The organism is Pseudomonas sp., from assembly GCF_049590575.1.
Lineage (GTDB): Bacteria > Pseudomonadota > Gammaproteobacteria > Pseudomonadales > Pseudomonadaceae > Aquipseudomonas.
The window spans coordinates 1-50,893 of the sequence record NZ_JBAWDE010000408.1 but is presented as its reverse complement, the minus strand read 5'-3'; the positions used below and the strand labels follow the sequence as shown (position 1 = coordinate 50,893).

The following is a 50,893-nucleotide window of genomic DNA, read 5'->3' as shown; positions in this document are numbered from 1 at the left end:
TAGCTCTACAAAGTAAGGTCCATCCAAACAGGGCGGCTTTGCAGCCCTGTTTGGATGGACCCGCGCTTAGAAGCGGATAAGCGAGGCTGCTTGCCCCGAACCTTGAACGTTCAGTTGTTGCTGCAGTTCTTGCGCCTGTACAGCGCTAGCGAATCGGCACCACGTTCTTGTCTCTGACTTGGCCGTACGCTGAGGCGAGCAGGCTGCCGGTGGCGGCTTTCTGGATGTACTCACTCCACCAGGCCATCATCGGGCGCCGGCGCTCGATGTAGTCGGCTCGGTTGTAGGCGCTACGCACCTCATCCTTATCGACGTGCGCCAGTGCGACCTCAATGAGTTCCGGGTCCCAGCCATGTTCATTCAAGATCGTACTGGCTATCGAGCGCATGCCGTGGCTGACCAAGCGATCCTGGAAGCCCATGCGTTTCAACGCCATGTTGGCCGTTTGGCTATTGGCGTGGGTACGTGGATTTCTGTCTGCCGGGAAGACGTATTCGCGATGGCCGCTGTGAGTTCTCAGTGACTCCAGCAGTGCGACAGCGTGATCACTCAACGGGATGCTGTGTGGACGGCGCTTCTTCATCCGCTCCGGTGGGATAGTCCAGACACGCCGTTCAAAGTCGATGTCCGCCCAGCGGGTAGTCGCCGCCTCGGCGGGGCGAGTCATCGTGTGCAACTGCCATTCGATCAGGCAGCGGGTGGTGCGTTTGATGCTGGCATTCGCGATCTCCAGCATGAGCTCGGGGAGCTCTTCGGGTGGAAGCGCGGCCATGTTCTCTTTCTTGGGCTGCTTGAATACTGCCCTGATACCGCTGAGCGGGTTGGCGAAGATCAAGCCGGAATTTACGCCGTAGGTCATGATCTCGTTTAGCCGCTGGCTAAGACGCTTGACCGTCTCCAGGCTGCCTTTCGCTTCGATAGGGCGCAGTAATCCGATCACCATCGGCGCGGTGATTTTCACCAGTGGTGTCGTTTTCAAGTCGGGGAGCACATGCAGCGTGAGCGACCGCCAGATGTCCTCGGCGTAGGCCGGGGTGACCGAGTCTTTCTTAAGCTCGAACCAGGCGGTGGCCACGTTCTCGAAGGTATGTTCCGTTTCTGCGCGCTTGGCCTCATTCAGCGTATCGCGCTGCACCTTCGGATCAATGCCCTGTGCGAGCAGCTCGCGCGCATCGATTGCCATCTTTCGTGCATTCGCCAGTGACAGTTCGGGGTAGGTCCCGAAGCCGATGTTGATGCGTTTTTTGGTCACCGGTTCGCGGTAGTTGAAATTCCACAGCAACGAGCCGTTGCTGCGTACGCGGAGCTGCAAACCGTCACCGTCGGTGAGGACGTAATCCTTGGACGCGGGTTTGACTCCCTTGAGCTGTCGATCGGAGAGGCGGAGATTTTGAGCCGGCATGAGATTGTCCTCAGGCACTGATTCGGTATTCCAAAGATTAGCACCGGATGAGCTGGAATACTGTCTGGAATACCCGAATGGCTGGAACTCAAAAACTCTCAAAAGACCGAAAAAGCGCTGGAGGCCGCGGTTTTACTGGATCACAGGCACAAAAAAAGACGTCCGTGGACGTCTTTAGATGATGAAGTGGTGGAGCCGGGGGGATTTGAACCCCCGTCCGCCAGTACTCCGCTGTCGGTACTACATGCGTAGCCGTTTCTATTAAGTTAACCCTCAGCGACCCGAAGGGCAGGGTGCTTTGGGCGAGTTGTGTAAGTTTTAGCCGCTTCGTCCACAACGTACTGCACGGCGATTCTGTTCTATATGACAATCACTTTGGGTTTACAGACATCCCCTGGTGATTGCTGGACCCGAAGGTACCAGAAGCTCAGGGCTAAGGCTGCTTACGCAGCGAGAGCGAATTCCTGGCCGTAGTTTTCGTCATTGGCAACTATAAGAAGTTGCAACAGTGGATTTACGAGTTCTGTTACCAACTCGGCATGCACCTAAAGTTTCGCGACCGGCGTCGAATCCTAAACGGCCCCGTGCTTGTAACTCGTTGTTTCTTAGTGAGTGACAAGCCTGTGCAGTGTACGCCAAACGGTCACGGAAGGCCAACCCGAAGGTTGGCTCTCCTATGCGGCGTGTTACTGATTGCCGCCTTTATCAGTGTTTTGCAGGCTTTGCAGGGCCTTGGAGGTGATCTCGATGCACTTCTTGTCATCGCCGGCGTTCTGAGCATTTCTCGCCTGGGAGACTGCAGTGTCGATTTCTCCCTTTTTGCCGCTGGTATCAGTGGCGAGCAGGGCTTGGCCGTTGTTGATTTTGTCCAGGTTGATCTTGCACAGATCGGGCTCGCCCGCTGCGAACACAGGGGAGGCCAGCATCGCAGCGGTAATGAACAAGCCAGCAAGAGCGGAACGCTTCATAGGGTATCTCCTTGCGCAAAAGGGCTCGACGCTGCTGGCGTTGACGGCTGCCAGCGACATCACTGATGAGCCTCGTTCGCCGAGGCCTATTCAAATGACTACGCCGACGCGCAGGCGTTCGGTTTTATTGATGGATTAATGCGCTCGGGCCTGTGTGACCCGGTCCACGAGGTATACCAACCCGTGATAATCGATGCCGCCGTGCTGGCTCAGACCGATCTCGCAGGTACGGCTGGTGGAAATTCCTTCGCTGCAATATTGCACTGCGTCCTTGAGCGTGCGCAGTGCGTGGGCGTTGAGCTGCGGCGTGGTGAAACCTTTGTCGCCGGCGAAGCCGCAGCAGTGGATGCCCTCTGGGATTACTACGTTGTTGGAGCAGCGTCGGGCCAGGTCGATCAGAGCCTGGCTTTCGCCCAGGTGCTGGGTGCTGCAGGTGACGTGCACGGCGATTGGCGCTTCCTGCGGCGTGAAGTCGAGACGGTCCATCAGGTGTGTGCGGATAAAACGTACAGGGTCGTAGAGGTCCAGACGTGTTTCGCCGAGGTCTTGCACCAGGCGCAGGGTGCAGGGGCTGGTGTCGCAATAGATCGGGTCGAGCCCGCCGCGGCTGGCGTGGAGCAGGGCGCCGATCAGTTCCTGACGTTTGTGTTCGGCTTGCTCGGCATAACCCTTGGAGGCGAACGGCTGGCCGCAGCACAGGCTGTCCTGATTGTCGGGGAATACCACCTGGTAACCGGCTTTTTCCAGCAGGCCGCGGGTTTTGTCGTACAGCGACATCTGCTCTTTATCACCCGCCGCCGGGCCCATGGCCCGCGAGACGCAGGCTGCCAGGTAGACCACGCGCGGGCGCTCATCAGTCAAGACCGGGCTGAAGCGAATGGCTTTTTCCGGCTGCGGCATAGCGTTGGTCCACTGTGGGATTTGCCCCTTGGACAGCCTGGTCATCGTGGCTGACAGTTTTGCCAGGCGCGGTGCGCCCAAGAGCATGCGGGCGCCATTGGCCACATGCAGGGTGAAACGCGCACCTTGCAGGGCGGTGGCGAAATGGCTGGCGAGCCATTCGGCGGTTTTCGTACGGTCTGCATTGCGGGCACGCAGTTTTTTCACCAGGTCGCCGGTATTGATTCCCACAGGGCAGCGTTGCGCGCACAGGCCGGTGGCGGCGCACGTCTCGATGCCTTGGTAGTGGTAGGCGGCTTCCAGTTCGGTGATGTCTGCCCCGGCGCGTTTCTTTGCCTGGATATCGCGCCAGATCACAATGCGCTGGCGCGGGCTCAGGGTCAGTCCTTTGGACGGGCACACCGGTTCGCAAAAACCGCACTCGATGCACTTATCCACAATCTCGTCGGCGGCGGGCAAAGGCTTGAGGTGCTTGAGGTGGATTTGCGGGTCTTCGCTGAGCACCACGTCGGGGTTGAGAATGCCATTCGGATCCAGCAGGCGCTTGAGTTGCCACATCAACTGATAGGCGTCGCTGCCCCATTCCAGTTCGACGAAGGGCGCCATGTTACGGCCAGTACCGTGTTCGGCTTTCAGCGAGCCGCCAAACTCCACTGCCACCAGTTGCGCAACGTCGTCCATGAACGCTTGATAGCGTGCGACTTCTTCCGCGCTGTTGAAGCCTTGGGTGAAGACGAAGTGCAGATTGCCTTCCAGGGCGTGTCCGAAAAGGATGGCTTCGTCGTAGTGATGTTTGTCGAACAATTCGATCAGGCGGTTCACGCCGATAGCCAGTTGTTCGACGGGAAAAGTCACGTCTTCGATGATTACCGTGGTGCCGGTTTTGCGGATGGCGCCGACGGCGGGGAAGGTGTCTTTGCGAATCGCCCACAGGCGGGCGTTCTCCACAGGGTCTTCGGTGAAGTCGACTTGTTTCTCTACGGGGAAGCTGGCGAGGGACGCCATGATCAGCGCCAGTTGCTCATGCAGTAACGACGATGAAGCTGCGCGGGATTCAATCAGCAGTGCGCAGGCATTTTCCGACAAGTGCTGTACGAAAGCCGGCATGCCCGGTTTGTCCTGCACCGAACGCATGCTGCGTCGGTCCAGCAGCTCAACGGCGGAAACCGGCTGGGTTTTGAGTACGGTCACGGCGTTGCAGCAGGTTTCCACATCCGGGAACACAATCAGCGCCGACGCTTTGTTCGGGTGATCGATCACGGTGTCGTAGGTGACAGCACTGATGAAGCCCAGGGTGCCTTCGGAGCCCACCAGCAAATGGCTGAGGATATCCAGCGGTTCATCGAAATCCACCAGCGCATTAAGTGACAGGCCGGTGGTATTTTTCAGACGGTATTTGTGGCGTATTTTGGCGGCCAGATCGGCATTGGCCCGCGTCTCGCGACCGAGTGTCGCCAGGCGTTCAAGCAATTCTCCGTGCTGTTCACGAAACGCGGTAACGCTGGCCGCATCTTCGGTGTCCAGGCGGCTGCCATCGGCCAGCACCAGGCGAATGCCCGCCAGGGTGTGATAGGTATTTTGCGCCGTGCCGCAGCACATGCCGCTGGCATTGTTGGCGACGATACCGCCGATTTTGCACGCATTGATCGACGCAGGGTCCGGCCCGATCTTGCGCCCGAACGGCGCCAGCCAGGCGTTCGCCTGCGCGCCGATAACGCCCGGTTGCAGGCGGATCTGCGTGCCCTGCCCGCGAATCTCACGGCCGTTCCAGTTTTCGCCCAACACGACCAACACCGAATCGCTGATGGCTTGCCCGGACAGGCTGGTGCCGGCCGCGCGAAAGGTGACCGGCACGCGGTCACGCTGGGCTGATTGCAGCAGCGCTACCACTTCGTCTTCTGACTCGACGCGGATCACCAGTTGTGGGATCAGTCGGTAAAAGCTGGCGTCGGTGCCGAAAGCGAGTGTGGAAAGAGGGTCGTCAAAACGCCGATCTTTCGGGATCAGTTGTGCGACGTCGCGCAGGAAAGCAGCAGGCAGGCTCATCGGTCCTCCAGAAATAGCTGACGCCGGAATCGTTGTCCGGCGTCGGTTCTTACCCTATTGCGTGCAGGTTTCAGTGCACCAGCATACCGGTGAACCAGTAGGCCTGGGCCAAGGTGATCAGCCCGACGATGGTGGCAAAGAACAGGCTGTGCTTGAGGGTAAAGCGGAACAGGTCGGATTCCTTGCCCACCAGGCCGGTGGCGGCGCAGGCCACGGCGATCGATTGTGGGGAGATCATCTTGCCGGTCACGCCACCGCTGGTGTTCGCTGCGACGAGCAGGGTGTCGTTGACGCCGATCTGGTGCGCGGTGGTGGCTTGCAGCGAGCTGAACAGGGCGTTGGATGAGGTATCGGAGCCGGTCAGGAAAACCCCCAGCCAGCCGAGGAAAGGCGAGAAGAACGGGAAGGCCGCGCCGGTGCCGGCCAATACCAACGCCATGGTCGAGGACATGCCGGAGTAGTTAGTGACAAAAGCGAACGCCAACACCATACCGATGGACAGGATCGGCCAGCGCAGTTCGTAGAAGGTTTCTTTTAAAGTGGTAAGACCAGTTTTAATGTCGATCTTCAGCACCATCATCGACACCAGTGCGGAGAAGAAAATCGCAGTGCCGGTGGCTGAAATCGGGTCCAGCTTGAACACGGCAGGAATCGCAGTGGGGTTGGTGACGATGGGGGCCACCTTGATCACCAGTTGATCCAGGTGCGGGATTGCGAAATTGAATACCCAGCTGTACATCGAACCGCCTGCCGCGAACATCGCCTTGAACGGCTTAAGGGTCCAGAGGGTGACGAGGACTGTCAGGATCAGGAACGGCGACCAGGCTTTGAAAATTTGCCCGAGGCTGTAGGGTGATGCGACCGATTGGCGTGGTTGACCGAAGCCCCCGGCGCTGGCGGTGACCGCTGCGCTGGAGGTGGCGCCGGCGATCTGTGCGCCGGCGGTGCGCTTGGGCTGCCAGACTTTCAGGAACAGGGTCAGTGCGACCAGGCTGGCTAGAGCCGAAGTGATGTCCGGCAGTTCCGGGCCGATGAAATTGGAGGTGAAGTACTGAGTCACGGCAAAGCTCAAGCCCGCGACCAATGCGGCCGGCCAGGTTTCGCGCACGCCACGCAGGCCGTCCATCATGAACACCAGCCAGAACGGCACGAACAGCGACAGCAGGGGCAACTGGCGGCCGGTCATGGCGCCGATCTTGAACGCATCGATGCCGGTTACCTGGCCTGCGACGATGATCGGGATGCCCAAGGCGCCGAAGGCCACGGGCGCGGTGTTGGCGATCAAGCACAGGCCGGCGGCGTACAGCGGGTTGAAGCCCAGGCCTACCAACAGCGCAGCAGTGATCGCCACGGGCGCGCCGAAACCGGCAGCCCCTTCCAGGAATGCGCCGAAGCAGAAGCCGATCAGCAATACCTGCAGGCGTTGGTCGTCGGTGATCGACAGAACTGAGCTACGGATGATTTCAAACTGGCCGCTCTTGACCGTCAATTTGTAGAGGAACACGGCCGCCACGATGATCCAGGCGATGGGCCACAAGCCGTAGGCAAAACCATAACCGGCGGCGGCCAACGCCATGTCCACCGGCATCTGGAAGGCAAAGATCGCGACCAGGATCGACAGCCCTAGGGTAATGCTCCCGGCGACATGGCCTTTGAGGCGGAACACGGCCAAGGCCAGGAAGAAGAATACGATCGGAATGACGGCGGCCAGTGCGGACAGGCCGAGGCTGCCGAGTGGGCTGTAGAGCTGTTGCCAGGTTTGCATGTGGGGTGGCCCCTGATTGTTGTTGTTTGGTTAGATTGGATAATTGGTAATACCAATTTACAATCGCTGTCGGCTAGGTTAAAAGGCTTCGAGGCGGTGTGTCAATTTGCCGCTTGCGAAACTTTGGTCGAAGGCCGGTCCGGAATGAAATCTGAACGGATAAACAGAGACTGTTCTGATAGGTGCTGCGAGCGCAGCGATAGGCCAGAATAGAGGGCCCGGCGAGTGGTCGGGATGGTGGAGAATGAGTTATGGGGTTTGATCAGGTGCGTCAGCGCCGTTTGTCTGACGATATTGTCGAGCAGCTTGAGGGCATGATCCTCGAGGGCACGCTGAAGTCGGGTGAGCGCTTGCCGGCCGAGCGCGCTTTGGCTGAGCAGTTTGGCGTGTCGCGCCCATCGCTGCGCGAAGCGATCCAGAAGCTGGCGGCTAAAGGGTTGCTGGTGAGTCGTCAGGGCGGCGGCAACTACGTCGCGGAATCCCTGGGTTCGACCTTCAGCGATCCGCTGCTGCACCTGCTGGAAAACAACCCCGAAGCACAGCGTGATCTGCTGGAGTTTCGCCAGACCCTAGAAGCATCTTGTGCTTACTACGCAGCCTTGCGCGCCACCGAGGTCGACCGTGAGCGGTTGACCGCCGCGTTTGAGGCGCTCCAGGATTGTTATACCCGCGCAGATGATGTGAGTCGGGCGGAGGAGGGGGCGGCGGATGCGCGTTTTCATCTGGCGATTGCCGAGGCCAGTCACAATGCGGTGTTGCTGCACACCATCCGCGGTTTGTTCGACCTGCTCAAGCGTAACGTGGTGACCAACATCGGCGGCATGTATCAGCAGCGCACGGAAACCCGCGACATGCTGATCAGTCAGCACCGGGATTTGTACCTGGCGATTATCGAAGGGCGGGCCGAGCAGGCGCGAGAGGTTTCAACACGTCACCTGCTGTATGTGCAGGAAGTGCTGGAGGAAGTGCGTCAGGAGGTTCAGCGCGTGGCGCGTGCGGAGCGGCGTAAAGGGATGTAGCCGAGGGAAGTTCCCAGGGCTACACGGTTACAAGGATTAGTCTTCCTTGCCCTTGTTGCGTACGGCGCGGTGCAGTTCGCGGTTGGAATCACGCTCGCGCTCGGTATCGCGCTTGTCGTATTCCTTCTTGCCCTTGCCCAGGGCGATCTCGCACTTGACCAGGTGCTTGCTCCAATACCAGGACAGACAGATGCAGGCATAACCCTTCTGCTGTACGGCGGAAGCGAGCTTTTCCAGTTCGCGGGCATTGAGCAACAGCTTGCGCGTGCGTACCGGGTCGGCAATCACGTGGGTGCTCGCAGTGGTCAGCGGGGTGATATGACTGCCGAGCAGCCACGCCTCGCCATCCTTGAGCAGCACATAGCTGTCGACCAGTTGCAGCTTGCTGGCGCGCAGACTTTTTACTTCCCAGCCGGCCAGGACCAGACCAGCCTCGAAACGATGTTCGATGAAGTAATCGTGTCGCGCCTTTTTATTTTGCGCGATGGTCCCTGTGGGGTGTTTCTTTTGTTTAGCCATAGGGGCGGCATTATAGGGAGTTGCGAGCGTGTCGGCTACGGTCAACCTGCGTGCTTGAGCGTGTTGGACGAATCCCGGACAATGCGGGCAGTTCTCTGGTTTTTTTCTTTCGCGGATCGGGCTGTTCTTTCGCGATGTTTGCCGCTTAGCTGTGGAAATTACGCACACATGACGACGCATATACAACGTTCGGCACTGCTGCCCTATCCGGCGCAGGCGCTCTATGACCTGGTCAACGACGTGGCGCGTTACCCGGAATTCTTGCCGTGGTGCTCAACGGCCGAGGTGCTGGAAAGCAGTGGCGAGCATATGGTTGCCAGTGTCGGGGTCGCGAAGGGTGGTCTTAGCCAGCACTTTGTAACACGCAATGTGCTGGTGCCCGGGCAATCCATCGAAATGAATCTGCAGGAAGGTCCGTTTACCCAACTGCATGGCGTGTGGGTATTCAAGGCGCTGACCGACAAGGCGTGCAAAATCAGCCTGGATCTATCATTTGATTACGCGGGGCCTATTGTTCGGGCGACGCTGGGACCTCTGTTCAATCAGGCGGCGAATACCCTGGTGGATGCGTTCTGTCAGCGAGCCAAGCAGTTGCATGGTTGATATTGAAGTGGTTTACGCCGCCGAGGACCGGCAGGTCTTGCTGGCAGTAGCGGTGCCGGTGGGCACCAGCTTGCGGGCGGCGGTGCAGTGTTGCGGGATAGCGGCGCAATTTCCGATGCTGGACCTGTTTGATTGCCCTTTGGGAATATTCGGCAAGGTGGTCGCGGACGCTGAGGCACGTGCAGTGCAGGCGGGGGACCGTATTGAAATTTACCGGCCCTTGCTCGCAGATCCCAAAGAGGTGCGCAGGTTGCGCGCAGCCAAGGCGGCCCTGGCGAAGCAGCAGAAGTCATAGGCGTGCCAAACGGCAGGCGATAAAAAACCCGGCATGCCGGGTTTTTTATTGAGCGGCGCATAATTACTGCGGGCTGGTGTCCAGAGGCTGTGGCGTCGGGACTGGCACGGTCTGCACGCCGTCGACGTCCTTCTGGATCTTGTCGAGCAAGGAGCCTGGCTTGGCCGGTACCTCGGACTTCTGTTGTTCGCCTTCCTGCGCAGGCGCAGTCACGTTAGTGCCAGTGTCCTTGCCGAGCAAGGCTTCATCACGGCTCACGCCGGGCATGAAGTCACCTGACAGGCTGACGAGCTGGTCATTGCCATTGAAGATGACACTGACGCGCTCCTGCTGGCGTTCACCGCCACCCGGCTGGAGGCTGTAGAGATAATCCCAGCGATCGGCATGAAAAGTGTCGGTCAGCAGAGGGTTGCCCATGATAAACCGTACTTGCCGTCGGGTCATTCCCGGGCGTAACTGGTCTATCATGTCCTGCGTGACGACATTGCCCTGCTGGATGTCGATTTTGTAAACCCCGGGGAATGAACAACCGGCGAGTGCGAGCAGTCCCACAAAGGTGAAACTGGTTAGCAAGAGCTTGGTGTTTTGCATCGGTGGGCGACTTCCACTATCTTGGCTGGGACAACGTAAACGCCGATCATACCCGTATTAAGAGAAGCTGCGAAGCAGCATCCGCGAGAAAGCTAACCATGGTTGAAAATAGCGAACTACGCAAAGCCGGTCTTAAAGTGACTCTGCCACGAGTCAAGATTCTACAAATGCTCGATTCTGCTGAGCAGCGCCACATGAGTGCCGAGGATGTTTACAAGGCGCTGATGGAGTCTAACGAGGACGTTGGCCTGGCCACGGTTTACCGTGTGCTGACCCAGTTTGAAGCCGCAGGGCTGGTGGTTCGTCATAATTTCGACGGCGGTCATGCAGTGTTCGAATTGGCCGACGGTGGTCATCACGACCACATGGTTGACCTGGATACCAATGAGGTTATCGAGTTCACCAGCCCTGAGATTGAAGCGCTGCAGCATAAGATTGCTGAGGAGCATGGCTTCGATCTGGTTGACCATAATCTGGTTCTTTACATCCGTAAGAAAAAGTAAAAACGACGCAGATTCACTCTGCGAAACGATCGAAGGCGACCCTAGGGTCGCCTTCGTGCTTTCTATAAGGTGAAAATTGTCGGATCAGGCTTTCGTCGCCACGACCATTTTCTTCGCATGGGCCAAGGACTCCTTGGTTAAATCGATACCGCCGAGCATGCGCGCCACTTCTTCCACGCGTTCCGACTTATTCAGTTTGGACACGGCCGTGTGCGTCGCATCACTGCCTCGCACCTTGTGCACAAACAGGTGCTGATGCCCTTGTGCTGCCACTTGTGGCAAGTGAGTGACGGTCAGCACTTGGCCTCTATCTCCCAAGCGGCGTAATAATTGGCCAACAATTTCTGCAGTCGGCCCACCGATGCCCACGTCCACTTCGTCGAACACCAGCGTCGGTACGCGCGAGGTTTGGGCGGTGATGACCTGAATGGCCAGGCTGATGCGTGACAGTTCGCCGCCGGACGCCACTTTTGCCAGCGCTTTGAGCGGTTGCCCAGGGTTGGCGCTGACCAGCAGTTCAACCTGTTCCAGGCCGTGCGGCTGCAGTTCGTTGCTGGCATTGGCGCGCAACTCGATGGTGAAGCGCCCGCCAGGCATGCCCAGGCGCTGAATCTCCAGCTCTACGGCGTTGGCCAGGCTGGTAGCCGCTTGCTGGCGCAGGTCGCTCAGCTCGCGAGCCTTCTCCTGATAATGACGGGCGAACGAGGCGAGTTCATCGCCCAGCCGCTCGATGGATTCGTCATTGGCATTCAGGGTTTCAATTTCATCCAGCAGCTTTTGTTGCATCGTGGCCACTTCAGTCGGCTGGATCCGGTGCTTGCGCGCCAGGGTATAGATGGTGTCCAGGCGTTCTTCTATTTCCTGCAGGCGCGACGGGTCGGCGTCGAAATGGTCCAGAAAGCGGTTCAACTCACCCACGGCTTCCTCTACCTGTATCTGCGCACTGGTCAGCAGGGTGGTGGCTTCGCTCAGCGAACCTGAGGCGTTATTCACGCTGGATAGCCGATGGAGGCTGGCGGTGAGTGCGTTAAGCACATTGCCGGAATCGCTCTCGCTGCATTGCTCTACCACTTGGCGACAAATAGCCAGCAGGGTTTCGGCATTGGTGAGGTTCTTGTGTTCCTGTTCGAGCTGCTCGAGCTCGGTCTCGCCAAGGGCCAGGCTTTCCAGCTCTTCAAGCTGATAGCTGAGCAGTTGGTGGCGAGCGCGTTGCTCGTCGCCGGAATTGGAGAGCCGTTCCAGTTCCTGGCGGGTCTGGCGCCAGCGTTGCGCGGCAAGCTGAACCTGGCGGGCAAGGTCGGTGGCGCCGGCGTATTCATCGAGCAGGCGGCGATGGGTGTCGGTTTTCAGCAGGGATTGGTGTTCATGCTGGCTATGGATGTCGATCAGCAGTTCGCCCAGGGCCTTCAGGTCGCCAAGGGGGCAGGGCGTGCCATTGATATAGCCGCGGGAGCGCCCTTCGGCGGTGATCACTCGGCGCAGGATGCACGGCCCGTCATTATTAAGGTCGCGCTCGGCCAGCCAGGCTTCGGCCTCTGGGATATCCGCAAGGTCAAAAGTCGCCAGGATATCGGCCTTGTCTGCGCCGGGACGTACCACGCCGCTGTCGGCGCGGTCGCCGAGGGTCAGGCCCAGGGCGTCGAGCATGATCGACTTACCGGCGCCGGTTTCGCCTGTGATTACGCTCATCCCGCGATCCAGTTCGAGGTCCAGATGTTCAACGATGGCGTAGTTATGTACGGACAGGTGCACGAGCATGACGGCCGCTCCCAGGCTTTAGGTCTGGTTATTTATACAGTGTTTTGTTCTGGGCTGACAATCCTGGCGCTTAGCTCGATTTGCTTGATTCAAGCGTTTTTTTAGTGCGATAGGGAATGAGCGTGCAGGAATTGATCCGGCGCAGTGGAAAGACTTTTGGTAACGCCTGCGCCCTTGAACCCTGAAATTGTGGCCCCATATACCGGAACAGAAGCGCGAGTTGAGTTCGCGCATGATTTTGAAAGGAGAAATCTATGGCTGACGAACAGACGCAGGATACGCAAACTCCAGACGCCACCCAGGCTGGCTCGGAAGACCTGGGCGCTCGTGTGCTGGTGCTCGAAGAGCAATTGGCTGCCGCGCAGGATCAGTCTTTGCGTGTTGCCGCCGATCTGCAGAACGTCCGCCGCCGTGCCGAGCAGGACGTAGAGAAGGCTCACAAGTTCGCGCTGGAAAAATTCGCTAATGATCTGCTGCCGATTATCGACAGCCTGGAGCGTGGCCTGGAGTTGTCCAACCCGGATGACGAAAACATCCGCCCGATGCGCGAAGGGATCGAACTGACCCTGAAAATGTTTCAGGACACCCTGAAGCGTTATCAGCTGGAAGCCATCGATCCACAAGGCGGCGAACCGTTCAACGCTGAGCATCACCAAGCCATGGCCATGCAGGAAAGCCATGACCTGGAGCCTAACAGCGTATTGAAAGTGTTCCAGAAGGGTTACCAGCTCAACGGGCGCCTGCTGCGTCCGGCAATGGTGGTGGTGAGCAAGGCTCCTGCACCTGTTGCACCTTCTATTGATGAGCAGGCTTGAAATCAGTCGTAACGACCCCATTTATAAGTCAAGCGTTTAAGTGCTACCGCAGTTAGCCACCACTGCTGCGGCAACCAAATTCAAGTTTCGGGAGAGTAAATCATGGGCAAAATTATCGGTATTGACCTGGGGACCACCAACTCCTGCGTCTCCGTGCTGGAAAACGGCGTTGCAAAAGTTATCGAAAACGCCGAGGGCGCGCGTACCACGCCGTCGATCATTGCTTACGCCAACGACGGCGAAATCCTCGTCGGTCAGTCGGCCAAGCGTCAGGCTGTGACCAACCCGCACAACACTCTGTATGCGGTGAAGCGTCTGATCGGTCGTAAGTTCGACGAAGAAGTCGTACAGAAAGACATCAAGATGGTCCCGTACAAAATCGCCAAGGCTGACAACGGTGACGCCTGGGTTGAAGTCAACGGCCAGAAAATGTCGCCGCCGCAGATCTCGGCTGAAATCTTGAAAAAGATGAAGAAAACCGCCGAAGACTACCTCGGTGAAACAGTCACGGAAGCGGTAATCACCGTGCCTGCCTACTTCAACGACAGCCAGCGCCAGGCGACCAAAGACGCCGGCCGCATTGCGGGCCTGGATGTAAAACGTATCATCAACGAACCTACCGCAGCCGCTCTGGCTTACGGTATGGACAAGGCCAAGGGCGACCACACTGTGATCGTTTATGACCTGGGTGGCGGTACTTTCGACGTCTCCGTGATCGAGATCGCTGAAGTTGACGGCGAGCACCAGTTCGAAGTGTTGGCCACCAACGGCGACACCTTCCTGGGTGGTGAAGACTTTGACATTCGTTTGATCGACTACCTCGTTGACGAATTCAAGAAAGAAAGCGGCATGAACCTCAAAGGTGACCCGCTGGCGATGCAGCGCCTGAAAGAAGCCGCTGAGAAAGCCAAGATCGAGCTGTCTTCCGCTCAGTCGACCGACGTGAACCTGCCGTACATCACTGCAGACGCCTCCGGTCCTAAGCACTTGAACGTGAAAATCTCGCGCTCCAAGCTGGAAGCGCTGGTTGAAGACCTGGTTCAACGCACCATCGAGCCTTGCCGCATTGCGCTGAAAGACTCCGGTATCGACGTGGGCTCGATCAACGACGTGATTCTGGTCGGCGGTCAGACCCGTATGCCACTGGTTCAGAAGCTGGTGACAGAGTTTTTCGGTAAAGAAGCACGTAAAGATGTGAACCCGGACGAAGCGGTTGCCATGGGTGCTGCCATCCAGGGCGCGGTATTGGCCGGCGACGTGAAAGACGTGTTGCTGCTGGACGTCAGCCCGCTGACCCTGGGTATCGAAACCATGGGTGGCGTGATGACCGCGCTGATCGAGAAAAACACCACGATTCCTACCAAGAAATCGCAAGTGTTCTCGACGGCCGACGACAACCAGGGCGCTGTGACTATTCACGTGCTGCAAGGTGAGCGTAAGCAGGCTGCTCAGAACAAGTCCCTGGGCAAGTTCGACCTGGCCGAGATTCCACCAGCACCCCGTGGCGTGCCACAAATTGAAGTGACCTTCGACATCGACGCCAACGGCATCCTGCACGTCGGCGCGAAAGACAAGGCTACCGGCAAAGAGCAGAAGATCACCATCAAGGCCAACTCCGGTCTGTCTGATGAAGAAATTCAACAGATGATTCGTGATGCTGAAGCCAACGCTGACGCGGATGCGAAGTTTGCTGAACTGGCGGGCGCTCGTAACCAGGGTGATGCCCTGGTTCACTCGACACGCAAAATGATCTCCGAAGCGGGCGACAAAGTGACCGCTGAAGAGAAGACCGCAATCGAAGCGGCCGTGGTTGCCCTGGAAGCCGCCATTAAAGGCGACGACAAGGCTGCTATCGAAGCCAAGGTTGAGGAGCTGTCGAAAGTCTCCGCGCCGGTTGCACAGAAAATGTATGCCGAACAAGGCCAGCCGGCTGATGGTGCTGCGCAGCACGCAGAGCCTGAAGCCAAGCACGACGACGTTGTCGACGCCGAGTTCGAAGAAGTAAAAGACCAGAAGTAAGTTGGTCGCCCGGTTGACCGCTTTCAAGCGGTGACTGGTAGGATGTCGCCGCGCGGGAGCTTGCTCCCGCGTTGGCGTGTCTGGGGTATGCGAATTTTTACAGCATGCGACAAGCTTCGGATGCTGGCGGTGCGATCGGGAATGCTCCTGCTTTCCGAGCGATAAGTACCGCATTTTTGGCTGGGTCTCGGCTAAAAGCAGTTATGACCAGGATCGTTGAATTGACGTGAGTTGGGTCCGGGCCTGTATTGGGGCTCAACGAGTTTGGCAAGGCTCAGGAGGGTCTGGCTGAACGTCCTTAAGAGTGCAAAGACTTATGGCAAAGCGTGACTATTACGAAGTGTTGGGTGTGGAGCGCGGCTCCAGCGAGGCGGACCTCAAGAAGGCCTACCGTCGCCTGGCGATGAAGCACCACCCGGACCGTAATCCGGATAGCAAAGAATCCGAAGAGCTGTTCAAAGAGGCCAACGAGGCCTACGAATGCCTGTCTGATCCCAACAAGCGTGCAGCCTACGACCAGTATGGCCATGCCGGTGTCGACCCAAGCATGGGCGGTGGCGGTGCAGGGTTTGGCGGTCAGAACTTCTCCGATATTTTCGGCGACGTGTTCAGTGACTTCTTCGGCGGTGGCCGTGGCGGTCAGCGTGGCGGCGCCCAGCGTGGCAGCGACTTGCGCTACACCCTGGAGCTGAACCTGGAAGAAGCCGTGCGCGGCACCAGTGTCAACATTCGTGTACCGACGCTGGTTAACTGCAAGCCTTGCGACGGTTCGGGTGCCAAGAAAGGCTCTTCGCCAATTACTTGCCCGACGTGCGGCGGTATTGGCCAGGTGCGTATGCAGCAGGGCTTTTTCTCGGTGCAGCAAACCTGCCCGCGTTGCCATGGCCAGGGCAAGATCATTTCCGACCCTTGTGACTCCTGCCACGGCGAAGGCCGCGTGGAAGAGTACAAAACCTTGTCGGTGAAAGTGCCGGCGGGCGTGGATACCGGTGATCGTATTCGCCTGTCGGGCGAAGGCGAGGCGGGCGCCCAGGGTGGTCCTACGGGCGACCTGTACGTGGTGATCAATGTGCGTGAGCACTCGATCTTCCAGCGCGACGGCAAGCACCTGTTCTGCGAAGTGCCGATCAGCTTTGTCGATGCAGCCTTGGGTGGCGAGTTGGAGATCCCGACGCTCGACGGTCGGGTCAAGCTGAAGATCCCTGAGGGGACGCAGACCGGCAAGCAGTTCCGTATCCGTGGCAAAGGCGTTGCGCCGGTGCGCGGTGGCGGTGCTGGCGACCTGATGTGCCGTGTGGCGGTGGAAACGCCGGTTAACCTGGGGCGTCGTCAGCGTGAACTGCTTGAAGAGTTCCGCAGCTCGCTGGAAGGCGACAATTCCCACTCGCCGAAAACCACGGGCTTTTTCGACGGTGTGAAGCGCTTCTTCGGCGACCTGTAAGGAATGAGTATGCGACGTATAGCCGTAATGGGCGCTGCCGGGCGCATGGGTAAAACCCTGGTGGAGGCCGTGCAGCAGCGTTCGCCGGCCTCCGGGTTGACGGCGGCAATCGTGCGCCCTGGCAGCACGTTGATTGGTGCTGATGCGGGCGAGCTGGCTTCGCTGGGGCGTATCGGCGTGTCGTTGTCGAGCAGCCTTGAAAAGGTAGCTGACGAGTTCGACGTGCTGATCGACTTCACGTTGCCGGACGTGATGCTGAAAAACCTGGCGTTCTGCCGCAAAGCCGGCAAGGCCATGGTGATCGGCACTACGGGCTTGAGTGCCGAGCAGAAGCAGTTGCTGGTGGAGGCGGGCAAGGATATTTCAATCGTCTTCGCGGCTAACTTCAGCGTGGGCGTGAACCTGTCGCTCAAGTTGCTGGACCTGGCGGCGCGCGTGCTGGGTGATGAAGCGGATATCGAGATCATCGAGACCCATCACCGCCACAAGATCGACGCGCCGTCGGGCACCGCGCTGCGCATGGGCGAGGCTATTGCCGATGCGCTGGGTCGTGATCTGTCGAAAGTGGCGGTCTATGGTCGGGAAGGCCATACCGGCGCACGTGCGCGTGACACCATTGGCTTCGCCACCGTGCGCGGTGGCGATGTGGTCGGTGATCACACTGTGCTGTTCGCCACCGAAGGCGAGCGGCTGGAAATCACGCACAAGGCTTCCAGTCGCATGACATTTGCCAAAGGTGCGGTACGTGCTGCGCTCTGGCTGGATGGTCGTGAGGCGGGCCTTTACGACATGCGCGACGTGCTGGATCTGCACTAATCAGTAGCTAAAACGGGGCCTCAGGATTATCCTGAGGCCCCGTTTTTACCCGCTAGGCGACGTCCTGTCGCATTCTCCTGCCTTCAAGGCTCATTAGCGGTGGACCAAAAAAGCCTTTTTCTGTAAGCTACAGCTTTAGTGTGTCCACTAAAAGCGCGCAGAATAATTCAGTGAAGAAGCGGGGTGACGTGTCCATACGTCACTCCGCTTTTTTACAACCTGCGATCGCCCTTTCAGGCTTTATTTACGGGAGGTCTTCTTGACTAAGCCAGCCATACTCGCCCTTGCTGATGGCAGCATTTTTCGCGGCGAAGCCATTGGAGCCGACGGTCAAACCGTTGGAGAGGTAGTGTTTAACACTGCCATGACCGGCTATCAGGAAATCCTTACCGATCCTTCCTACGCCCAACAGATCGTAACCCTGACCTATCCGCACATCGGCAACACCGGTACTACACCGGAAGACGTCGAGTCTGATCGTGTGTGGTCGGCCGGCCTGGTCATTCGTGACTTGCCACTGGTTGCGAGCAACTGGCGTAACACGATGTCGCTGTCCGATTACCTGAAAGCCAACAATGTTGTGGCGATCGCCGGTATCGATACGCGCCGCCTCACGCGCATCCTGCGTGAAAAAGGCTCGCAGAACGGCTGCATCATGGTCGGTGACAATATTTCCGAAGAGGCGGCGATTGCCGCAGCACAGGGCTTCCCTGGCCTGAAGGGCATGGACCTGGCGAAAGTCGTCAGCGTCAAAGAGCAGTACGAGTGGCGCTCCACGGTCTGGGATTTGAAGACTGACAGCCACGCGACCATCGACGCGGCTGATCTGCCTTACCACGTGGTCGCCTACGACTACGGTGTGAAGTACAACATCCTGCGCATGCTGGTCGAACGCGGTTGCCGCGTGACGGTTGTGCCGGCGCAAACCCCGGCCAGCGACGTTCTGGCTCTGCAGCCGGACGGCGTGTTCCTGTCCAACGGCCCGGGCGACCCTGAGCCTTGCGACTACGCGATCAAGGCGATCAAGGAAGTGTTGGAAACCGAGATTCCGGTGTTCGGTATCTGCCTCGGCCACCAGCTGCTGGCCCTGGCCTCCGGCGCCAAGACCCTGAAAATGGGCCATGGCCACCACGGTGCCAACCACCCAGTGCAAGACCTGGACACTGGCGTTGTGATGATCACCAGCCAGAACCACGGTTTTGCGGTGGATGAAGCGACCTTGCCGGCTAACGTCCGTGCAATTCACAAGTCGCTGTTCGACGGCTCCCTGCAAGGCATCGAGCGCACCGACAAGAGCGCGTTCAGCTTCCAGGGCCACCCTGAAGCCAGCCCGGGCCCGAACGACGTCGCGCCGCTGTTCGACCGTTTCATCAATGAGATGGCCAAGCGACGCTGACTGAGTGGCTTGCGGGCGGCCCCGAACATCGGTGGCCCCCGCAGGCTCTTCAAAGATTGTTCAAGACGGCTTGCCGACTGACCTGCGGATTTGAGTGACAAACCCATGCCAAAACGTACAGACATAAAAAGCATCCTGATTCTCGGCGCTGGCCCGATCGTGATCGGCCAGGCCTGCGAATTCGACTACTCCGGCGCCCAGGCCTGTAAAGCCCTGCGCGAAGAGGGCTACCGCGTCATCCTGGTGAACTCCAACCCAGCCACCATCATGACCGACCCGGACATGGCCGACGCCACCTACATCGAGCCGATCAAGTGGCAGACCGTTGCCAAGATCATCGAGAAAGAGCGTCCGGACGCGCTGCTGCCGACCATGGGTGGCCAGACCGCCCTGAACTGCGCCCTGGACCTGGAGCGCGAAGGCGTTCTGGAGAAGTTCGGCGTAGAGATGATCGGCGCCAACGCCGACACCATCGACAAAGCTGAAGACCGCTCGCGTTTCGACAAGGCCATGAAGTCCATCGGCCTTGACTGCCCGCGTTCCGGCATCGCCCACAGCATGGAAGAGGCCAATGCGGTTCTCGAAAAGCTCGGCTTCCCGTGCATCATCCGTCCGTCCTTCACCATGGGCGGCACCGGTGGCGGTATCGCTTACAACCGTGAAGAGTTCGAAGAAATCTGCGCCCGTGGTCTGGACCTGTCGCCGACCAAAGAGCTGCTGATCGACGAATCCCTGATCGGCTGGAAAGAGTACGAGATGGAGGTTGTCCGCGACAAAAAGGACAACTGCATCATCGTTTGCTCGATCGAAAACTTCGACCCGATGGGTGTGCACACCGGTGACTCGATCACCGTTGCTCCGGCGCAGACCCTGACGGACAAGGAATACCAGATCATGCGTAACGCCTCGTTGGCGGTGCTGCGTGAGATTGGCGTTGAAACCGGCGGCTCCAACGTTCAGTTCGGTATCTGCCCAGACACCGGCCGCATGGTTGTGATCGAAATGAACCCGCGTGTATCGCGTTCTTCGGCGCTGGCATCTAAAGCGACCGGCTTCCCGATTGCGCGTATCGCCGCCAAGCTGGCGATCGGCTACACCCTGGACGAGCTGCAAAACGAAATCACCGGCGGCGCTACGCCGGCGTCCTTCGAGCCGTCGATCGACTACGTCGTGACCAAGCTGCCACGTTTTGCCTTCGAGAAATTCGCCAAGGCTGACGCGCGCCTGACCACCCAGATGAAATCCGTGGGTGAAGTGATGGCCATCGGCCGGACCTTCCAGGAATCCCTGCAGAAAGCCCTGCGCGGCCTCGAGGTAGGTGTTTGCGGTCTGGACGAGAAGCTCGACCTGAGCAACCCGGAAAGCATGAGCATCCTCAAACGCGAGCTGACCGTGCCGGGAGCCGAGCGTATCTGGTACGTGGCCGATGCATTCCGCGCCGGCATGACCGTCGAAGAAATCTTCGGCATGAACATGATCGATCCGTGGTTCCTGGTGCAGATCGAAGATCTGATCAAGGAAGAAGAGAAGGTCAAGACCCTCGGCCTGTCGTCCATCGACCGCGACCTGATGTTCCGCCTCAAGCGCAAGGGCTTCTCCGACCAGCGTCTGGCCAAGCTGCTGGGTGTGACCGAGAAAAACCTGCGCACCCATCGCCACAAGCTGGATATCTTCCCGGTCTACAAGCGCGTTGACACCTGCGCGGCCGAGTTTGCCACCGACACCGCCTATATGTACTCCACCTACGAGGAAGAGTGCGAAGCCGCGCCGTCGGGCCGCGACAAGATCATCATCCTGGGCGGCGGTCCAAACCGTATAGGCCAGGGCATCGAGTTCGACTACTGCTGCGTACACGCCGCCCTCGCCCTGCGCGAAGACGGGTACGAGACCATCATGGTCAACTGCAACCCGGAAACCGTTTCCACCGACTACGACACTTCCGACCGTCTGTACTTCGAGCCGGTAACCCTGGAAGACGTGCTGGAAATCTGCCGCGTCGAGAAGCCAAAAGGTGTGATCGTCCAGTACGGCGGTCAAACCCCGCTGAAACTGGCACGTGCCCTGGAAGCTGCCGGCGTGCCGATCATCGGCACCAGCCCTGACGCCATCGACCGTGCCGAAGACCGTGAACGCTTCCAGCAAATGGTTGAGCGCTTGAACCTGCGTCAGCCGCCAAACGCCACCGTGCGCAGCGAAGACGAAGCCATCCGCGCAGCCAGCAAGATCGGCTACCCGCTGGTGGTGCGTCCGTCCTACGTACTGGGCGGCCGGGCGATGGAAATCGTCTACGAAGAAGAAGAGCTCAAGCGCTACCTGCGTGATGCGGTGAAAGTGTCCAACGACAGCCCGGTGCTGCTCGACCACTTCCTCAACTGCGCCATCGAGATGGACGTGGATGCGGTCTGCGACGGCACCGACGTTGTGATTGGCGCGATCATGCAGCACATCGAACAGGCGGGCGTTCACTCCGGTGACTCCGCTTGCTCGCTGCCGCCGTACTCGCTGCCGGCACACATCCAGGACGAGATGCGCGAACAGGTCAAGAAAATGGCCCTGGAGCTCGGCGTGGTCGGCCTGATGAACGTACAGTTGGCGCTGCAAGGCGAAGACATCTACGTCATCGAAGTCAACCCGCGTGCTTCGCGTACCGTGCCATTTGTTTCCAAGTGCATCGGTGTGTCCCTGGCCATGATCGCTGCTCGCGTGATGGCCGGTAAGACCTTGAAGGAAATCGGCTTCACCAAGGAAATCATTCCGAACTTCTACAGTGTGAAGGAGGCGGTGTTCCCATTCGCCAAGTTCCCTGGCGTGGACCCGATCCTGGGCCCGGAGATGAAGTCCACCGGTGAAGTGATGGGCGTGGGCGATACCTTCGGTGAAGCGTTCGCCAAAGCCCAGATGGGCGCCAGCGAAGTCCTGCCGACCGGCGGTACTGCGTTTATCAGTGTGCGTGATGACGACAAGCCACTGGTTGCAGGTGTGGCCCGTGATCTGATCAACTTGGGCTTTGAAATCGTGGCCACCGCCGGGACCGCCAAGCTGATCGAAGCTGCGGGGCTGAAAGTGCGTCGCGTGAACAAGGTGACGGAAGGCCGTCCGCACGTGGTCGACATGATCAAGAATGACGAAGTCACCTTGATCATCAACACCACCGAAGGTCGCCAGTCGATCGCGGACTCTTACTCCATCCGTCGTAACGCCTTGCAGCACAAGATCTACTGCACCACCACCATTGCTGCTGGCGAAGCCATCTGTGAAGCGCTCAAGTTCGGTCCTGAAAAGACCGTGCGTCGCTTGCAGGATCTACACGCAGGATTGAAGGCATGACTAAGTACCCAATGACCGTCCAGGGCTTCAAGGCCCTGGAAGAGGAGCACGCCCATCTGACCAAGGTCGTACGTCCGAAGCTGAGCCAGGACATCGGTACGGCCCGCGAGCTGGGTGACTTGAAGGAAAACGCCGAATACCACGCTGCTCGTGAGCAACAGGGCATGGTTGAGGCGCGAATCCGTGACATCGAAGGTCGCCTGCAGAACTCGGTGGTCATCGATGTGACGACCATTCCGAAGACCGGCAAAGTGATTTTCGGCACCACGGTGGAAATCGCCAACGTCGAGACTGACGAAAGCGTGGTCTACCACATCGTGGGCGAAGACGAAGCTGACTTTAAACTTGGCAAAATCTCTGTCGGTTCCCCTCTCGCTCGCGCCTTGATTGCCAAGGAAGAGGGTGATGTGGTGGCTGTGAAGACGCCAGGCGGCTTGATCGAGTACGAGATTGTTGAAGTTCGTCACGTCTGAAAGGCGGCGCCCGCTTCGTGCGGGCGCCATGCTTTGGCAGCTCTCCCAGATGCTCTGGGTGGGCGGCCTGTGGCTGTTGCACATTGGCGTGTTGCCGGCGCTGGGCTTGATTGGCCTGGCACCGTTGCTGATCGATGAGATCGATGGATTATTGAGTGCGCTGCTGGTGGGTTTTGCGGCGGCGTGCGTGTTGCTCCAGGTTTTGGTGCTGGTTGAGGCTGAGGGCTGGGGAAGTTTGTGGCGGGATATTCGCGGCCAACTGCTGTTGATGGCGCTGTATGCGTGCGCAATGTTTTGCGTGGTGCATGTGTGGCTGCCGGAAGCGTTGCGCTGGCAGCTATTCAGCTATCTTGTGCTAGGGTTCTCCGGTCTGGTGCTGGTTGTACAGCCTGCACCGGGATGGAGTGGCGGGGCGCGCGAAGCACGCCCGTGACCCTTGCTGTTATTTGAAAGTCATCATTTGAAGCGATGAACGTTCGACAACTGCTTGTTGACGCTGAAATTCTTGCGATACAGCAGCGCCATCTTGCCGATGACCTGAACCAGGTCTGCCTTGCCAACCTTGCACAGTTCTGCAATGGCGGCCAGGCGCGCTTCGCGGTCAAGGATGTTGACCTTGATCTTGATCAGTTCATGATCGCCCAATGCGCGTTCAAGTTCGGCTAACACACCTTCAGTCAAACCGTTGTCTGCCACAATCAGAACTGGTTTCAGATGGTGGCCAATGGATTTGTACTGTTTCTTCTGCTCTTGAGTGAGCGGCATAATCTGACCCCTGCGTCTGATCTTGTAAAAAGCGGCGGCCAGTTTACCCGAGCGAGTCCGGGACCGCCCAGTTAATCACGACCCGTTTTATTTTTCGAGGTGGCCCGTGGCCCGTTCCAAAACTAGCCTTAAGTGGCTGCAAGAGCATTTCAACGACCCTTACGTCAAAAAGGCGCAAAAGGACGGCTACCGTTCACGGGCCAGTTACAAGCTGCTGGAGATCCAGGACAAGGACAAATTGATCCGTCCTGGCATGAGTGTTATTGACCTTGGCGCCGCGCCGGGTGGGTGGTCGCAGGTGACCAGTCGTCTGATTGGTGGTCAAGGTCGCCTGATCGCTTCCGACATCCTGGAAATGGACAGCATCCCCGATGTGACCTTTGTCCACGGTGACTTCACCCAGGACTCGGTGCTCGCCGAGATCCTCGAGGCGGTGGGAAATTCACAGGTAGACCTTGTGATTTCCGACATGGCCCCCAATATGAGTGGATTACCGGCCGTCGATATGCCGCGAGCCATGTTCCTTTGTGAATTGGCGCTGGATTTGGCGGGTCGGGTGTTGCGTCCTGGCGGTGACTTCCTGGTGAAGGTCTTCCAGGGCGAGGGTTTTGACGAGTACCACAAGAACATTCGCAAGTTGTTCGACAAGGTGCAGACGCGCAAGCCTGACTCATCTCGGGACAGGTCCCGGGAGCAGTATCTGTTGTGCCGCGGCTTCCGCGGTGTTGAAGGCGCTGCAAGCGAAGAGCGTTTTTAAGATTTGGAGGAGGGCGATAGGTTTTTTTATATCGCTTTCGTCATGAAGCTTTACGAATATTGTGTAGTCAAAGTTTCACAAAGGGTTACAGACGGCGCCTGCCAGTGTTGTAGGTAATGTAGTAAGTTAGGCCGGTGAATATCATGCGAAGCGCGCGCCAGTAGCGGAGCTTGCTTCAGAGGGTAGTTAATTGAACGATATGGCAAAGAATCTGATCCTGTGGTTGATCATCGCGGCTGTCCTTGTGACGGTGATGAACAACTTCTCCAGCCCTAACGAGCCACAGACCCTCAACTATTCCGACTTCATTCAGCAAGTTAAGGATGGCAAGGTCGAGCGCGTGACAGTTGATGGCGCAGTGATCACTGGCAAGCGCAACGATGGCGATGGCTTCAAGACCATCCGTCCAAACATCCCGGACAATGGCCTGATCGGCGATCTTGTAGACAACAAAGTCGTTGTCGAAGGCAAGCAGCCTGAGCAGCAAAGCATCTGGACTCAGCTACTGGTAGCCAGCTTTCCAATCCTGGTGATTATCGCCGTGTTCATGTTCTTCATGCGCCAGATGCAGGGTGGTGCGGGAGGCAAGGGCGGGCCGATGAGCTTCGGCAAGAGCAAGGCACGCCTGCTTTCCGAGGATCAGGTGAAGACCACCCTGGCTGACGTCGCGGGTTGCGATGAGGCCAAGGAAGAAGTCGGTGAGTTGGTCGAGTTCCTGCGTGATCCGGGCAAGTTCCAGCGCCTGGGTGGCCGCATTCCTCGCGGCGTGCTGATGGTTGGCCCTCCGGGTACCGGTAAAACCTTGCTCGCCAAGGCGATTGCCGGCGAAGCCAAGGTGCCGTTCTTCACCATTTCCGGTTCTGATTTCGTCGAAATGTTCGTCGGCGTGGGTGCCAGCCGTGTTCGCGATATGTTCGAACAGGCCAAGAAGCACGCGCCATGCATTATCTTCATCGATGAGATCGACGCCGTTGGTCGCCATCGTGGTGCCGGTATGGGCGGCGGTCATGACGAGCGTGAACAGACCCTCAACCAGTTGCTGGTCGAGATGGATGGTTTCGAGATGAATGACGGCATCATCGTCATTGCTGCTACCAACCGTCCGGACGTGCTGGACCCTGCGCTGCTGCGGCCAGGCCGTTTCGACCGCCAGGTAGTGGTCGGCTTGCCGGACATTCGTGGTCGTGAACAGATCCTCAAAGTGCACATGCGCAAAGTGCCAATGGGCGACGACGTGGCTCCGGCCGTGATTGCCCGGGGTACTCCAGGCTTCTCCGGTGCCGATTTGGCCAACCTGGTGAACGAGGCTTCGTTGTTCGCAGCCCGCACCGGTAAGCGCATCGTGGAAATGAAAGAGTTCGAACTGGCGAAAGACAAGATCATGATGGGCGCCGAGCGCAAATCCATGGTCATGTCCGAAAAAGAGAAACAGAACACCGCTTATCACGAAGCGGGTCACGCCATTGTTGGTCGTGTTGTGCCTGAGCATGACCCGGTCTACAAGGTGTCGATCATTCCACGTGGCCGAGCGCTGGGTGTGACCATGTTTCTGCCGGAAGAGGATCGCTACAGCCTCTCCAAGCGCGCGCTGATCAGCCAGATCTGTTCGCTGTACGGCGGCCGGATTGCTGAAGAAATGACCCTGGGCTTTGACGGTGTCACCACCGGTGCCTCCAACGACATCATGCGTGCCAGCCAGATTGCACGAAACATGGTGACCAAGTGGGGCTTGTCGGAAAAGCTCGGGCCTTTGATGTATGCCGAGGAAGAAGGTGAAGTATTCCTGGGTCGCGGTGGTGGTGGTCAGGCTGCCAGTTTCTCGGGTGAGACAGCCAAGCTGATCGACTCCGAAGTGCGCAGCATCATTGACCAGTGCTACGGCACGGCCAAGCAGATCCTGACCGACAACCGCGACAAGTTGGACGCGATGGCCGATGCGCTGATGAAGTACGAGACCATCGATGCCGACCAGATCGACGACATCATGGCTGGCCGCACGCCGCGTGAACCTCGCGACTGGGAAGGCGGTTCGGGCACTTCAGGCACTCCGCCAGTGGTACAGAACGAACGCCCTGAAACCCCGATCGGCGGCCCGGCAGCTGACCACTAAGGTTTGAAATGACTTCTGCGTTGTCCTCAACCCGGTTGCCTTGCGGCAATCGGGTTCTTGATTTGGCCCATACGCACGTTATGGGCATTCTCAATGTAACCCCTGATTCCTTTTCCGACGGTGGTCGCTACAGCCAGCTGGATGCCGCATTGCGTCACGCAGAGGCGATGGTGGCGGCTGGGGCGACCTTGATTGATGTCGGCGGTGAGTCGACCCGGCCTGGCGCTCGCGTGGTTTCTCCCTTGGAGGAACTGGAGCGGGTCGCGCCGATTGTCGAGCGCATCGCGCGTGAGCTGGACGTCATCATCTCGGTGGACACGTCTACCCCTGCGGTAATGCGTGAGACTGCGCGCCTGGGGGCCGGCTTGATCAACGATGTGCGTTCACTGCGGCGCGATGGCGCCCTGGACGCGGCGGCGGCGACGGGCCTGCCCGTTTGCCTGATGCATATGCTCGGTGAGCCCGGCAACATGCAGGACAGCCCGCACTATGACGACCTGGTCGGTGAGGTCAGCGGTTTTCTTGCCGAGCGGATCGCTGAGTGCGCCACGGTAGGGATCGCGCCGGAAAAGATTATCCTTGATCCCGGGTTTGGCTTCGCCAAGACCCTGCAACACAATTTGAGTCTGTTCAAGCACCTGGAATCCCTGCACGCCCTTGGTCGGCCCCTGTTGGTCGGTGTTTCGCGCAAGAGCATGATAGGGCTGGCGCTGAATCGTCCTGTGGGTGAGCGACTGTACGGTGGTCTTGCACTGGCGGCGCTCGCGGTGACCAAGGGCGCGCGAATCCTGCGCGTACATGACGTCGCCGAGACCGTGGACGTGGTGCGCATGATTGCCGCAGTAGAATCAGCCGAATAAGAATGATGGAGCACTTATGACTAAAAAATACTTTGGCACCGACGGTATACGTGGCCGGGTCGGTGAGTTTCCGATTACCCCTGACTTCATGCTCAAGCTGGGTTGGGCGGCAGGCATGGCGTTTCGCAGCATGGGGGCTTGCCGCATCCTGGTAGGCAAGGACACGCGAATTTCAGGCTACATGTTTGAGTCCGCACTGGAGGCCGGTTTGTCGGCCGCCGGCGCTGATGTAATGCTGCTGGGCCCAATGCCGACCCCGGCTATCGCTTACCTGACGCGTACCTTTCACGCTGAAGCCGGTATCGTGATCAGCGCCTCGCACAATCCCCATGATGACAACGGCATCAAGTTTTTCTCGGGTCAGGGCACCAAGCTGCCGGACGAGATCGAGCTGATGATCGAAGAGTTGCTGGATGCACCGATGACGGTGGTTGAGTCCAGCAAGTTGGGCAAAGTGTCGCGCATCAATGACGCGTCTGGCCGTTACATCGAATTCTGCAAAAGCAGCGTGCCCAGCAGCACGAATTTTGCCGGGCTGAAAATTGTTGTCGACTGCGCCCATGGCGCGACCTACAAAGTGGCACCCAGCGTATTCAAGGAATTGGGTGCAGACGTCACGGTGTTGTCGGCCCAGCCTAACGGCTTGAACATCAACGATAACTGCGGCTCCACCCATATGGGGCAATTGCAGGCGGCAGTCCTGGCTGAGCACGCTGACCTGGGTATCGCGTTCGATGGCGACGGTGACCGTGTGTTGATGGTGGATCACACCGGAGCGGTGGTCGATGGTGATGACCTGTTGTTCATCATCGCCCGCGACCTGCATGAGCGTAACAAGCTGCAGGGTGGCGTCGTGGGTACTTTGATGAGCAACCTGGGGCTGGAGTTGGCACTTGCGGAGCTGAATATTCCGTTTGTGCGCGCCAATGTCGGCGACCGCTATGTGATCGCCGAGCTACTGGAGCGTAACTGGCAGGTGGGTGGTGAGAACTCGGGGCATGTCGTTTGCTTCCAGCACACCACCACTGGCGATGCGATCATTGCTGCGCTGCAAGTGCTGTTGGCCTTGCGCCGCCGCGAAGAGAGCCTGGCCCAGGCGCGTCAAGCCCTGCGCAAGTGCCCGCAAGTGCTGCTCAATGTGCGTTTTGCTGGCGGCGATAACCCGATCGAGCACCCTGCTGTCAAAGAGGCTTGCGAGCGCGTGACCCAGGCAATGGCGGGGCGTGGGCGGGTATTGCTGCGCAAGTCCGGCACAGAGCCTCTGGTGCGTGTCATGGTCGAAGGTGAGGATGAAACACAGGTTCGCGGCCATGCCGAAGACCTGGCAAAACTGGTAACTGAAATTTGCGCCTGAATTCGGCTTGCCAGTGATGGTGTGGTTGGGTAACATCTGCGCCCACTTTGACCGACGAGGTACAGCATGCGTCGCACTATGGTAGCTGGTAACTGGAAGATGCACGGTACCCGCGCCAGTGTCGCTGAGCTGATCAATGGCCTTCGTCACTTGGCCTTGCCTAGCGGTGTTGATGTTGCGGTTTTCCCGCCTTGCTTGCATATCAACCAAGTGGTTGATGGCTTGAAAGGCAAGTCGATTCAGGTCGGCGCGCAGAACTCTGCGGTGGAGCCCATGCAAGGTGCGTTGACCGGTGAGATTTCGCCGAGTCAGCTGGTTGATGCGGGTTGTTCCTATGTGCTTGTCGGGCACTCCGAGCGCCGTCAGATGATGGGCGAGCGTGATGGGACACTCAATCGCAAGTTCGCAGCGGCACAGGCTTGTGGCCTGATTCCAGTGTTGTGCATAGGGGAGACCCTAGAGCAGCGTGAATCGGGCAAGACTCTTGAAGTTGTCTCACGTCAGCTGGGCAGCATCATCGAGGAGCTGGGTGTTGGTGCATTTGCAAAGGCAGTCATTGCTTACGAGCCGGTCTGGGCCATTGGCACCGGGCTGACTGCTACACCGCAACAGGCGCAGGATGTGCAGGCAGCCATCCGCGCGCAGTTGGCGGCAGAGAATTCTGAAGTCGCACAAGGTGTGCGTCTTCTATACGGCGGCAGCGTGAAGGCGGCCAATGCGGTCGAACTGTTCGGCATGCCGGATATCGATGGGGGGCTCATTGGTGGAGCTTCCCTGAATGCAGATGAGTTCGGTGCGATCTGTCGCGCCGCGGGAAACTGAAAAAATGCTGGAAACAGTCGTAGTCGTTTTTCATCTGTTGGCTGCCCTGGGCGTAGTTGCCCTGGTTTTGTTGCAACAGGGTAAAGGTGCGGATGCTGGTGCGTCTTTCGGTGCAGGTGCTTCAAATACTGTGTTCGGAAGCCAAGGTTCCTCTACCTTTCTTAGTAAGTTTACTGCTATACTTGCCGCCGGTTTCTTCATAACCAGCTTGGGGTTAGGTTACTTTGCTAAAGAGAAAGCTCATGTGCTGACTCAAGTAGGTCTCCCAAACCCAGCAGTGTTGGAAGTACCCAAAGCAAAACCGGCTTCTGATGATGTCCCGGTGCTTCAAGAGCAAAAGTCGGCTACTCCAGCGACTGACGTACCTCCAGCTCAAGAGCAGAAGTAAGAAGGTTGTAAACGCTGTATTGCCGAGGTGGTGGAATTGGTAGACACGCAACCTTGAGGTGGTTGTGCCCATAGGGTGTAGGGGTTCGAGTCCCCTTCTCGGTACCAATTATCAGGAGAGCCCGCTGTTGCGGGCTTTCTTGTAGGTGGAAGGTTACATTGACCCTGTAAGGGATCGGTCGTATACTTCCGCCCCAGCTTTGTCGCGGGGTGGAGCAGTCTGGTAGCTCGTCGGGCTCATAACCCGAAGGTCGTCGGTTCAAATCCGGCCCCCGCAACCAGTTTTAGCGGAGCCCCTTTTAAGGGGCTTTTTGTTAGCTGGACACTTTCAACGCCGCTGTTCGACGGCGTTTCAAGGATGGGCGTTTCGCCCATTTTTTTATTTTGCACAGCATGCACATACATGCACGAGGGGGTTCAGGTGTCGAGCAAGCTAGAAGAGTTGCAGGCCTTGTTGGCCCCGGTGGTCGTGGCCCTAGGCTATGAATGCTGGGGTATTGAGTTTTCGGCTCAAGGTCGCCACTCAATGTTGCGCGTTTATATCGATAAAGAGGGCGGCGTGCTGGTGGACGATTGTGCCATTGTCAGCCGTCAGATCAGCGGTGTACTGGATGTTGAAGATCCTATCTCCGTTGAATACACCCTCGAAGTTTCCTCGCCAGGCATGGAACGCCCGCTGTTCACTATTGAGCAGTTTGCAAAATTTGCCGGTGAACAAGTGAAGATCAAGCTGCGATCCCCATTCGAAGGGCGACGCAACTTTCAGGGCCTTCTGCGCGGTGTAGAAGAACAGGATGTCGTGGTGCAGGTAGAAGACCATGAATTCCTGTTGCCGATCGATATGATCGACAAGGCCAACATTATTCCCAGTTTTGACTGAGACGCGGATCCCGCGGATCCAATGGCTTGCGAAAGGCGAGGCGTACGATGAGCAAAGAAGTACTGCTGGTTGTTGAGTCGGTATCCAATGAAAAGGGCGTACCGGCAAACGTGATTTTTGAAGCGCTGGAGCTGGCTCTGGCCACTGCTACCAAAAAGCGTTTTGAAGACGAAGTTGATCTGCGTGTGGAAATCAACCGCCACACCGGTGCCTATGAGACTTTCCGTCGTTGGACGGTCGTCGAAGAAGCCGATCTTGATGATCCGGCCATCGAAACCTGGCCGAGCAAGGTTGCCGAGACGCACCCTGGCGCCAATGTCGGTGATGTCGTCGAAGAAAAGATCGAATCGATCGAGTTCGGCCGTATCGCTGCACAGACTGCTAAACAGGTCATCGTGCAGAAGGTTCGCGAAGCCGAGCGCGCTCAAGTCGTTGACGCCTATCGCGAGCGCCTGGGTGAAATCATCTCCGGCACCGTTAAAAAAGTTACCCGCGACAACGTGATCGTCGACCTGGGCAACAACGCCGAAGCGTTGCTGGCCCGTGAAGACATCATTTCTCGCGAAACCTTCCGTGTCGGCGTGCGTCTGCGTGCGCTGCTCAAGGAAATCCGCACCGAGAATCGCGGCCCTCAGCTGATCCTGTCGCGTACCGCGCCGGAAATGCTGATCGAGCTGTTCCGCATTGAAGTGCCGGAAATTGCCGAAGGCCTGATCGAAGTCATGGCTGCATCCCGCGACCCGGGTTCGCGCGCCAAGATCGCGGTCCGCTCCAAGGACAAACGCATCGACCCGCAGGGCGCTTGCATTGGTATGCGCGGTTCGCGCGTCCAGGCAGTGTCGGGTGAGTTGGGCGGTGAGCGTGTCGATATCGTGCTGTGGGACGATAACCCGGCGCAGTTTGTGATCAACGCCATGTCGCCGGCTGAAGTGGCGGCAATTATCGTTGACGAAGATGCCCATGCAATGGACATCGCCGTTGGCGCAGACAATCTGGCTCAGGCCATTGGTCGTGGTGGTCAGAACGTGCGTCTGGCCAGCCAACTGACCGGTTGGACCCTGAACGTGATGACCGAATCGGACATCCAGGCTAAGCAGCAAGCTGAAACCGGTGACATCCTGCGCAACTTCATCGACGAGCTGGAAGTCGACGAAGACCTGGCCCAGGTGCTGGTAGATGAAGGCTTCACCAGCCTGGAAGAGATTGCCTACGTACCGTTGGAAGAAATGCTCAACATCGACGGCTTTGACGAAGACACCGTCAACGAGCTTCGCGCTCGGGCCAAGGATCGTTTGTTGACTAAAGCCATCGCTACTGAGGAAAAGCTGGCAGACGCCCATCCGGCCGAAGACCTGCTCTCGCTTGAGGGTATGGACAAGGATTTGGCGATGGAACTGGCGGTGCGCGGCGTAATTACCCGCGAAGACCTGGCCGAGCAGTCTATTGACGATCTGCTCGACATCGACGGCATTGACGATGATCGTGCCGGCAAGTTGATCATGGCCGCCCGAGCCCATTGGTTCGAGTAATTAGGCGCGGCCTGAGGAGAGAAGTGCATGACGCAAGTCACGGTGAAACAACTGGCCGATGAGGTCAAAACACCGGTAGAGCGCCTGTTGCAGCAGATGCGTGAGGCAGGTCTGCCGCACACCGCCGCCGATGAAGGTGTGAGCGATAGTGAGAAGCAGTCTTTGCTGACTCACTTGAAGAGCAGCCACAAGGCGAAAGTGGAAGAACCGCGCAAGATTACATTGCAGCGCAAAACCACCAGCACCCTGCGTGTTGCTGGTAGCAAGAGCATCAGCGTTGAAGTACGCAAGAAGAAAGTCTTCGTACAGCGCAGCCCGGAAGAAATCGAAGCCGAGCGCAAACGCGATCTGGAAGAACGTCGCGCAGTAGAAAATGCTGCTCGTCAGAAGGCTGAAGAAGAAGCCAAGCGTCGCGCCGAAGAAGAAGCGCGTCGCCAGCCTGCTGCTGCGCAACCTGCTTCCACCGAAGCGGTCGCCGCGCCTAGCGCGCCTGTTGAAGCTGTGCGTGAGGCCGCTCCGGTTGCCGCTGCGCCAGCACCTGCAGCTGACGCTCGCAAGCGCGACGAGCCTCGTCGCCCGGACAAGCCACGTGCCGACGATAACAATCGTCGCGGTGGTGGTGCTGATGGCGAGCGCAAAAACGCTCCGCATCGTGCCTCGGTCAAAGAGAAAGCGCCTGCTCCACGCGTTGCCCCACGTACTACCGACGAAGAAAGCGATGGCTTCCGTCGCGGTGGTCGCGGCAAGGCCAAGCTGAAAAAGCGCAACGCCCACGGTTTCCAGAGCCCAACCGGCCCTGTCGTGCGTGATGTGCAGATCGGCGAGACCATCACTGTTGGCGATCTCGCCAATCAGATGTCGGTCAAGGCTGCTGAAATCATCAAGTTCATGTTCAAACTGGGTACTCCAGCGACCATCAACCAGGTGCTTGATCAGGAAACTGCTCAGCTGGTAGCCGAAGAACTGGGCCACAAAGTGACCCTGGTCAGCGACACTGCCCTGGAAGATTCCCTGGCCGAGTCCCTGAAGTTTGAAGGTGAGTCGTTCTCCCGTGCGCCAGTTGTGACCGTAATGGGCCACGTTGACCACGGTAAGACCTCGCTGCTCGACTACATCCGTCGTGCCAAGGTAGCTGCTGGCGAAGCCGGCGGTATCACCCAGCACATCGGTGCATACCACGTTGAAACCGAACGCGGCATGGTCACCTTCCTCGACACCCCTGGTCACGCCGCGTTTACCGCAATGCGTGCCCGTGGTGCCAAGGCGACTGACATCGTGATCCTGGTCGTTGCAGCGGACGACGGCGTAATGCCGCAGACCATTGAAGCTGTCCAGCACGCCAAGGCCGCTGGTGTTCCACTGGTTGTTGCAGTGAACAAAATCGACAAGCCGGGCGCTGATCTCGATCGCATCCGTAGTGAACTGTCGGTTCATGGCGTGACTTCCGAAGAGTGGGGCGGTGATACGCCGTTCGTTTCGGTCTCGGCGAAAGTCGGTACTGGCGTTGACGAACTGCTCGAAGCGGTCCTGCTGCAAGCCGAAGTCCTCGAACTGAAAGCGACTCCATCGGCCCCAGGTCGTGGTGTTGTGGTTGAATCGCGTCTCGACAAAGGTCGTGGCCCGGTTGCAACCGTTCTGGTTCAAGACGGTACCCTTCGCCAAGGCGACATGGTGCTGGTCGGTTCGAACTACGGCCGTGTACGTGCCATGCTCGACGAGAACGGCAAGCCTATCAAGGAAGCCGGTCCTTCCATCCCTGTCGAGATCCTCGGCCTGGACGGTACCCCGGATGCTGGCGACGAGATGAGTGTTGTTGCCGACGAGAAGAAAGCCCGTGAAGTGGCTCTGTTCCGTCAAGGCAAGTTCCGCGAAGTCAAACTGGCCCGTGCTCACGCCGGCAAGCTGGAAAACATCTTCGAAAACATGGGCCAGGCAGAGAAGAAGACGCTTAACATCGTCCTCAAATCTGACGTCCGTGGTTCGCTCGAAGCGTTGAACGGCGCCTTGAACGGCCTGGGTAACGACGAAGTGCAAGTGCGCGTTGTCGGTGGCGGTGTCGGTGGTATCACCGAATCCGACGCCAACCTGGCACTGGCTTCCAACGCTGTACTGTTCGGCTTCAACGTGCGTGCCGATGCTGGCGCTCGCAAGATTGTCGAGCAGGAAGGCCTGGACATGCGTTACTACAACGTCATCTACGACATCATCGAAGACGTCAAGAAAGCCCTTACCGGTATGCTTGGCAGCGACGTTCGGGAGAACATCCTGGGTGTTGCCGAGGTGCGTGACGTGTTCCGCTCGCCGAAATTCGGCGCGATCGCCGGTTGCATGGTTATTGAAGGTGTTGTGCACCGTAACCGTCCAATCCGTGTACTGCGTGAAGACATCGTTATCTTCGAAGGCGAGCTGGAATCCCTGCGCCGCTTCAAGGATGACGCTTCCGAAGTGCGTGCCGGCATGGAATGCGGTATCGGCGTCAAGAGCTACAACGACGTCAAGGCTGGCGACAAGATCGAAGTCTACGAGAAGGTCCAGGTTGCTCGCAGCCTCTAACTCGCGTACTTCCGGAGCCACGCGGCGTGTGGGCATGCAAATGCCTCGCGCAGCGTACGGACTCTAAACGCAACGCCCGGTCTGGCTTTTGTCAGGCCGGGCGTTTGCCGCTTTCAGACCCCACGGGTTTCACCGTGAGGCAGTAACAGGTAACAAGACATGGCAAAAGAATACAGCCGTACCCAGCGTATCGGCGATCAGATGCAGCGCGAGCTGGCCCAACTGATCCGTCGCGAAGTCAAAGACCCCCGCGTTGGCCTGGTCACCATCACCGCCGTCGAAGTCAGCCGTGACGTGGGTCACGCCAAGATCTTCATCACCGTGATGGGGCAGGACAGCAGCGAAGAAATCGCGCAAAGCATCAAGGTGCTCAATTCGGCAGCAGGTTTCCTGCGCATGCAGTTGGCCCGCGAAATGAAGCTGCGCAGCGTTCCCCAGTTGCACTTCCACTACGACGAAAGCGTCGTGCGTGGTGCGCACCTGTCGGCACTGATCGAGCGCGCCGTGGCTGAAGACAGCCAGCACCCGTCCACACCTGAAGACGCCAAGGAGTAAGCGGTGGCTCAGGTCAAACGTATCCGTCGCAACGTCAGCGGCATCATTCTGCTCGACAAGCCCATTGGCTTTACCTCCAATGCCGCGTTGCAGAAGGTCCGCTGGCTGCTCAACGCCGAGAAGGCCGGCCACACCGGCAGCCTCGATCCCCTGGCCACCGGCGTGCTGCCGTTGTGCTTTGGCGAGGCGACCAAGTTCTCGCAATACCTGCTTGATTCCGACAAGGGTTACGAAACCCTGATGCAACTGGGCAAGACCACCACCACGGCCGATGCCGAAGGTGATGTTCTGCAGGTTCGCGACGTGACCGTTGGTCGTGCTGATATTGAAGCTGCTTTACCCGGTTTTCGTGGGCAAATCAGTCAGATACCGCCGATGTACTCGGCGCTCAAGCGTGATGGCCAGCCCCTTTACAAGCTGGCACGTGCGGGCGAAGTAGTGGAGCGCGAACCGCGTTCTGTTACTATTGCGCGCTTGGAATTGCTCGCCCATGAAGGCGACACTGCCCGCTTGGCCGTGGATTGCAGCAAAGGCACCTATATCCGTACCCTGGTGGAAGATATCGGTGAACAGCTCGGTTGCGGCGCGTACGTTGCAGAACTGCGACGCACCCAGGCAGGCCCTTTCAGCCTGGCCCAGACGGTCACGCTGGAAGAGTTGGAAGCCGTACACGCCGAAGGCGGCAATGAAGCAGTTGATCGCTTCCTGATGCCCTCGGACAGCGGTTTGCTCGATTGGCCATTGCTGCACTTCTCGGAGCACAGCGCGTTCTACTGGCTCAACGGCCAGCCGGTACGTGCCCCGGATGCCCCGAAGTTCGGCATGGTGCGAGTACAGGATCATAACGGTCGCTTTATCGGTATCGGTGAAGTGAGCGAAGACGGGCGCATCGCGCCGCGTCGACTGATTCGGTCAGAATGACCGAACGAGTGTGGCTGTTAACAGGCACGGTCAACACTCATTTTTAGATACAGGGATTTGTCCCTGGCCTGTTGAGATCACCCTTTGGGTGGTTTCCTGAAAAAAGGATTGCCTCATGGCTCTCGACGTTCAAGAAAAAGCACAAATCGTTGCTGACTATCAGCAAGCTGTTGGTGACACTGGTTCGCCAGAAGTGCAAGTTGCACTGCTGACCCACAACATCAACAAGCTGCAAGGTCACTTCAAGGCCAACGGTAAAGATCACCACTCCCGTCGTGGTCTGATCCGCATGGTAAACCAGCGCCGTAAGCTGCTGGACTACCTGAAAGGCAAGGATCTGGGTCGTTATCAGGCTCTGATCGGTCGCCTGGGTCTGCGTCGCTAATAAGCGATTGCGCTAGAGGTTGGTTGTCTGCCATGTGTCAGTGGAATTTCCGCTGGCCCGTGGCAGGCTCCCAGCCTCAAGTTTTATCTGGATACACGTTTTACCCTGGACCAGGCTCGGGCCGATTCCCGACATTGCCCAAGAATTTCGCAAGAAGACAAGTTCCCCAAGAGCCACAAAGAAGGTAGGACACCGTGAACCCGGTTATCAAAAAATTCCAGTTCGGTCAGTCGACCGTTACCCTCGAGACAGGCCGTATCGCCCGTCAAGCCTCCGGCGCAGTGCTGGTCACCGTTGACGATGACGTCACCGTATTGGTGACCGTGGTTGGCGCCAAGACCGCTGACCCAAGCAAAGGCTTCTTCCCTCTTTCCGTTCACTACCAGGAAAAGACTTACGCTGCCGGTAAGATCCCTGGCGGTTTCTTCAAGCGTGAAGGCCGTCCTTCCGAAAAAGAAACCCTGACTTCCCGACTGATCGACCGTCCGATCCGTCCGCTGTTCCCAGAAGGCTTCATGAACGAAGTGCAGGTTGTCTGCACCGTCGTTTCCACCAGCAAGAAAACCGATCCGGACGTCGCTGCGATGATCGGTACTTCGGCTGCCCTGGCCATCTCCGGTATTCCTTTTGATGGCCCGATCGGCGCTGCCCGCGTTGCTTTCCACGAAAGCACCGGCTACCTGCTGAACCCGACTTACGAACAGCAGAAAGCCTCGAGCCTGGACATGGTCGTTGCCGGTACTTCGGAAGCCGTGTTGATGGTTGAATCGGAAGCCAAAGAGCTGACCGAAGACCAGATGCTGGGCGCAGTCCTGTTTGCTCATGACGAGTTCCAGGTTGTGATCAACGCTGTTAAAGAACTCGCTGCTGAAGCCGCCAAGCCGACTTGGGCCTGGGCTCCACAAGCTGAAGCAACTGAACTGCTGGGCGCTATCCGCTCCGAGTTTGGCGCTGCCATCTCCGACGCCTACACCATCACCGTCAAGGCCGATCGTTACGCGCGCCTGGGCGAGCTGAAGGATCAGGTCGTAGCCAAGCTGTCCGGTGAAGAAGGCCAGCCTTCTTCCAGCGAAGTCAAAGCTGCATTCGGCGAAATCGAATACCGCACCGTTCGCGAAAATATCGTTAACGGCAAGCCACGTATCGACGGTCGCGACACCCGCACCGTACGTCCGCTGAACATAGAAGTCGGCGTTCTGCCGAAGACCCACGGTTCGGCCCTGTTCACCCGGGGTGAAACTCAGGCGCTGGTCGTCGCGACCCTGGGTACTGCCCGTGACGCACAGCTGCTGGACACCCTCGAAGGCGAGAAAAAAGACCCGTTCATGCTGCACTACAACTTCCCGCCGTTCTCGGTGGGTGAGTGTGGTCGCATGGGTGGCGCTGGTCGTCGCGAAATCGGTCACGGCCGTCTGGCTCGTCGTTCGATCTCGGCCATGCTGCCGGCTGCCGACGTGTTCCCGTACACCATTCGTGTTGTGTCGGAAATCACCGAGTCCAACGGTTCCAGCTCGATGGCTTCGGTTTGCGGTGCTTCCCTGGCACTGATGGACGCTGGTGTGCCGATGAAGGCGCCGGTTGCCGGTATCGCCATGGGCCTGGTTAAAGAAGGCGAGAAGTTCGCCATCCTGACCGACATCCTGGGTGACGAAGACCACCTGGGCGACATGGACTTCAAAGTAGCCGGTACCGCCAAAGGTGTTACCGCGCTGCAGATGGACATCAAGATCAAGGGCATCACCGAAGAGATCATGGAAATCGCTCTGGGCCAAGCCCTGGAAGCGCGCCTGAACATCCTCGGCCAGATGAACCAGATCATTGGTCAGTCGCGTACCGAGCTGTCGGAAAATGCTCCGACCATGATCGCGATGAAAATCGACACCGACAAAATCCGTGACGTCATCGGTAAAGGCGGCGCGACCATCCGTGCGATCTGCGAAGAGACCAAGGCTTCGATCGATATCGAAGACGACGGTTCGATCAAGATCTTCGGCGAAACCAAGGAAGCTGCTGAGGCTGCACGTCAGCGCGTCCTGGGCATCACCGCTGAAGCCGAGATCGGCAAGATCTACGTCGGTAAGGTTGAGCGCATCGTCGACTTCGGCGCATTCGTCAACATCCTGCCGGGCAAAGACGGTCTGGTTCACATCTCCATGCTGAGCGACGCTCGCGTTGAGAAAGTGACCGACATTCTGAAAGAAGGCCAGGAAGTCGAAGTACTGGTACTGGACGTGGACAACCGCGGCCGTATCAAGCTGTCCATCAAAGACGTAGCAGCAGCCAAGGCTTCGGGCGTTTAATCACCCGCAGGCTTTACGCTGAAAAAAGGACCCTTCGGGGTCCTTTTTTTATGGATATAGGAAACTGCCTAAAAATCAGGCGGTTAATAGAATTCAAAAGCCGCAACTTGCATGCAGGTTCGGCCGGGTTCATGCAAGTTGCACGATTCCGAAAAAATGCAAATTCTATAAGTTATTGTTTTTAAATGGTTTATTTCAGAATCTGGACTTGGCACACTGCCTGCAATATCCCTGTTAACGCTGCAGCATCAAGGTTCACACACTGCAGACTTTTAATAAAACAGGAGTTACTCGTATGAAGAAGTTCGCTCTCGCTACTGCTACCGCTCTGACCCTGGCCATGGGTGCTAACGTGGCCTTTGCCCAGACTTCCCAAGCGCCAATGACCCTGGCAGCTGGTGAAGCCACCAAGGCTAAAGAAAGCGTTTCGGATACTTGGATCACTACCAAAGTTAAATCCGATCTGCTGACCGAAAAAGGCATTCCTGGTTCGGACATCAAGGTAGAAACCAACAAAGGCGTGGTTTCCCTGTCGTCGACCGTAGCTATCTCGGATTCGCAGAAAGCGACTGCTGTAGCGATCACCAAGAAAATCAAAGGTGTGACCGCTGTTTCTGCTGACGGCCTGATGGCTGGCGGCGCCACTAAAGCCGACAACGTCGACAAAACCAAAAGCGCAGCTGCTGGTGCCAAAGAGTCCACCTCCGACACTTGGATCACCACCAAAGTGAAAGCTGACCTGGTGACCGAGAAAGGTATTCCGGGTACCGACATCAAAGTCGAAACCAACAAGGGTGTAGTTTCCCTGTCGTCGACTGCTGCTGTGACTGAATCGCAGAAAGCCACTGCCGTTGCGATCACCAAGAAAATCAAAGGCGTTAAAGCTGTATCGGCCGACGGCCTGAAAGCAGAGTAACGCTCAACCTATCGACTGAACTGTACGTCGGCGGCGGAGAGTGAGTTAGATATCCACTCAAGGCACCTCACGAGTTCATGCGACCGACCACACGGATGTGGTCATTACAGGCCCCGGCACTTGTGTCGGGGCCTGTTCTATTTCGGCTATAAACAACCTCCACCCCAGGCCGATCATAAACAAATGTGGGAGCAGGCAAGCCATCTCCCATATTCAGAGGTCTGTTGCTTGCCGGTTACTCCGCATCCAGGTGCATCGGCGTTACCACTCGGCCATCTTTCTCCGCTTGCCCCAGGTTGGCGTCGATGAAGTACACCCGGTCATCTTCCAACTGTCCTTTGTCTACCAGGTAGTCCTTGATGGTACTCGCGCGGTCCTGGCCCAGTTGACGCAGTAGCACATCACTGGCACTCCAATACTTGATCACACCGTCACGCAACTTCGCGGCACGGTCATCGTCGCTGAGGTTTTTCCATTCGGCTGGTGGCTGTTGTTTAAGGCGCGTGCGGTAGATGCCTTCAAGCAAGGGCGCCTTTTCCTTTTCGGGTACTACTAGCAGCGAAGCCTGGGCCGGAACCTTGTCGCCACGGCGCTGCAGGATCTTGTAGTAGTTGTATTGGTATTCACGTTCCAGGCGCTCTGCGGCCAGGAACGGCCCGTCGCTGCTGGCGGCCGCCGTGCCTTCGATCTCCAGACGCAGGGTAGGGCGCGCTTTCAGCGCCTTGGCCAGGGTGTTCAGCGCGCCTTCTGCATCCTTGTTGAGGTCGCTTGAGCCAGCGGCAAACGACACATTGCCCAAATCTTCCGAACCCCCGCCGGTCACCAGCCCGCCGATGAACTTGAAGGGCGCCGTCGCCGCGCGCACCACCAGATTACGCAGGGTCTGCCACACGATCGGCATCACGCTGAACTGAGGGTTATTCAGGTCACCGGTGACCGGCAGTTCAATCGAAATCTTGCCGTCGGAGTCTTTGAGCAGGGCAATCGCCAGACGAAGCGGCAAGTCCACCGCATCGGCACTGTCGACCTTCTCACCCAGTTGCAGTTGTTCAATCACTACTTTGTTTTCAGCCTTCAACTGGCCTTTGGTGATCACGTAATGCAGGTCGAGGTTGAGCCGGCCCTTGCGAATACGGAAGCCTGCGAACTTGCCGGAGTAGGGCGTCAATGTGGTCAGCTCAACCCGTTTGAAGCTGGTGGCGATATCCAACGATGCCATCGGATCAAACGGATTCACGGCGCCCTTGATGGTCACTGGCGCATAGCGGTCCACCTTACCCTTGATATCGACGCTGGCCGGTTTGGCCTGGCGGCTGTCGATGGTGCCGATCTGCCCGTTGAGTTGTTGAATCGCCGTGGCGAAGTTGGGCGTGAGGCTGAAGTCGGCGAAGTTGGCCGAGCCGTCATTGATCGCGATTTGCCCGATGTGAATGCCCAGGGGCTTGTCTTTACTGGCCGCGGGTTTGGCCGCCGACTTGGCGCCGTTGTCGGCCGGTTGTGGGATCAGCAAGTCATCGATGTTGGTGGTGCGGTCATCGTTGATCATGAAGCGCGCATACGGCTGCAGCAGATTGACCTTGGCAATCGACAGGCTGTCGCCGTGCTGATAGTTCACGCCTTCCAGGACCAGGCGCTGCCATTTGAGGAAGTCGCGAGTCTTGAGGGTGTCGAGGGTGTGCAACTGGTCGACCTGCGCCCGGCCGGTCACTTGCAGCGCGAGCGGATCGATGCTTTTGAGGTTCACGTCGAGGTCGCTGCCGAGCATACCGCTGCGCAATTCCAGGCGGATAAACGGGCTGATATAAGCCTGCGCAACCCGCAGGTCGATGTCCTGGGTGTTCACCTTCAGCCTGGCGCTGACCGGGTTGAGATTGACCTCGCCGGTCGCCTTGATCTTGCCTTGTTTGCCCAGCCCGGAGTCGACCTTCAGGGTGAAGGGGCTCCCATTGAGGCTGTCGAAATTCTGCATGTCGACGTTCAGCGGGCCCAGTTCCAGGGCGACGGCTGGTTTGGCCGCACGGTCGGCCAGGTGCACCTGATAATTGCGCAGTTGCACGTCCTTGAGCAGCACTTGCCAGGGTTTGCTGGGCGCCGCAGGGGGCGGTTTTGGCGAGTCGGCGGTGGCTGGCGCAGTGGCCGGCTCGGGCGCCTTGGCCGGTTTACTCGGTTGGCTGGCGAACAGCTTCTGCCAGTCGAGTTGGCCATCGGCTTCGCGCGCGGCCCAGGTTTCCAGCTTGTTGCTGCGGATCTTGCCGACCACCACTTGCTGCTTGGCCAGGTCGATGGTGGTCTCACTGACGTCCAGGCGCTCCAGGCGTACCAGTGGGCGCCCATCCGGTGCCTTGATGGCGAACGGCGCGATGCTCGCAGCAGTGTTGGTCAGCTTCAGTTCGGTTTCTTTGGCCAGGCTGAAGGTGTACTCGGTACTGAAGTTGAGTACCCCGTTCTCAAGCACCAGCGGCACGGCGTCACGCACGTATGGCCACCATGCTTTCATCTTGCCGTCGGTGACTTTCAGCGTGCCTTGGGAGGTGATCGGCACCAGGCTCACGTTGCCTTTCCAATCGATCCGGCCTCCCTCCGGGCCTGCGGCCACCAAGGTCATGTCGGCATTGTCTTCCGGCAGCGTGCTGAGGTTTTTCAGCTCGAAGTCGAGTTTGTCGTAGAGGAATTCGATAGGTTCGCTGGGGCGCAAATCCCGAAAGTGCACATAGCCGCCGGCCAGCTTGATGCTGTCGATGCGCAGCGGGAAGGGTTTGGCATTCGGGTCGCTCGGAGTTGGCTCGCTTGGCGGCAGCTTGAACAGCTGCGCCAGGTTCAGTTGGCCGGACTTGTCGAACAGCAGTTCGGTCTTGGGCTGCTCCAGTTGCACGTCGGCCAGGTGCAGGGCGCGGGTCCAGAGGCTGTCGATCTGCAAGTTGGCGTAGAGGCGCTCGAATCCCAGCTGTTCCTTGCCCGGTTCGCCGACCTTCAGGCCCCACACGGTCAACTCCAGGCTGAACGGGTTGAGCTCGATGCGCTCGACCCGCGCCGGCAGTGTGGCGTAAGTGGCCAGTTGTTGGTTGGCAATGCGAAGGGCGATGCCCGGCAGAATCAAGAAGCCCAGCAAGCTGTATAGAGCAAGAGCGGTCAACAGGGCGCCAGCGGCGCGAATCAATCCTTTGGGCATGGGTGACGCCATCTATGTAGAACGAGAGTGCCTTGGAGTATGGCACGGGTTTTCGGTTCCGAAGCACGGGCCTTCTTGGGAAAAGCCCTACAGTTGCAGGATCAGGGTTTTCAACGGCGGCTGTTGATCCTGTGAGGGAAAGTCCGCGCCCGGCGCCATGATTTGCCAGTCGCGCACCGGGCGCCCGGCCTTCTCGGCGCAGCGCAACACCTGCTCGCGCCAGTCGTCCATGCTGACTTTCGCCAGGTTGTTGCAGCAGATCAGCACGCCATTGTCGGCGGTGGCGAGCAGCGCCGGCTTGAGCAGGCTCTGGTAGTCGCGCAGCAGGTCGACGGTGCCAAACGCGCTCTTGGCCCAGGCCGGCGGGTCGAGCAGTACCAGGTCATATTGACGTTGCTCCAGGCGCGGATAGCTCGGCAGTTTCTGGCCGCGACGCTGGGTGATCGGCAAGCCGGCCAATTGGCGAATCGCCGGGAAGTAATCGGACTGTACAAATTCCATGGTGGGCAATTGCGGATTGAGCAGGCCATTCTCGCGGCCAACCGCCAGGTTGCCCTCGGCGAAGTCCAGGTTACACACCTCACGCGCACCACCGGCCGCCGCGCTCAAGCCCACGCCGCAGGTGTAGGCGAACAGGTTCAACACGCTTTTGCCGGCGCTGTGCGCCTTGACCCAGCCACGGGTGTTGCGCAGGTCGAGGAACAGCAACGGATCTTGCCCGGCATGCCGCCCACGCACGCGGTAATTGAGCCCCCACTCGTGGCCTACGAGGTCCTCGAGCGCAGCGGGTTCGGCGCGGTACACCGTGTCTTCGCGATCAATGCGCGAGTTGCCACGGGAGCGGTCGTTGTATACCAGCAGCAGTTCCAGCCCCAGGTGCTGATTGACCTGATGATGCAGCGCCAGCAGGTCTGCGGTTTCCAGCGATTGATGGAAGCTCTGCACCAGCAGTTGCGGGCCGTAGCGGTCGACTGTCAGGCCGCCGGCGCCTTCCTGGCTGCCGTGGAACAGCCGATAGCAATCGGTGCCCTGGGCATGCAGCTCGTTGATCAGGTCTTGGCGTTGATCGAGGGCGGCGCGCAGCGCCTGATTCAGAGGGGTCATAGTGCGCGCCTTGCTGGATAAAATGCGGGCGCGGAGTTTAACAGTTATGGGCGGTCGCCTACATCAACCCCATCCGCCGATGGGCGCGTTGCACCGACCCATTGCGCATCGCCCAGCGCAGCAAAGGTGCACTGCGCTTGACCCCGGCGCGGATCATCTGGCGTTGCAGTGGGCTTTGATGGTGTCCGAGCATGCCGCTGGCCCAGTCCGGCAGCAGGTCGATCCCGGCCTGCATCATCAAGGCGCCAAAGGGTTTGGCAAGCTGGCTGGGAGCGGGCGCGTTGAGCAACAGGCGCAGCACTTCACGGCTGCGCTCGTCGCACAGCAATTGCGGGCGAATACGCTCCAGATAATCCGACACTTCCTGCCGTGAGCGTGGCACATTCCGCGCGCCCAGCCGTTCGGCCACCAGGGCGATTTCGCTGTAGTAACGGTCCTGGTCCCGACCCGGCAGCTGCGGGTTGCGATAGCGCAGGTGGGCGGCGAGAAAGTTACTGACCTCCGCCACATGCACCCAGGTCAGCAGTTGCGGATCGCTGGCCGCGTAAGGTCGCCCGTCCGGCGCATGCCCCACCACCTGCAGGTGAATGGTGCGGACTTTCTCGATCAGCCACTCCGCATCCTTGCGCGAGCCGAAGGTGGTGCCGGAAATAAATTGCGAGGTCCGCCGCAGGCGCCCGAGCATGTCCTGGCGAAAGTTCGAGTGGTCCCACACGCCTGCCAGCGCCAGCGGGTGCAAGGCTTGCAGCATCAAGGCGCTGATGCCGCCGATGAGCATGCTGCTGAAGTCGCCGTGCACCTGCCAGTTGACCGAGTCGGGACCGAACAGGCCAGGGTCGCCCTTGGGGTTTTCCAGGTCCAACTGGCCCAGTGACAAGCCGGTCAGGCTCATCAACTGGTTCTCGATACGGCTGCGGATGAATTCCATGGGTTCCTATCGGTTCAGGCGTTTGTCGATCAGGCCATCCACCACGCTCGGGTCGGCCAGGGTCGAGGTATCACCGAGGCTGTCCAGTTCGTTGCAGGCGATCTTGCGCAGGATTCGCCGCATGATCTTGCCGGAGCGGGTCTTCGGTAGGGCAGGCGCCCATTGGATCAGTTCGGGCTTGGCAAAGCTGCCGATTTCCTTGCTGACCAGTTCCAGCAGGTGTTTTTTCAACGCATCACTGGGCTCCACGCCATTCATGGGGGTGACGAAGGCATAGATGCCCTGGCCCTTCACGTCATGCGGGTAGCCGACCACGGCAGCTTCGGCCACCTGGTCGTGCAGCACCAGGGCGCTTTCCACCTCGGCGGTGCCGATGCGGTGGCCGGACACGTTGATCACATCATCGATGCGCCCGGTGATCCAGTAATCGCCGTCTTCATCGCGACGTGCGCCGTCACCGGTGAAGTAGTAGCCGGGGTAGGGTTTGAAGTAGGTATCGATCATGCGCTGCGGGTCGCCATAGACGCTACGGATTTGCCCAGGCCAACTGGCTCTGATCGCCAGCACGCCACTGCCGGCGCCGCTGATTTCCTTGCCTTGCTCATCCAGCAGCACCGGCTGTACGCCGAACATCGGCTGGGTCGCGCAGCCAGGCTTGATGCGCTGGGCGCTGACCAGCGGGCTGAGCATGATGCCGCCGGTTTCGGTCTGCCACCAGGTGTCGACGATGGGGCAACGCTGTTCGCCGACGGCGTTGAAGTACCAGTCCCAGGCTTCCGGGTTGATTGGCTCACCGACGCTGCCCAGCAGGCGCAGGCTGGCGCGCGAGGTGTTCTCCAATGGGCCGTGGCCCTCGCGCATCAGCGCGCGCAGGGCGGTGGGCGCGGTGTAGAAAATATTCACCTGATGTTTGTCGATCACTTGCCAGAAGCGCGAGCTGTCCGGGTAACTCGGTACGCCCTCGAACATCAGCGAGGTGGCGCCATTGGCCAGCGGGCCATACACGATATAGCTGTGGCCGGTGACCCAGCCCACGTCGGCGGTGCACCAGAACACTTCGCCGTCGCGGTAGTCGAGCACGTATTTGAAAGTCATCGCCGCCTGCAGCAGGTAGCCGCCGGTGGTGTGCAGCACGCCCTTGGGTTTGCCGGTGCTGCCTGAGGTGTAGAGGATAAACAGCGGGTCTTCGGCGTCCATCGGCTCGGGCGGGCAATCAGCGCTGGCAGCGTCCAGGGCCTGTTGATACTTGAGGTCGCGGTCTTTTACCCAGATAAGGTCTGCCCCGGTGCGCTCCACTACCAGCACTGTGCTGACGTCCGGGCAACTGGCCAAGGCCTTGTCGACATTCTGTTTCAGCGCCACGGGCTTGCCACCGCGCACGCCTTCATCGGCGGTGATCACGGTGCGGCAGTCGGCATCGAGAATACGGTCGCGCAGGGCGTCCGGCGAGAAACCACCAAACACCACCGAGTGCACCGCACCGATCCGCGTGCAGGCCAGCATGGCGTAGGCCGCTTCAGGGATCATCGGCATGTAGATGCACACCCGGTCGCCTTTTTTCACGCCACGGCTTTTCAGCACGTTGGCCAGGCGGCTGACGTTTTGGTGCAGTTGGCGGTAGGTGATTGTGGAAGATTTCGTTGGATCATCGCCTTCCCAGATGAAGGCCGGCTGATCAGCGCGTTGCGCCAGGTGACGGTCGATGCAGTTGTAGCTGACGTTCAATTGGCCGGCGGCAAACCACTGGGCGGCGCCGGTCTTGATGTCTGACTGTTGCACGGTGTGCCACGGCGTTATCCAGTCGAGAAAGCCGTTGGCTTGTTCAGCCCAGAAGGTATCGGGCTGTTCGATGGATTGACGATAGAGGCGCTGATAGTCGGCTTGGCTGAGCTGCGCGGCACGACGCACGGCATCGGCAGTGGGGAATTGGCTGATATCGAACATGAGCGGTCCTTATTCTTGTTTTCGGGACAAGTCATAAAGATGCACGCTGTGGGGGGAGGGTTCAAGGCCAACGTCCAAACGGACGTTGGCCCCGAGATCGGCTTCAGCCGCGATGACGACCGCGGAAGTAGTTGATCAGGCCTTGGGTGGATGCATCGTCGGCCAGGGTTTCTTCGGCGCCGGTCAGGCGGTTGTAAACGCCCTTGCCAAGCTCCTTGCCCAGTTCCACACCCCATTGGTCGAAGGCGTTGATGCCCCAGATCACGCTCTGCACGAACACTTTGTGTTCATACATGGCCACCAGTGCGCCCAGGCGACGTGGGCTGATGCGCTCGACCACGATGGTGTTGCTCGGGCGGTTGCCTGGGATCACCTTGTGCGCAGCCAGCTTCTGTACTTCGTCTTCCGCCAGGCCTTTGTCACGCAGCTCGGCTTCGGCTTCGCTGCGGGTCTTGCCGAGCATCAACGCCTGGCTCTGCGACAAGCAGTTGGCGTACAGCCACTGGTGGTGGTCGGACACCGGGTTGAAGCTGACAATCGGTACGATAAAGTCGGCCGGAATCAGTTGGGTCCCTTGGTGCAGCAACTGGTGGTAGGCATGCTGACCGTTGCAGCCGACGCCGCCCCAGATCACCGGGCCGGTATCGGTGGACACTGGTGAGCCGTCCTGGCGCACGCTTTTGCCGTTGGATTCCATGTCCAGCTGTTGCAAGTGTTTGGTGATGTTACGCAGGTAGTGGTCGTATGGCAGGATCGCATGGCTCTGCGCGCCCCAGAAGTTGCCGTACCACACGCCCAGCAGGCCCAGCAGCACCGGCATGTTGGCTTCGAACGGCGCGTTCTGGAAATGCTGGTCCATGGTGTAGGCGCCGGACAGCAGCTCCTTGAAATTGGACATGCCGATGGCCAGGGCGATTGGCAAGCCAATGGCGGACCACAGCGAGTAGCGGCCGCCGACCCAGTCCCACATCGGGAAGATGTTTTCTTCGCGGATACCAAAGGCCACGGCCGCGGCGTTGTTGCTCGACACGGCGATAAAGTGGCGATACAGCTCGGCTTCCGAGCCACCCTGGGCCAGGTACCAGGCGCGGGCGGCCTGGGCGTTCTTCAGGGTTTCAAGGGTGTTGAAGGATTTCGACGAGACGATAAACAGCGTGGTCTCGGCGCGCAGCTTCATGGTCAGCTCGTGGAACTCGCTGCCGTCGATGTTCGCCAGGTAATGGCAGCGCACGCCTTTATGGGCGTAGGACAACAGTGCTTCGGATACCAGCTCCGGGCCGAGGAACGAGCCACCGATGCCGATGTTGACCACGTCAGTGATCGGCTTCTCGGTGTAACCGCGCCACAGGCCATCGTGGATGCGGCCCACAAGGTCGGTGATCTGGTTCAGCACTTTGTGCACGTCCGGCATGATGTTCACGCCGTTGACCGACAGCTTGTCGCCCACCGGGCGGCGCAGGGCGGTGTGCAGGGCCGGGCGGCCTTCGGAGGAGTTGACCGGTTCGCCGGCGTACAGCGAGTCAATCGCGCCTTTGAGGTCGACTTCCTTGGCCAGCGCCACCAGCAGGTCGCGGGTTTCGCGGGTGATCAGGTTTTTCGAGTAATCGAGGAAAAGTCCGCAGCTGCTCAAGGTGAACTGGGAAAAACGCTGAGGATCGGCATTGAACGCTTCGCGCATGCTGAAATCCTGCATGGCTTGGCGATGTTGATTGAGCGCTTGCCAGGCGGGCAGAGCGGTAACGTCATGAGGAGTGCGGTAGTACGCCATCGCTGCGGGTTTCCTTTTATTACGGGGACTGCCTTTAGGACACTTCAAAGCCCGGAACGTCCAGTCTTTCATCAAGCAGTGGGTTCCGGACAGCGCTAACCATAGCGCAGGGCGATTACATTAAACCTAGCGTGCCGATATGTCTTGGCTTTGTCTGCGCTGTGGCCGGTACTTTTTTATACCGGCGCATCAGGCAGGGCAACAGGCGGGGTGTAAAGAGGGGGTCAGGCGAGGTTCAAATGCAGGTTGTCGATCAGGCGCGTGGCCCCCAGATAGGCGGCTACCAGAATCACCACGTCGCGGTCCTCGGCGGTGGCGGGCTGCAGGTTCACCCCTTGGCGCACCTCCAGATAGTCCAGGCGCAGGCCGGCGGCTTCGATCTGCTTGACCTGTTCGGCGCACAGCCTGGCGAAGTCGCGGTCACCGCCTTTGATGGCGGCGGCAATCTCGCTCAGGCTGCGGTACAGCACCCGGGCGATGGCGCGTTGCTCGTCGGTGAGGTAACCGTTGCGCGACGACAGCGCCAGGCCGTCGGCGGCGCGCACGGTCGGTTCGCCGATGATCTGGATCGGCATGTTCAGGTCATGGACCATGGCGCGAATCACCGCCAGTTGCTGGTAGTCCTTCTGGCCAAACACCGCCATGTCCGGCTGGACCATGTTGAACAACTTGCTGACCACCGTGGCCACCCCTTCAAAGTGCCCGGGGCGGCTCGCACCGCACAGGCCTTCGGACAGCTGCGGGACGCTGACGCGGGTCAGGCCGGTGGTACCGCCGGGGTACATCTCATCGACGGTGGGCGCAAACAGCAGGTTGCAGCCGGCTTGCAGGAGCTTTTCCTGGTCGGCGGCCAGGGTGCGCGGGTATTTGTCGAGGTCTTCCCCGGCGCCAAATTGCAGCGGATTGACGAAGATGCTGGCCACGACGAAGTCCGACTGTTGCGCAGCCTTGGTCACCAGCGTGGCGTGGCCGCTGTGCAGGTTGCCCATGGTGGGGACAAAGCCAATGCGTTTACCGGCGTTGCGGGCATGGGCGACGGCAGAACGCAGTTCGCGTAGGGTTTTTACGGTGTTCATGCAGAGAATCCGTGTTCGGCGCCTGGGAAGGTCACGCCTTTGACTTCGGTGACATAGGCACTCAGCGCGGCGTGGATGCTGTCCTGGCCGGCCATGAAGTTCTTCACGAACTTGGGCACGCGGCCGGTGATCGACAAGCCGAGCATGTCGTGCAGCACCAGCACCTGGCCATCGGTGGCCGAGCCTGCGCCAATGCCGATCACCGGCACCTTGACCGCCTGGGTGATTTCGGCCGCCAGTTCGCTCGGTACACACTCGAGCAAAATCATCGCAACCCCGGCTTGTTCCAGGGCGATGGCATCGGCGCGCATCTGGCGCGCCTGGGCTTCATTGCGACCCTGAACCTTATAGCCGCCGAGAATGTTCACCGATTGTGGCGTGAGGCCCATGTGCGCACACACCGGCACGCCGCGTTCGGCGAGCAGGCGGATCGACTCGGCAAGCCATACAGCGCCTTCCACCTTGATCATGTGCGCGCCGGCTTGCATCAACTTGCCGGCATTCTGGAAGGTCTGTTCAAGCGTGGCGTAACCCATGAACGGCAGGTCGGCGATGATAAATGCGCCGTCGTTACCGCGTTTGACGCTGGCGGTGTGGTAAGCGAGTTCATCGGTGGTGACGGGCAGGGTGCTGTCATTCCCTTGAAGAACCATGCCCAGGGAGTCGCCTACCAGTAACACTTCCACACCCGCCTGGCAGCAGGCCTGGGCGAAGGTGGCGTCATAGCAGGTCAGCATGGTGATTTTTTCACCTTTGAGCTTCAGGCTCTGCAAGGTGGTCAGGGTAATGTCTGGCATGAAAAGGGTCCTCGTTCAGGCGCTTGGAAACAGCGAGTAACGCGCGTGAGTCTTCGTTTATACAGGCGCACTTTCTTGAGAGCAGTGCTTATAAGGCCTGGATTGCGCCCTTTAGCGCCGGGTTGGCGGCAGCGGGACGCCTATAGTCGTGAGGAGGACACGGGAAGTCAATTGGATGTGTTACCGCATTGTTACGCGTGGGGTGTTACCCCTGTTACTGATGCGATTCAGCAAGATAAACGCTGTTATGAGTAACGCTGAAGTCAAAGGTGGGAGCTGGCTTGCCTGCGATGCAGGCGACTCGTTACATCAGTGAAGCCGAGGTGATGCAATCGCAGGCAAGCCAGCTCCCACAGG

At 58.8% G+C, this 50,893-nt stretch carries 41 protein-coding genes, 2 tRNA genes and 1 other RNA gene; 28 read left to right on the top strand and 16 right to left on the bottom strand.

Going from position 1 to position 50,893, the window contains the following annotated elements:
- Window positions 1–145: 145 nt before the first annotated feature.
- From WBR57_RS28675 to WBR57_RS28655, 5 genes are all read right to left on the bottom strand, one after another.
- Complete coding sequence (locus WBR57_RS28675; RefSeq protein ID WP_424088679.1) at window positions 146–1,402, bottom strand: integrase domain-containing protein; 1,257 nt, start codon at window positions 1,400–1,402, stop codon at window positions 146–148.
- 187 nt (window positions 1,403–1,589) lie between these two features.
- Window positions 1,590–1,986, bottom strand: a transfer-messenger RNA (tmRNA) gene (gene ssrA / locus WBR57_RS28670).
- 102 nt (window positions 1,987–2,088) lie between these two features.
- Window positions 2,089–2,370 (bottom strand): hypothetical protein, encoded by a 282-nt coding sequence (locus WBR57_RS28665; RefSeq protein WP_424088682.1) that lies wholly within the window; start codon window positions 2,368–2,370, stop codon window positions 2,089–2,091.
- Window positions 2,371–2,505: 135 nt separating this feature from the next.
- Window positions 2,506–5,316: an FAD-binding and (Fe-S)-binding domain-containing protein gene (locus WBR57_RS28660; RefSeq protein ID WP_424088677.1), complete on the bottom strand. Its 2,811-nt coding sequence runs from the start codon at window positions 5,314–5,316 to the stop codon at window positions 2,506–2,508.
- A gap of 70 nt (window positions 5,317–5,386) precedes the next feature.
- Entirely contained in the window at window positions 5,387–7,081 is a 1,695-nt protein-coding gene (locus WBR57_RS28655) for a lactate permease LctP family transporter (protein ID WP_424088675.1), read from the bottom strand.
- 251 nt (window positions 7,082–7,332) lie between these two features.
- Here WBR57_RS28655 and WBR57_RS28650 point away from each other — a divergent pair, with 251 nt between their 5' ends.
- Window positions 7,333–8,100 (top strand): GntR family transcriptional regulator, encoded by a 768-nt coding sequence (locus tag WBR57_RS28650; RefSeq protein ID WP_065910250.1) that lies wholly within the window; start codon window positions 7,333–7,335, stop codon window positions 8,098–8,100.
- 36 nt (window positions 8,101–8,136) lie between these two features.
- Here the strand turns inward: WBR57_RS28650 and smpB are convergent, their stop codons facing one another.
- On the bottom strand, window positions 8,137–8,619 hold the full coding sequence (smpB, locus tag WBR57_RS28645) for an SsrA-binding protein SmpB (RefSeq protein WP_049711476.1): 483 nt from the start codon (window positions 8,617–8,619) through the stop codon (window positions 8,137–8,139).
- Window positions 8,620–8,787: 168 nt separating this feature from the next.
- On the opposite strand from smpB, the gene WBR57_RS28640 reads away from it, so the two are divergent.
- The gene (locus tag WBR57_RS28640) at window positions 8,788–9,222 is read left to right on the top strand and encodes a type II toxin-antitoxin system RatA family toxin (RefSeq protein WP_424088672.1); all 435 of its coding nucleotides are present in this window, start codon (window positions 8,788–8,790) and stop codon (window positions 9,220–9,222) included.
- Window positions 9,215–9,517, top strand: coding sequence for an RnfH family protein (locus WBR57_RS28635; protein ID WP_424088670.1), 303 nt, complete (start codon window positions 9,215–9,217; stop codon window positions 9,515–9,517). The genes WBR57_RS28640 and WBR57_RS28635 overlap by 8 nt, the downstream gene beginning before the upstream one ends.
- Window positions 9,518–9,580: 63 nt before the next feature.
- Here WBR57_RS28635 and WBR57_RS28630 read toward each other — a convergent pair whose 3' ends face one another.
- The gene (locus WBR57_RS28630) at window positions 9,581–10,108 is read right to left on the bottom strand and encodes an outer membrane protein assembly factor BamE (RefSeq protein ID WP_424088668.1); all 528 of its coding nucleotides are present in this window, start codon (window positions 10,106–10,108) and stop codon (window positions 9,581–9,583) included.
- Window positions 10,109–10,206: 98 nt separating this feature from the next.
- Here WBR57_RS28630 and fur point away from each other — a divergent pair, with 98 nt between their 5' ends.
- Window positions 10,207–10,611, top strand: a complete 405-nt coding sequence (gene fur / locus WBR57_RS28625) for a ferric iron uptake transcriptional regulator (protein ID WP_003194220.1) — start codon at window positions 10,207–10,209, stop codon at window positions 10,609–10,611.
- A gap of 84 nt (window positions 10,612–10,695) precedes the next feature.
- Here the strand turns inward: fur and recN are convergent, their stop codons facing one another.
- Window positions 10,696–12,369 carry a DNA repair protein RecN gene (recN, locus tag WBR57_RS28620; RefSeq protein ID WP_424088666.1) on the bottom strand — a complete coding sequence of 558 codons (1,674 nt, stop codon included), beginning with the start codon at window positions 12,367–12,369 and terminating at the stop codon, window positions 10,696–10,698.
- Between the two features lie 254 nt (window positions 12,370–12,623).
- Here recN and grpE point away from each other — a divergent pair, with 254 nt between their 5' ends.
- The 8 genes from grpE to WBR57_RS28580 all read left to right on the top strand — a co-directional run bounded on the left by grpE (window position 12,624) and on the right by WBR57_RS28580 (window position 23,089).
- Window positions 12,624–13,184 carry a nucleotide exchange factor GrpE gene (grpE, locus tag WBR57_RS28615; protein WP_424088664.1) on the top strand — a complete coding sequence of 187 codons (561 nt, stop codon included), beginning with the start codon at window positions 12,624–12,626 and terminating at the stop codon, window positions 13,182–13,184.
- Window positions 13,185–13,286: 102 nt separating this feature from the next.
- Window positions 13,287–15,203, top strand: coding sequence for a molecular chaperone DnaK (dnaK, locus tag WBR57_RS28610; RefSeq protein WP_424088662.1), 1,917 nt, complete (start codon window positions 13,287–13,289; stop codon window positions 15,201–15,203).
- A gap of 316 nt (window positions 15,204–15,519) precedes the next feature.
- Window positions 15,520–16,644, top strand: a complete 1,125-nt coding sequence (gene dnaJ / locus WBR57_RS28605; protein WP_424088660.1) for a molecular chaperone DnaJ — start codon at window positions 15,520–15,522, stop codon at window positions 16,642–16,644.
- A gap of 9 nt (window positions 16,645–16,653) precedes the next feature.
- Window positions 16,654–17,460 (top strand): 4-hydroxy-tetrahydrodipicolinate reductase, encoded by an 807-nt coding sequence (gene dapB / locus WBR57_RS28600; RefSeq protein WP_424088658.1) that lies wholly within the window; start codon window positions 16,654–16,656, stop codon window positions 17,458–17,460.
- Window positions 17,461–17,719: 259 nt separating this feature from the next.
- Window positions 17,720–18,856 carry a glutamine-hydrolyzing carbamoyl-phosphate synthase small subunit gene (gene carA, locus WBR57_RS28595; RefSeq protein ID WP_424088656.1) on the top strand — a complete coding sequence of 379 codons (1,137 nt, stop codon included), beginning with the start codon at window positions 17,720–17,722 and terminating at the stop codon, window positions 18,854–18,856.
- Between the two features lie 105 nt (window positions 18,857–18,961).
- Complete coding sequence (gene carB / locus WBR57_RS28590) at window positions 18,962–22,183, top strand: carbamoyl-phosphate synthase large subunit (protein WP_424088654.1); 3,222 nt, start codon at window positions 18,962–18,964, stop codon at window positions 22,181–22,183.
- Complete coding sequence (gene greA / locus WBR57_RS28585; protein WP_424088652.1) at window positions 22,180–22,656, top strand: transcription elongation factor GreA; 477 nt, start codon at window positions 22,180–22,182, stop codon at window positions 22,654–22,656. The genes carB and greA overlap by 4 nt, the downstream gene beginning before the upstream one ends.
- Before the next feature lie 28 nt (window positions 22,657–22,684).
- Window positions 22,685–23,089 carry an MFS transporter gene (locus WBR57_RS28580; protein WP_424088650.1) on the top strand — a complete coding sequence of 135 codons (405 nt, stop codon included), beginning with the start codon at window positions 22,685–22,687 and terminating at the stop codon, window positions 23,087–23,089.
- A gap of 23 nt (window positions 23,090–23,112) precedes the next feature.
- Here WBR57_RS28580 and WBR57_RS28575 read toward each other — a convergent pair whose 3' ends face one another.
- Window positions 23,113–23,421, bottom strand: coding sequence for a YhbY family RNA-binding protein (locus tag WBR57_RS28575; RefSeq protein ID WP_017139256.1), 309 nt, complete (start codon window positions 23,419–23,421; stop codon window positions 23,113–23,115).
- A gap of 106 nt (window positions 23,422–23,527) precedes the next feature.
- On the opposite strand from WBR57_RS28575, the gene rlmE reads away from it, so the two are divergent.
- The 16 genes from rlmE to WBR57_RS28495 all read left to right on the top strand — a co-directional run bounded on the left by rlmE (window position 23,528) and on the right by WBR57_RS28495 (window position 39,750).
- Window positions 23,528–24,178: a 23S rRNA (uridine(2552)-2'-O)-methyltransferase RlmE gene (rlmE, locus tag WBR57_RS28570; protein ID WP_003235041.1), complete on the top strand. Its 651-nt coding sequence runs from the start codon at window positions 23,528–23,530 to the stop codon at window positions 24,176–24,178.
- Window positions 24,179–24,377: 199 nt separating this feature from the next.
- Entirely contained in the window at window positions 24,378–26,288 is a 1,911-nt protein-coding gene (gene ftsH / locus WBR57_RS28565) for an ATP-dependent zinc metalloprotease FtsH (protein WP_424088647.1), read from the top strand.
- Window positions 26,289–26,296: 8 nt separating this feature from the next.
- Window positions 26,297–27,148, top strand: coding sequence for a dihydropteroate synthase (gene folP / locus WBR57_RS28560; protein ID WP_424088646.1), 852 nt, complete (start codon window positions 26,297–26,299; stop codon window positions 27,146–27,148).
- A 16-nt stretch (window positions 27,149–27,164) separates the two neighbouring features.
- On the top strand, window positions 27,165–28,502 hold the full coding sequence (gene glmM / locus WBR57_RS28555) for a phosphoglucosamine mutase (protein ID WP_424088644.1): 1,338 nt from the start codon (window positions 27,165–27,167) through the stop codon (window positions 28,500–28,502).
- A 66-nt stretch (window positions 28,503–28,568) separates the two neighbouring features.
- Window positions 28,569–29,324, top strand: a complete 756-nt coding sequence (gene tpiA / locus WBR57_RS28550; protein WP_424088642.1) for a triose-phosphate isomerase — start codon at window positions 28,569–28,571, stop codon at window positions 29,322–29,324.
- Window positions 29,325–29,328: 4 nt separating this feature from the next.
- Entirely contained in the window at window positions 29,329–29,712 is a 384-nt protein-coding gene (secG, locus tag WBR57_RS28545; RefSeq protein ID WP_010206600.1) for a preprotein translocase subunit SecG, read from the top strand.
- A gap of 21 nt (window positions 29,713–29,733) precedes the next feature.
- Window positions 29,734–29,819 (top strand) — tRNA-Leu (locus WBR57_RS28540).
- 96 nt (window positions 29,820–29,915) lie between these two features.
- Window positions 29,916–29,992, top strand: a tRNA-Met gene (locus tag WBR57_RS28535).
- A gap of 140 nt (window positions 29,993–30,132) precedes the next feature.
- Entirely contained in the window at window positions 30,133–30,591 is a 459-nt protein-coding gene (gene rimP / locus WBR57_RS28530) for a ribosome maturation factor RimP (protein ID WP_038843818.1), read from the top strand.
- Window positions 30,592–30,638: 47 nt separating this feature from the next.
- A complete protein-coding gene (nusA, locus tag WBR57_RS28525; RefSeq protein ID WP_078739144.1) occupies window positions 30,639–32,120 on the top strand; it encodes a transcription termination factor NusA in 1,482 nt (493 codons plus the stop codon).
- 27 nt (window positions 32,121–32,147) lie between these two features.
- Window positions 32,148–34,673: a translation initiation factor IF-2 gene (gene infB, locus WBR57_RS28520; protein WP_424088638.1), complete on the top strand. Its 2,526-nt coding sequence runs from the start codon at window positions 32,148–32,150 to the stop codon at window positions 34,671–34,673.
- Window positions 34,674–34,832: 159 nt separating this feature from the next.
- Entirely contained in the window at window positions 34,833–35,228 is a 396-nt protein-coding gene (gene rbfA, locus WBR57_RS28515) for a 30S ribosome-binding factor RbfA (protein WP_016973761.1), read from the top strand.
- A gap of 3 nt (window positions 35,229–35,231) precedes the next feature.
- The gene (gene truB, locus WBR57_RS28510) at window positions 35,232–36,149 is read left to right on the top strand and encodes a tRNA pseudouridine(55) synthase TruB (protein WP_122540400.1); all 918 of its coding nucleotides are present in this window, start codon (window positions 35,232–35,234) and stop codon (window positions 36,147–36,149) included.
- A 115-nt stretch (window positions 36,150–36,264) separates the two neighbouring features.
- The gene (gene rpsO, locus WBR57_RS28505) at window positions 36,265–36,534 is read left to right on the top strand and encodes a 30S ribosomal protein S15 (RefSeq protein WP_003176135.1); all 270 of its coding nucleotides are present in this window, start codon (window positions 36,265–36,267) and stop codon (window positions 36,532–36,534) included.
- Between the two features lie 194 nt (window positions 36,535–36,728).
- The gene (gene pnp / locus WBR57_RS28500) at window positions 36,729–38,834 is read left to right on the top strand and encodes a polyribonucleotide nucleotidyltransferase (protein WP_099584795.1); all 2,106 of its coding nucleotides are present in this window, start codon (window positions 36,729–36,731) and stop codon (window positions 38,832–38,834) included.
- A 295-nt stretch (window positions 38,835–39,129) separates the two neighbouring features.
- Window positions 39,130–39,750 (top strand): BON domain-containing protein, encoded by a 621-nt coding sequence (locus tag WBR57_RS28495; protein ID WP_122540402.1) that lies wholly within the window; start codon window positions 39,130–39,132, stop codon window positions 39,748–39,750.
- Between the two features lie 235 nt (window positions 39,751–39,985).
- Here the strand turns inward: WBR57_RS28495 and WBR57_RS28490 are convergent, their stop codons facing one another.
- From WBR57_RS28490 to panB, 7 genes are all read right to left on the bottom strand, one after another.
- Window positions 39,986–42,919, bottom strand: coding sequence for a DUF748 domain-containing protein (locus tag WBR57_RS28490; protein ID WP_424088632.1), 2,934 nt, complete (start codon window positions 42,917–42,919; stop codon window positions 39,986–39,988).
- A gap of 87 nt (window positions 42,920–43,006) precedes the next feature.
- Window positions 43,007–44,023, bottom strand: a complete 1,017-nt coding sequence (locus WBR57_RS28485; RefSeq protein ID WP_424088630.1) for a class I SAM-dependent rRNA methyltransferase — start codon at window positions 44,021–44,023, stop codon at window positions 43,007–43,009.
- Window positions 44,024–44,081: 58 nt separating this feature from the next.
- Window positions 44,082–44,951: an oxygenase MpaB family protein gene (locus WBR57_RS28480; protein WP_424088628.1), complete on the bottom strand. Its 870-nt coding sequence runs from the start codon at window positions 44,949–44,951 to the stop codon at window positions 44,082–44,084.
- A gap of 6 nt (window positions 44,952–44,957) precedes the next feature.
- Window positions 44,958–46,895: an acetate--CoA ligase gene (gene acs / locus WBR57_RS28475; RefSeq protein ID WP_424088626.1), complete on the bottom strand. Its 1,938-nt coding sequence runs from the start codon at window positions 46,893–46,895 to the stop codon at window positions 44,958–44,960.
- A gap of 103 nt (window positions 46,896–46,998) precedes the next feature.
- Window positions 46,999–48,663: a glucose-6-phosphate isomerase gene (gene pgi / locus WBR57_RS28470; RefSeq protein ID WP_424088624.1), complete on the bottom strand. Its 1,665-nt coding sequence runs from the start codon at window positions 48,661–48,663 to the stop codon at window positions 46,999–47,001.
- Window positions 48,664–48,887: 224 nt separating this feature from the next.
- Window positions 48,888–49,739: a pantoate--beta-alanine ligase gene (gene panC / locus WBR57_RS28465; RefSeq protein ID WP_424088622.1), complete on the bottom strand. Its 852-nt coding sequence runs from the start codon at window positions 49,737–49,739 to the stop codon at window positions 48,888–48,890.
- Complete coding sequence (gene panB / locus WBR57_RS28460; protein WP_424088620.1) at window positions 49,736–50,536, bottom strand: 3-methyl-2-oxobutanoate hydroxymethyltransferase; 801 nt, start codon at window positions 50,534–50,536, stop codon at window positions 49,736–49,738. Before panB ends, panC begins: the two co-directional genes overlap by 4 nt.
- Window positions 50,537–50,893 lie beyond the last annotated feature (357 nt).

Coding starts and splice junctions, on each gene's coding strand:
- recN (WP_424088666.1), bottom strand. CDS start 12,369: ATGCTCGTGCACCTGTCCGTACATAACTACGCCATCGTTGAACATCTG.
- rpsO (WP_003176135.1), top strand. CDS start 36,265: ATGGCTCTCGACGTTCAAGAAAAAGCACAAATCGTTGCTGACTATCAG.
- WBR57_RS28480 (WP_424088628.1), bottom strand. CDS start 44,951: ATGGAATTCATCCGCAGCCGTATCGAGAACCAGTTGATGAGCCTGACC.
- WBR57_RS28675 (WP_424088679.1), bottom strand. CDS start 1,402: ATGCCGGCTCAAAATCTCCGCCTCTCCGATCGACAGCTCAAGGGAGTC.
- panB (WP_424088620.1), bottom strand. CDS start 50,536: ATGCCAGACATTACCCTGACCACCTTGCAGAGCCTGAAGCTCAAAGGT.
- WBR57_RS28575 (WP_017139256.1), bottom strand. CDS start 23,421: ATGCCGCTCACTCAAGAGCAGAAGAAACAGTACAAATCCATTGGCCAC.
- WBR57_RS28655 (WP_424088675.1), bottom strand. CDS start 7,081: ATGCAAACCTGGCAACAGCTCTACAGCCCACTCGGCAGCCTCGGCCTG.
- ftsH (WP_424088647.1), top strand. CDS start 24,378: ATGGCAAAGAATCTGATCCTGTGGTTGATCATCGCGGCTGTCCTTGTG.
- rbfA (WP_016973761.1), top strand. CDS start 34,833: ATGGCAAAAGAATACAGCCGTACCCAGCGTATCGGCGATCAGATGCAG.
- tpiA (WP_424088642.1), top strand. CDS start 28,569: ATGCGTCGCACTATGGTAGCTGGTAACTGGAAGATGCACGGTACCCGC.
- fur (WP_003194220.1), top strand. CDS start 10,207: ATGGTTGAAAATAGCGAACTACGCAAAGCCGGTCTTAAAGTGACTCTG.
- panC (WP_424088622.1), bottom strand. CDS start 49,739: ATGAACACCGTAAAAACCCTACGCGAACTGCGTTCTGCCGTCGCCCAT.
- nusA (WP_078739144.1), top strand. CDS start 30,639: ATGAGCAAAGAAGTACTGCTGGTTGTTGAGTCGGTATCCAATGAAAAG.
- WBR57_RS28635 (WP_424088670.1), top strand. CDS start 9,215: ATGGTTGATATTGAAGTGGTTTACGCCGCCGAGGACCGGCAGGTCTTG.
- WBR57_RS28580 (WP_424088650.1), top strand. CDS start 22,685: ATGCTTTGGCAGCTCTCCCAGATGCTCTGGGTGGGCGGCCTGTGGCTG.
- smpB (WP_049711476.1), bottom strand. CDS start 8,619: ATGGCTAAACAAAAGAAACACCCCACAGGGACCATCGCGCAAAATAAA.
- grpE (WP_424088664.1), top strand. CDS start 12,624: ATGGCTGACGAACAGACGCAGGATACGCAAACTCCAGACGCCACCCAG.
- pgi (WP_424088624.1), bottom strand. CDS start 48,663: ATGGCGTACTACCGCACTCCTCATGACGTTACCGCTCTGCCCGCCTGG.
- WBR57_RS28660 (WP_424088677.1), bottom strand. CDS start 5,316: ATGAGCCTGCCTGCTGCTTTCCTGCGCGACGTCGCACAACTGATCCCG.
- WBR57_RS28640 (WP_424088672.1), top strand. CDS start 8,788: ATGACGACGCATATACAACGTTCGGCACTGCTGCCCTATCCGGCGCAG.
- glmM (WP_424088644.1), top strand. CDS start 27,165: ATGACTAAAAAATACTTTGGCACCGACGGTATACGTGGCCGGGTCGGT.
- acs (WP_424088626.1), bottom strand. CDS start 46,895: ATGTTCGATATCAGCCAATTCCCCACTGCCGATGCCGTGCGTCGTGCC.
- WBR57_RS28650 (WP_065910250.1), top strand. CDS start 7,333: ATGGGGTTTGATCAGGTGCGTCAGCGCCGTTTGTCTGACGATATTGTC.
- carB (WP_424088654.1), top strand. CDS start 18,962: ATGCCAAAACGTACAGACATAAAAAGCATCCTGATTCTCGGCGCTGGC.
- WBR57_RS28495 (WP_122540402.1), top strand. CDS start 39,130: ATGAAGAAGTTCGCTCTCGCTACTGCTACCGCTCTGACCCTGGCCATG.
- dapB (WP_424088658.1), top strand. CDS start 16,654: ATGCGACGTATAGCCGTAATGGGCGCTGCCGGGCGCATGGGTAAAACC.
- folP (WP_424088646.1), top strand. CDS start 26,297: ATGACTTCTGCGTTGTCCTCAACCCGGTTGCCTTGCGGCAATCGGGTT.
- WBR57_RS28490 (WP_424088632.1), bottom strand. CDS start 42,919: ATGCCCAAAGGATTGATTCGCGCCGCTGGCGCCCTGTTGACCGCTCTT.
- dnaK (WP_424088662.1), top strand. CDS start 13,287: ATGGGCAAAATTATCGGTATTGACCTGGGGACCACCAACTCCTGCGTC.
- dnaJ (WP_424088660.1), top strand. CDS start 15,520: ATGGCAAAGCGTGACTATTACGAAGTGTTGGGTGTGGAGCGCGGCTCC.
- secG (WP_010206600.1), top strand. CDS start 29,329: ATGCTGGAAACAGTCGTAGTCGTTTTTCATCTGTTGGCTGCCCTGGGC.
- WBR57_RS28485 (WP_424088630.1), bottom strand. CDS start 44,023: ATGACCCCTCTGAATCAGGCGCTGCGCGCCGCCCTCGATCAACGCCAA.
- infB (WP_424088638.1), top strand. CDS start 32,148: ATGACGCAAGTCACGGTGAAACAACTGGCCGATGAGGTCAAAACACCG.
- greA (WP_424088652.1), top strand. CDS start 22,180: ATGACTAAGTACCCAATGACCGTCCAGGGCTTCAAGGCCCTGGAAGAG.
- WBR57_RS28630 (WP_424088668.1), bottom strand. CDS start 10,108: ATGCAAAACACCAAGCTCTTGCTAACCAGTTTCACCTTTGTGGGACTG.
- WBR57_RS28665 (WP_424088682.1), bottom strand. CDS start 2,370: ATGAAGCGTTCCGCTCTTGCTGGCTTGTTCATTACCGCTGCGATGCTG.